Here is a 46,356-nt window from a genome sequence, read left to right as displayed (position 1 = left end):
CGGCAAAGCTGGGGTTCACCGAGGCAGAGCGGTTCCATGCCTGGGACGCCGAGCAGTGGCTCGGCCAGCGGTCCCCCGCCACGCCGTCCAGTTGAGCTGACGAGCGTGCTCGTCAAGCTTGAGGAGGCTGCGCAGTGCGGATCTACATCAGTGTGGACATGGAGGGCATCACCGGGCTCGTGGATGCCAACGATGTCCAACCTGGCGGCCGGGACTACGAGGGTGGACGGCTGATGATGGCAGAGGACGTCAACGCTGCGATCCGCGGTGCTGTCGCGGCCGGTGCCACCGACATCACTGCCAACGACGCGCACGGCCGGTGCCGAGCTTCTCGAACGGCCCGCGCAGCGTGTGCGGCTGGCCTTCCGGCCGCCTCTGGACAGCTGGTGCAGCGCCGTCTCGAACTCGAAGCGGCCTCGTCGAAGGGTGGCGGCGCAGCCGCCCGGGACGTTGTGGCGCTCTGCCGGGAGGGTTGAGCAGTCCTCGAAGTCCGTCGTCGTGGTTACTGTTCGGCGGCCTCTCGGGCGATCTGCTCGGACTGGGCGCCCACGGCCTCGCCGAGCGCCTGGGCGGCGGAGAGCGGGCGCACCATCACCGTGATCTCGTCGATTTTCCCGTCGTCGTCGAAGTGCACGAAGTCGCATCCCTGGAGCTGCTTGCCGGCGACAGTGGCGGTGAAGACGAAGGCGTGATCGCGGCCGTCGGGGTTGGCGATCTCACGGATGTAGGTGAGGTCCTCGAAGACCCGGAGCGCGCCGCGCAGGATCGTCGCGGTGATGGCCTTGCCCGGGTACGGCTTGAAGGTGACAGGGCTGGTGAAGACGACGTCGTCGGCCAGCAGAGCGGCCACGGCGTCCAGGTCGCCGCTCTCGACGGCCTTGGGGAAGGGATGCATGAGCCCACTTCTGATACTCAAGAATGTTAATAGGTGCGTTTGAGATTAGAGGGCCCGTTAGTGCTTGTCTACAGGGAAGGGGTGACTGTTTAGTCGCGTCGTTGAATAATCTGCTAGCGTGCATCCATGGCTTTGCGGAACGCGGTGATGGCCGCGCTGTTGCAGGGCGAGGCGTCCGGGTACGACCTCGCGAAGGCGTTCGACGCGACGGTTGCCGACTTCTGGATGTCGACGCCTCAGCAGCTCTACCGGGAGCTGGAGCGCATGGAGGCCGAAGGGCTCGTCACGGCCCGCGTCGTCGAGCAGAAGCGCCGCCCCAACAAGCGACTGTTCTCCTTGACGGAGGCCGGACGGACGGCCATCCATGCCTACACCGCCGAGCCCCTGGGTAAACCGGCGGTGATCCGGGACGAGTTGCTGGTCAAGGTGCAGTGCCTGGACGCGGGCGATATGGAAGCGGTCCGGACCGCCATCGCCGAGCGCACGGAGTGGGCCACCGCCAAGCTGGCCCGCTACGAGCGACTCCGGCAGCGCCTGCTCGACGGGCGCTCTGAGGAGGCGTACTTCGCCGAGGCCGAGCGCATCGGCCCGTATCTCACCCTGCTGCGCGGGATGGCGTTCGAGCGGGAGAACATCCAGTGGGGGGACATGGCGCTGCGCAGGCTCGAACAGCGCACGGCCGCGCTCCGGGCCGACGGCTGACTGCGGCGGTCCGACCCAACACGGTTAGTCAACTAAGTGATTACCCGGGACCGGTCTGAGCAGCCGCCCTCTCAGGGGTCGTCGGTCTGTGTCCGAGCCAGGACCGGCCGCGTTCCTTGTCGGCCGGATTGCGGTGCAGTCCCTTGCGGTCGGAGAACCGGGTCACGTCGGAGCCGGAGAGGCACGCGACCGCGAGTCCCGAGCCCAGGATCACCCAGCCTCGGGGCAGTCCGGCGTCGCCCTGGGCGTCGTAGTGGAGGATGGAGCGGACGACGCCGGTGATCTGACGCAGGGGCTGGAACTCGCCGAGGGTGCGGTGCAAGCCGGGGAGTCGCCTGGCGGGGGCCGTGGCGCCGGACGTCGGGGCCGCCATGACGATGCAGAAGGTCGTGATGAACAGCTATCCCCGGCATGAGCGTGCGCACCCCCGGTGAAGCGCAGTTCAGCACGAGGAGCCGCCGGCGTCGTCGCAAACCAGAGCATCACACCGATGGGGAGATGTCCCCAGCGGGCGCGACCACCGGAAGCAGCGCCGGCCGCTTGGCCTGGCGGCCGTCGCCGGAGGAGCGGCCACGCAGGCGGCGGCCGATCCAAGGGCCGAGGAAGGTGCCGGCCCAGCGCAGTTCGGCACCTACGGTCCTCCAGGCAGGGATGTCTGTCCTCTCGGCCGGAAGGGGAAGAGTCCACTTATCGTCGCTGCCCGGCAGACCGAGCGCGTGGGCCACGGCAGCCGCGATGCGCGCGTGTCCCAGCGGGCCGGCGTGCAGCCGGTCAGCACTCCACAACCGCGGATCGGTCGCCGCCGCGTGCGCGGCCGTCTCCGCCACCACCACGCCGTGGCGGTCGGCGGCCTCCCGGATGCGCGCGTTGAGCGCGGAAATACGGTGACCGACCGGGCGGGCCAACGGCGTGATACGCCCGACATCGGGAACCATGAGGGTCGCGACGGTGGCGCCCTGCGCCGTAAGGGCGGCGAACATCGCCTCGACATGGCCGGCCACCTCGTCGAGGTCGCAGCCCGGGCGCAACGCATCGTTGACCCCAGCCACCACGGTGGCGAGGTCGGGCCGCATCGCGAGAGCCGGAGCGAGTTGCTCGGCGCGCACCTGGCCGGCCTTACGGCCGCGCACCGCGAGGTTGGCGTAGAGCAGGCCGGGGCTGTGGCGGGCGACCTGCTCGGCGAGCCGGTCCGCCCAACCCCGAAGACCACGGACGTCGTCGCCGTCCCCGAGTCCCTCGGTGTGACTGTCGCCCAGGGCGACATAGCGCAGATACCCACTGCTCGACACGGGGCTGCCCGCCTCTCGTCAACGCTGCTGAGGGAAGTGACACACGGCCACCGCTAGGCAACTAGGCACCTAGTCATATTGTTGAGTATGAAGATAGCCGCAGGCTCCCTTCCTGCAAAGTGACGCAGCTCATGCAGGTGCCGAGGCCGTCGAAGGCGGTCCACCGCCTTGGTCCGCCCCGAAGATCGTGTGGCAGTGGGTCGCATCGTCGGCGATGCGGCCGATCAGGGACTTTTCCCGCGAAGCCGGCCGTGTCCAGGACGCCCTCGACCTGCGCGAGCAGGTTCTGGCCGCCCGGGAGCGGATCCTGGGCGGCGACCACCCAGATACTGTCACCACTCGTAACAGGCTCGCCGCCCTCCGTGATGCCGCGGCGGACGTACAGCAAACGGATACCGCAACCCCAGCAACCGTGCCCGGCGTCCAACCCCCTCAGAGCCTCGAGTTCGCGCTCGTTCACGTCCGTGCCGACAGAAGGCGACACCCGGGATCCGAACGAGCCTGAACTACCAGGACGCCGTTTTCACGGTTCGGAGTCCCGTTCGTCCGTCTCATTCCTCGCCGTACACGGCCGTTCGGACCCGTACGCCGAGACCCTTCGGGCCCACCATCCGTTGTGCCGCGTTCTAGGCTTGCGGTCCGTGGTGGTTGTGAGTGAGGAGTGCGGGCGTGGGCGAGAGTGTGGCGGAGCCTCCCTTTCCCGAGAGCTACCGGGTGGACCGGGAACCGGCTCCGCACCCGCTGCTAGAGCCCGTGCTCGGGTTCCTCGGGGTGTGGCGCGGTCAGGGCCGAGGTGGGTATCCGACGCTCGACGACGACTTCGCGTATGCGCAGGAGGTCAGCTTCCGTCATGACGGGCGTCCCTTCCTCCGGTACGAGGCACGGGCCTGGCTGCTCGACGGCGACGGGGCGCCGTTGCGACCCGCGGCCCGGGAGAGCGGGTGGTGGCGGCTTCAGCCGGACGGCCGGGTGGAGGCACTGGTCACCCAGCCCACCGGCATCACCGAGGTCCTGGTCGGGCATGCGGGCGAAGGTGTGGTCGATCTCTCCACCCACTCCGTCGCCCTCACCCCCACCGCCAAGGACGTGACCGCCACCCGTCGCCGCTACACCCTGGCCGACGGCGATGCCGACAGCGACACGTTCACGTTCGTCCACGACCTCGCGGCTGTCGGGCAGCCCCTGCAGCACCACCTCTCGGCGACCCTGCGCCGCGCGGTCGGTCAGAGCACACCGCCCACCTCGTCCTGGAACAGCTCCGTCCAGTAGTGCCAGTCGGCGTCCGTCGTCGTGCCCGTCGGGTCGATGGTGGACAGGGCCCGGACCATCGTCTTGGCGACCTGGACGTACAGCGTGTTCGTCAGCTCATGGGCGAGTGACTCGTCTATCTGGCGCTCCCGGTGCAGGAGCCAGAGGGTGAAGGCGAGGGTGGAGATGTCGGTGTTGAGAGGGTGGAGGGTCGCTTCCCGCTCGCTCCAGTTCAGGACCGCGCCCGTCTCGCCGTCGACCACCAGGGTGTTGTCCTCGATCAGGTGACCGAGGACGATCAGGTGTTCCGCCCGGGGCGGGAGGGCGAGCAGTTGGTCGGGCCGGTGCTCCGCGAGGGTCGGCAGCGGGGCGTCCGGGTCGGTGTGGAAGAGGACACCGTCCTCGGGCAGGCCCGTCTCCGCCAGGAAGCGGCGGGTCGGGGCGTGCGTGAGCGTGGACGGGAAGTCGATGTCCTCGAAGCGCACGACGTGGCTACGGCCGAACTCCTGGTCCAGGAGGCGCGGCGGGAGGTCCAGGGCCAGGCCCGACCCCGTGCCCGGACCCGCCACCAGGGCCAGGGGGCGGATCAGGGCCGCGATCTTCCAGAACGTCGGCACCTCGCCGCCCGTGCCCTCCTCGAACACCGTCAGCAGCTGGCGCGTCGCCTCCTCCACGGCCGTAGGACCGAAGCGGCCGGCGTACGCCGCGAACTGGCCGCGCACCTCGGTCAGTTCGTCCGTCGCCGTCGCGAAGCGGACCAGGGTGGGGAGGGAGGGGGCCAGCGGGGTGCGGTCCATCAGGTCCGGGCGGGCGTGGAAGAACGCCGTCGTCGAGACCTCGCCCGTGACTCCGTCGAGCAGGACCGACTCCCGCTCCCTGCCGTGCAGATCCGTCAGCCCGCCTATCACCAGCTGGTCGCACAACTCCTGGCTGAGCCGTCCGCCCGGGTCGGCCGTCGCGTCCGCCACCGTCCGCAGGCCCTCCCGGCGCAGCTCCTCGAAGGTGAACAGGTCGCTGTCGCCGGGCAGTCCGGGGCCGCTGAGCCAGCGGCGGGTCGACACATGTGAGATGTACGGCTGCAGTTCGTCCTCGGTCAGTCTGATCGCCGCTACGGCGGCATCGGTCGTGCTCATGGCTCCCCCGTGTGCTTCGTACGCAGTCCCCTGGCCGGGCACGGCACGGCGAACCCGTCGGGCCTGCGCTCGTCCCCCACTGCTCGAAACACTACGCGCCACCACTGACAACGCCCCCGTACCAAGGAGACGTCAGAGCACCTTCGCGCGTTCCCGCCCCGCGAGAATCGCCTCCACCGTCTGTGCCGGGGTCAGTGCGGAGGTGTCCAGCCACAGACCGATCCGCGGAGTCGACGTCCGCAGCGCCTCGTCCAGCGCGGGAATCGTCCAGGTCTCGCCGTCGTAGCCCGTCTTCGCCCGGCCGGCCTCCCGGGCGGCCACCGTCCCTGCGTCCGGTGCCAGGACGACGACGTACAGCGGCCGGGTCCGGACCAACCCGGCGTACGCCGTCAGGTCCTCGCCCAGCACCACGTCCTGTACGACGGCCGTGAACCCGGCCTCGGCGTACGCGTCCGCCGTCGCGGCCGACAACCGGTACCGCAGGCGGAGTTGGGCCGAAGCCTCGCCGGAGGCGCCGGGCAGGTACTCCGCACGCCCCGACACGATCATCCGCCGGAAGACGTCCCCGCGGACATGCGCCGCCCTCGGCAACCGCTCGGCCAGCGCCTCCGCGACCGTCGACTTCCCGGCCGCCATCACACCGGTGACCAGTACGACACCCTTCACGCCGACTCCACTGCGGCGGGCGCCCCCTCGCTCACGCGAAGTACACGCCGCCCACCACGACCACGATCGCCGCCACCACGAACAGCAGGATCCACAGCGCCAGCTTGCCCAGGCCGGGCGGCGGTTCGTACTCGCGGGGCTCCTGGCCGGGAGAACTCATCGGTCCGTCACCACCGCGGCCTGCGGACGGATCGGCAGCCGGTTGACGGGACGGCCGGTCGCGGCCCGTACGGCGGAGGCGACCGCCGCCGGTGACGTGACCACCGGCACCGCGCTGGCCGCCTTCGCCCCGAACGGGGCGACCACGTCCCGTTCCTCGACGAGCTTGACGATCCGGATCTCCGGCGCGTCCAGGGCCGTCGGCAGCGCGTACCCGGTGAGGTCCGGGTGGCGGATCAGGCCGCGCGCGCTGCGCAGGTTCTCCGTGAGCGCTATCCCGACGCCCTGGGTGACGCCCGCTTCGATCCGGGCCTCCAGCTGGGCGGGGTTGAGGATCCGGCCGACGTCCTGGGCGAGCGCCAGCTCGACCACGCGGACGGAGCCGAGTTCGATGTCGACGTCGACCACCGCGCGGATCGCGCAGAACGCCATGCCGACGAAGGCGTCGCCCTGGCCGGCCTCGTCGAGGGGTTCCGTCGGGTGCGGCCGGCACTGGGCGGTGGCCCACAGTTCCTTGCCGTCCATCGCCTCGGTGACGGTCGTCGACAGAACTCCGTCGTACGAGGTGATCTTGCCGTCGGTGATCTGGAGCAGTTCGGTGGACATGCCGAACTTGTGCGCCAGGGGCTGGAGGAGCTGGGTGCGGACCATCTTGGCCGCGCGCTCCACCGCGCCGCCCGAGACCCAGGTGTGGCGGCCGCGGCAGCCCGGGCCGGCCGGGGGCTGGTCGGTGTCGACGGGGGCCACGTGGACCTCGTCGATACCGAGCGTCTCCTGGACGATCTGACGGGCCAGCGTGGTGAACCCCTGGCCGGTCTCGACGGCCGCGCAGAGCACCGTGGCGACGCCGTCCTGGACCCGTACGGTCGCCGTGGAGACCTCGTCCGCGCCCTCCGCGCCGAGCATGTGCACCATGCCGAGGCCGTAGCCGACGCCCCTGCGGATCGCGCCCGGTTCGCCCGCGCCCTCGGGGCCGCCGGGCAGCAGCCACTCGTCCTCGGGGGTGTCCTTGGGGAGGTCGGGCAGCGGGAAGTCTCGTACCGCCTGGAGCAGTTCGGCGACGGGCGCGGGGCAGGTCACCGTCTGGCCGGTCGGGAGTACGTCACCGGTGGCGAGGGCGTTGCGCAGGCGCAGTTCGGCCGGGTCGACGCCCAGCTTCTTGGCCAGCTTGTCCATCTGCGCCTCGTAGGCGGCGCACACCTGCATCGCGCCCTCACCGCGCACATGGCCGGAGGGCGGGTTGTTGGTGCGGACGGCCCAGCCCTCGATGAAGGCGTTCGGGACGACGTACGGCCCGCAGGCGAAGCCCACGGCGGCGGCCAGGGCCTCGGAGGAGGTGTCGGCGTAGGCGCCCGCGTCGAGCAGGATCTGCGCCTCGACCTTGACCAGCTTGCCCTCGGCGTCGGCGTGGTGGCGGTATCTCAGCAGGGTGGGATGCCGGTGCACGTGGCCCAGGAAGGACTCCTCGCGCGTGGCGGTCAGTTTCACCGGGCACTGCGTCTTGAGCGCCAGCAGGCCGAGCGGGAGCTGGAAGCCCTGGTCCTCGCGGTCGGCGGTGGCGCCGGGGACGCCGGTGACGACGACCTTGACGCGCTCGGGCTCGAGTCCGTAGCAGGCGGCGGCCGTGTCGCGGTCGGCGTGCGGGTCGGTGGAGGCCAGGTAGAGCTCGACGCCGCCGTCGGGGCGGGGCACGGCGAGGCCGGCCTCGGCGCCGATGGGGGCGGGGTCCTGGCGGCCGATGCGGTACTGGCCCTCGACGACGATCTCACCGGTCGCGGAGGGGTCGCCGTGCTGCAGCGGGATGTGCCGGACCAGGTTGCCGTCGGGGTGCAGGGGCTCGGCCTCGAAGGCCTGCTCCGGGTCGGTGACCGGGTCGAGGATCTCGTACTCGACGATGACGGCGGCCGCGGCCATGCGCGCGGTGTCGGGGTGGTCGGCGGCGACGGCAGCGATGGGCTCGCCGTGATGGCGTACGACCTCGGAGGCGAAGACCGGACGGTCGGCCTTGCCGCGGCCGTGCACCGGGCTGCCGGGCACGTCCTCGTGGGTGACGACCGCACGGACTCCGGGCATCTCACGCGCGTGGGAGGTGTCGATGGACACGATGCGCGCGTGCGCGTGGGGCGAGCGCAGGACGGCCGCCCACAGCAGGCCCTCGGCCCACAGGTCGGCCGCGTACGGGAAGGTGCCCTCGGTCTTCGCGCGGGCGTCGGCGGGCGGCAGAGAGACGCCGATGCCGTGCGGAATCGGCTCGGGAGCGGGTGCTGCCTCCGCGGCAGTGGTCGCGGTGGCGGCTTCGTTGCTCACGCCTGGCCTCCGTCCTGTCCCTGTCCGTATGCCTGCTCATGCGGTCCGGCGGTGTGCGGAAACCCCGGGGAGTCGAACGCCGACGGGTGGACGCTTCCGCCCCCGGGGCCCGCCTGATGCGGGATACGTGCCTCGTCGCCGTCCGTCTCACCGTCGCCCGTCGCGTGGGCCTCGCGCTCGGCGACGACCTCCTTGACGGCGTCGACGACGCCCCGGTAGCCGGAGCAGCGGCAGAGGTTCCCGCACAGCGCCTGGCGGGTCTCCAGCTCGGTGGGCGCGGGGTTGCCCTCCAGCAGGTCGTGCACGGTCATCGCCATGCCGGGCACGCAGAACCCGCACTGCACGGCGCCGCACCGGGCGAGCGCCCGCTGCACGTCCGAGGGCCGGCCGTCCTCGGCGAGTCCCTCGACGGTACGGACCTCGCTGCCGGCGGCGGTCACCGCGGGCACCAGGCAGGAGGCGACGAGCCGGCCGTCGACCTGGACGTTGCACGCCCCGCACTCGCCCTGCGAGCAGCCGTCCTTGGCGCCGGCGAGGCCGAGCCGCTCGCGCAGCACGTAGAGCAGCGACTCGCCGATCCAGGCGCCGGTGACGGGGCGGTCGACGCCGTTGACGCGCAGGACGTAGGAGGCGAGGGGGTGTTCCTCGCCGGGGAGCGCGGGGGCCTGGTCGTCGGGGTTCTCGTCGGAGTCGCTCGCGTGCTCCTCCGCGGCCTCCGGACCCTGTCCGCGGAGCACGCCGTCGGCCGGGGCGTGCTCCGCACCGGGCTCGGCGGGGCCGTCAGTGGCCTCTACGGCCTCTTCGGCGCCCTCGGAGACCCTTGGGGGTGCCGAAGTCTCGCCGGGGCCGGGAGCGGGCCGTGAGGCGGTTGCGGCGGGGCCGTCCCCGTAGGGCTCGGCGGGATGGCGGGGCTGGGCGGTGTCGTGCGGTTCGGCGAGGCGGATGCCGTGGCCGTCGCTGTCGGGGTGCGGCTGCGCGGAGTCCCGGGCCGCCTCGTGGGACGCCTCGTCCGGCTCGGGCCGCTGCGGCGCGTCGGCGACCGCGTGACTTCCCAGGTGCGCGGCGGACGGCAGCTGCGTGTCGTCCGCCGCGCCGGCGTGCGCGTCACCGGCCGGGCCGGCGTGCCGCTCGTCGACATCACCGGCCGGTCCGTCACCGGGGGGCACGTGCGCGTGGTCGTCGCCCACCGCACCGCCGTGACCGTTGTCGAAGTCGCCACCGTGCCCGTCACCGTTCGGCACGTGCGCGTTGCCGTCGCCCGCAGGACCGGTGGGGCCGTCGCTCACCGCACCGCCGTGACCGTTGCCGAAGCGGCCACCGTGCCCGTCACCGTGCGGCACGTGCGCGTTGCCGTCGCCCACAGGACCGGTGGGGCCGTCGCTCACCGCACCGCCGTGACCGTTGCCGAAGCCGCCGCCGTGCCCGTCACTCCGCGGCACGTGCGTGTGCCGTTCCCCGGCCGGTCCGTCGTGCTCTGGTCCCGCTCCCGGGCCGTCCTGGGGCTGGTCCCCCCACGGCTGCGCCGGCTGCGTCGCCCAGGGTGCGGCCGCGCCGCCCGGCAGGGTCGCCGGAGGGGTGCCGCCCCACTGCTCGACCAGGGACGACGTGGTGAACTCGCCCGATTCGTCCGGGAGGTCGCCGCCGGCGACGGGGATCGACCACTGGCCGGTGACGTCGTGACCCGGCGCGGGCGCGGCCGCGGTGTCCTCGACGTTCCACTGCTGGGTGGTCGCGGGGTTGTACGTGAACTGCCCGGTCTGGCCCTGCGGCAGGGTGCTCGGGTCGGGCCACTGCGCGCCCTCGGCCGGCACGGCCCAGCCGCCCGCGGCCGCCGGGTCGGTCCCGTCGCCCGGCGTGGCCGTTATCTGCGGCGGCACATAGCCGTGACCGGGCGCGGCGAGCGGGCTGTCGGCGGAGGCCAGGAGGGCGTCGATGCCCCCTTCGGGGAGCTTCACGAAGGCGGTCGCGCCGTCGTCGTAGTCACCCTGGGGCAGCGGGTCCCAGCGGCCGGCGGCCCTGGGCGTGCCCTCTCCGTGCTGGTCGTCGGTCACGAAAGTGCCCTCCCCAGTGCTCGTCGGGCCAGCGCGGCGACAGTGCGCCGCAGGTGCAGTACTGCGGGCGGATGCTGCGGCACGGAGCCGTCCGCGGCCGGTGCCGGGTCGGGGATGCAGGCCGCGGACACGTACTCGCCGAAGGCCTCCAGGGCCTCCGGGACGATCGCGCGGTTGTTGTCCCAGTCGATGAGCCGGGCGACCCACTGCTCGGCGTCCAGGGGGCGCAGCGGCATCGGCGCTATGGCACCGACGGCACACCTGACCCCGCGCCGGGCCGGGTCGAGGACCAGTGCGACGGAGGCCATCGCGCGGCCCGGGCCGGTGCGGCCTGTGACCTTGAGGAAGACCTGCGGGGCGTGCAGCAGCGGCACGCGCACGTAGCCGATGAGTTCGCCCGCGCGCAGCATCTCCATGCCGGCCAGCAGGTGCGAGACCGGCATCTCCCGACGGGCTCCGTCCGCGCCCGCGATGATCAGCGTGGCTTCGAGGGCGGCGAGGACGGGCAGCGCGTCGCCCGTGGGGGCCGCCGAGGCGATGTTGCCGCCCAGGGTGCCCGCGTTGCGGATCTGCGGTGGGCCGGCGGCGCGGGCGGCGGCCGCGAGCGCGGGGATGAGGGCGGCGAAGTCGGGGCGGCCCATGCGCGCGTGCGTGAGTCCGGCGCCGAGGAGCGCGTGGCCGTCCTGGTACTGCCAGCCGCGGATCTCGCTGATCCGGCCGAGGCCGACGAGAGCGGCCGGCCTGAGCTGTCCGGAGTTGACGGCGGCCATCAGGTCGGTGCCGCCGGCGACGGGCACGGCGGCGGGCATGGCGGTGAGGGCCGCCACGGCCTCGTCCAGCGTCGTGGGCAGCGTGACGGCCTGCGCCGCCTGCGGTGTGTGCGTGGTCAAACCGGCTGCCCCTTCCCGCTGCCCCACCTGGTCCTGCTGGTCCTGCCTGTTGCTGCCGTACGGTACGTGCTGACAGGGCGGACGTGGCAACTCTGGCACATCTTCGCAACACCCGAAGACAGGGGTCCGCTAGGAGGCGTTCGGCGGCATTCGCCCACCCCGTCAGGGAGATGGTCCGTTTTCGCACGGGATCACCTACACATACCGATTAACGCCCTTCGGTGACCCTTAGGGCTCTTTTTCCCTTACCTGTTCGGAGGCGCTCCCTCGATGGGCCGGCCGAGCACACCGGGCCGCTTCTGCCACGGCAGCGGCCCCGTGGGCGGCCGGTAACCGACGCCCAGGGCGTCGAGCCGCTCGTAGTGGGCGGCCATCCGCCGCTCGAAGTCGGCGAAGTCCCGTTCCGCGGGGGCGGGCAGAGCGCTCCAGGCCACCTCGGCGAGGGCCACGAGCCGCGGAAACGCCTGGTAGTCCACGCGCGCGTGATCCTCCATCACCTCGGTCCACAGGTTGGCCTGCGTGCCCAGGACGTGCGCGGCCTCCTGCGAGGTCAGCTGCGGCGGAACGGGTTCGAAGCGATACACGTCCTCCAGGGTGCGGACGTAGCCGATCGGCACCGGCTCGTCCGCGCCGGCGTCCTGGCGGTGGTCCAGGTACACGTACTGCTCGGGGCACATCACGACGTCGTGGCCGGAGCGTGCGGCGGCGATCCCGCCCTCGTAGCCGCGCCACGAGGAGACGGCGGCCCCTTCGGCGAGTCCGCCCTCCAGGATCTCGTCCCAGCCGATGAGCCTGCGCCCGCGCGCGGTCAGCCACTTGTCGAAGTGTCCGATGAACCAGGACTGCAACTCGTCCTCGTCCGCGAGCCCGAGCTCCTCGATCCGGGCCTGGACGAAGGGCGACTCCCGCCACTGCTCCTTGGCGCATTCGTCGCCGCCGATGTGAATGAACTCGGAAGGGAACAGCTCCAGCAGTTCCTCGAAGACGCCCTCGTAGAAGCGCAGGGTGTTGTCAGTGGGGGCGAGTACGTTCAGAGAGATGCCCCAGGTGTCCCAGACGGTGAGGGAGGTCGTGTCGATGACGTCGGTGTTGCCGAGTTCCGGGTACGCGGTGATGGCGGCCTGCGAGTGTCCGGGTACGTCGATTTCGGGGACGACGGTGATATGCCGCTCGGCGGCGTAGGCGACGATCTCCCGGATGTCGTCCTGGGTGTAGAAGCCACCGTGCGGCTTCTCCTCCCACAGCGGTGAGGCCCGGTGGCCGAATTTGGTACGCCCCCGCCATGAGCCCACCTCGGTGAGCCGGGGGTACCTCTTGATCTCGATCCGCCAGCCCTGGTCGTCCGTCAAGTGGAAGTGGAAGACGTTGAGTTTGTGGGCGGCCATCAGATCGAGGTAGCGCAGCACTCCGTCCTTGGGCATGAAGTGCCGGGCCACGTCGAGCATGAGGCCGCGCCAGCGGAATCGGGGAGCGTCGCTGATGGCGACCGGGGGTACCTCCCAGGCGCGCCCGGAGGCGACGGGGGCGCGACGGAAGGCGGCGGGGCCGAGCAGCTGACGGAAGGTCTGGGCGCCGTAGAACAAGCCCTCCTGGCCGGCCCCGTCGATGACGACGGCGTGCTCGTCCACGGTGAGGCGGTACGCCTCGGGGCTGCCGAGTTCGTCGGCGAGGGACGGCGTGATCCGCAGCAAGATGCGGTTCCTGCCGGAGGTGTAGGGCTCCAGCGGCAGGCCCGTCGCGGCGCCGACCGTGGTGCGCAGCCACCGGGCCACGCCTGCGGCGCCCCGCCCGGCCTCGATCTCGGTGTCCTCGTCGAGGACGAACGGCCGCCCGCCGGGGGCGCCGACGCTCGACGGCGCCGGAATCAGTGAGGTCACGTCAGTCCTTAACCGCTCCGCCCAGCCCCGAGACCAGGCGTCGCTGTACGAGTACGAAGAACACCAGCACCGGAATCGTCATCACCGTCGACGCGGCCATGACCCCGCCCCAGTCCGGCTCGTCCGGCTTGTAGAAGACCAGCAGGGCCATCGGCAGGGTCGACTGCGAAGTGTCGCTGATGATGAACGACTTGGCGAAGAGGAAATCGTTCCAGGCCGAGATGAAGGAGAACACGCTCGTGGCCACCAGGCCGGGAAGAACGAGGGGGAAGAGAATCTGCCACAGGAATCGCGCGCGGCTCGCCCCGTCGATGTACGCGGCCTCCTCCAAAGCCTCCGGTACGGCCTTCACGAACCCCCTCAGCATCCAGATCGCGAAGGGCAGCGAGAAGGCGATGTGGGGCAGGATCAGCGAGCCCAGCGTGTTCAGCAGACCGAAGTCCCGCATCTGGAAGAACAAGGGGATGGTGAGGGCCTCCACGGGCACCATCTGGGCCACCAGAAACATGATCAGCAAGGTGGTCCGGAAGCGGAAGCGGAATCGTGTCACGGCGGTCGCCGCGAGAAACGCGATCAACGCCGAGACGATCACGACACTGCACGCGACGACAAGGCTGTTGACGAAATACCGACCGAAATCCTGCTGTCCGAACACGCGCCGGAAGGAATCCAGCGAGGGCGCGAGCGTCCAGGGCCGGGGCTCGGTCGACTCGATCTCTCCGGCCGGTTTGAAGGCGCTGAGCACCATCCAGTAGAGGGGGAAGGCGACCACCAGGGCGATGAGCAACGCCGAGGCCTCCGCGGCCAGCCGCCAAGGACGCCGTAGAAGGTTCACAGTTCCTCCCCCTGGCGGTGGAGCAGCCGCAGGTAGACAAGCGTCACGGCGAGCAGGATCAGCAGCATCACGACTCCGATCGCCGAGCCGAGGCTGTACTGCGAGGAGGCGAACGCCTGCTGGTAGGCGTAGACGTTCAGGACGAGGTTCTGGCCCGCGATGCCGCCGCCGTTTGTCATGACGTAGATCTGGGTGAAGACCTTGAAGTCCCAGATGACCGACTGGATGGTGACGACGGTCAGGATGGGCCGCAGCATCGGCGCGAGCACCGAGCGCCAGATCCGCCACTGCGAGGCACCGTCCAGCGCGGCGGCCTCCAGCACCTCTGCCGGTACGGCGCGGATCCCGGCGTAGACCGTGACCATCACGAACGGGAAGGAGCACCAGACGACTTCGAGCAGGACGAGGAGGAAGGCGCTGAGCCGCCCGTACGTCCAGGAGTGGTCACCGAGTCCCAGGATCCGGTTCACCGGGCCGAAGTCGGGGTCGAAGAGGAACAGCCAGACCGTCGACCCGGTCACGGCCGGTGTCGCCCACGCTCCGAGCGCGGCCAGCAGCAACGCCAGCCGCGGCACGGCACGCACGCGCGTGAGCAGCACCGCCAGCGCGCACCCGACGGCGAGCGTCGACACGACGCAGGCCGCCGCGAACAGCACGGTGGCGAGCAGCACCTGCCAGAACTCCGGGTCTGAGAAGAGCGCCGAGTAGTTCCCGAACCCCTGGAAGGTGGTCGGTTCACCGCCGCTGACCTGAGCCTGGGTGTACTGGAAGAAGGAGATCAGGCCGAGCTGGTAGATGGGGTAGACGAGCAGTCCGCCGAGGACGACCAGGGCGGGGGCGAGATAGAGCCAGGGCGTCCGGGTGGCACGGTGGGTCGCCGAGGTCACCCGACGGATCCGAACGCGTCGTTCATCTTCTTCGCCGCTTCACCGGAGGCCGCCGCCACGCTCTTCTTGCCGCTGATGACCTCCTGGAACATCGTCGGCAGCACCAGCGAGGAGTCGATCTGCGACCAGGCGGGCGACGCGGGCACGAACTTGGTCCCGGCCGCGAGGGTCTGCGCGAACGGCTTCACGTACGGCTGCTGGGCCGCGACCCGCTGCCGGACGTCCGCGAAGGTCGGCAGGAAGCCCATCGCGTCGAACATCGACGCCTGCGTCGCCTTCGACGTGAGCTGCTCCATCAGCTGGACCGCCAGCGTCCGGTGGGACGTGCTCTTCAGCACCCCGATGTTGTTGCCACCGGCGAACGCGGGAGCGATCGACCCCGCGGAGACCCCCGGCAGCGGCACCACCGCGTACTTGCCCTTGACCTTCCCGGCCTCCACCGCGGTATGGCTGAAGTCACCCCCGATCGCCATGCCGGCCTTGCCCGCCGCGAACGCGGTGATCGTGTCGTTGCCGCCCATGCCGGCGCACTTCGCGGCGGGGCAGTTGTCGTCGGTGAAGAGCGAGGTGTACTCCTTGATGCCCTTCTGGGCGGCCGCGCCGGAGATCGCGGAGGCGTACGAGCCGCCCTTGCCGGTCGCGAGTTCGCCGCCGTTGGCCCAGATGAAGGGCATCGCGCCGTACGTGTAGGCGCCGCCGACGACCAGGCCGTACAACTCGGGCTCGGCGGCGCGGATCTTCCGGGCGGTCTCGGCCAACTCGGCCATGGTCCTGGGTGGTTGCAGACCGAGTTCCTTGAAGACGTCGGTCCGGTAGTACAGCGCGCGGACGCCGACGTAGAAGGGCGAGCCGTACACCTTGCCGTCCACGGTGACCGATGTCTTCGCGGTGGGGTCGGTGTCCTTGGCCTCGTCCCAGGCGCCGAACTCCTTGGTGACGTCGAGGAGTCCGCCGTCCTTCACATAGCCGGCGGTGTCGGTGTTGCCGTACTCCATCACATCGGGTGCGGAGGACGGGTCGTTGAAGGCGGCCTTGACGCGCTGGGCGCGGGTCTCGATCGGGATGTACTCGACCTTGACCCTGGTGCCCTTGTGGGCCTTCTCGAAGGCGGCGACGGCGGCGTCGACGACCTTCTGCTTCGGCTGGTTGCCGACTTCCTGGAAGAGCCAGACGCGCAGGGTGCCGGTCTTCTCGTCCTTGTCGGAGGAGGAGTTGGAGGAGGTCTGGGGGGCGCAGGCCGTGACGACGAGGGCCGTCAGAAGCAGGGCGGGCAAGCGGGGGGAGAGCTTCATGGAGTCGATCCTCCGGACGTGCGTTGCAACATATGCAATGACGGTTTCGCTCAACGCAACGGAGGCTATGGCGTGCATGAACACGCCCACAAGAGGTCTCAACCAATTCGTGACACGCAAAAGGCCCCTGAGGCGCGCGGAACGCACCTCAGGGGCCTCGCGAAGCTCAGCCGGGCAGCGGGCCTACTTGTCGCCACCCTTGTCGTCGTCCCCGGAGCCCATGGACTCGTAGATCTCCTTGCACATGGGGCACACGGGATACTTCTTGGGATCGCGGCCGGGCACCCACACCTTGCCGCACAGCGCCACGACGGGGGTCCCGTCGAGGGCGCTCGCCATGATCTTGTCCTTCTGGACGTAGTGGGCGAAGCGCTCGTGGTCGCCGTCGCCGTGGGACACCTGCGGCGTCGGCTCTACGAGGGTCCCCGTACCAGTCCCGCGCTCGGGCTCGAGAGTGCTCATACGGCCAAGAGTAATCAACCGCCGGGAACTATGGATCCCTGGCCGGTACAACGAGCGCCTGCTCCGTTCCAGGCACTCGCACGAGAGCTCCACCGTGCTCGATCAGTTGAGCGAAGGGTCGTCCGCGTACGTGGCCACCATCGCCAGCTCGCTGCGCTGGCGGCGCAGGACCTCGCGCCAGAGTCTCTCGGGGAACGGGGAGGAGACGTCGCCGGGTTCCGACTCGACGACGTACCAGGCGCCCTCCACCAGCTCGTCCTCCAGCTGGCCGGGGCCCCAGCCGGCGTAACCGGCGAAGATGCGCAGGCTGCCGAGGGCCGAGGCGAGCAGTTCCGGCGGTGCCTCCAGGTCGACCAGTCCGATCGCGCCGTGCACTCTGCGCCAGCCGAGCGGGGCACCGTCGATCGCCCCGCCGCCGGGGATGACGGCGACCCCCAGGGCCGAGTCCAGGGAGACCGGGCCGCCCTGGAAGACGACACCGGGTTCGCCGGCGAGGTCGGCCCAGCCCTCCAGGATGTCGCCGACGTCCACCGGGGTGGGCCGGTTGAGGACGACACCGAGGGAGCCCTCCTCGTCGTGGTCGAGAAGGAGCACCACCGCACGGTCGAAGTTCGGGTCCGCCAGGGCGGGCGTTGCCACGAGCAACCGCCCTGTGAGCGAGGACACCTCGGTCATGCCAGACATGATCCCGCATCTTCCCTCCGCGTGGGGAGGCAATGCCTCTACGGCAGTGGATGCAGCTCAGAGCGCAACGATGCGCCCCACGCGCACAACTTCCACCCGTGACCGCTTGTGCCCGACAAGGAACCGTTCGTGTTGTGACACAGCTATGACGTGTCTGGGCGGCACTTGGGCTTACAGAAGGGGGGTGGGCGGCGATTACCCTTTCCCTTCTGCCCCCTGCCCGACTCATCGGAACGCGAGATACATGACCGTCAACGGCTCTGACGACGTACTGATTGTCCACGGCGGAACCCCGCTGGAGGGCGAGATCCGGGTCCGCGGTGCGAAGAACCTCGTACCGAAGGCCATGGTCGCCGCCCTGCTGGGCAGCGAGCCGAGTCGACTGCGCAACGTTCCGGACATCCGTGACGTGCGGGTCGTACGCGGACTGCTGCAACTGCACGGGGTGACGGTCCGTCCGGGTGAGGAACCGGGCGAGCTGGTGATGGACCCGACGCACGTCGAGAGCGCGAACGTCGCCGACATCGATGCCCACGCGGGTTCCAGCCGCATCCCGATCCTGCTGTGCGGTCCGCTGCTGCACCGCCTCGGTCACGCCTTCATCCCCGGCCTCGGCGGCTGCGACATCGGCGGCCGGCCGATCGACTTCCACTTCGAGGTGCTGCGGCAGTTCGGCGCGACGATCGAGAAGCGGGCGGACGGGCAGTACCTGGAGGCGCCGCGGCGGCTTCGGGGTACGAAGATCACGCTGCCGTACCCGTCGGTCGGCGCGACCGAGCAGGTCCTGCTGACGGCCGTCCTCGCCGAAGGTGTCACCGAGCTCTCGAACGCCGCGGTGGAACCGGAGATCGAGGACCTGATCTGCGTCCTGCAGAAGATGGGCGCCATCATCGCGATGGACACCGACCGGACCATCCGCGTCACGGGTGTGGACAGGCTCGGCGGCTACAACCACCGCGCCCTGCCGGACCGCCTGGAGGCCGCCTCCTGGGCGTCCGCCGCGCTCGCGACCGAGGGCAACATCTACGTCCGCGGCGCCCAGCAGCGCTCGATGATGACGTTCCTGAACACCTACCGGAAGGTGGGCGGTGCCTTCGAGATCGACGACGAGGGCATCCGTTTCTGGCACCCGGGCGGCCAGTTGAAGTCCATCGCGCTCGAGACCGACGTGCACCCGGGCTTCCAGACGGACTGGCAGCAGCCGCTGGTCGTCGCGCTCACCCAGGCAACGGGCCTGTCGATCATCCACGAGACGGTCTACGAGTCCCGCCTCGGCTTCACCTCCGCGCTCAACCAGATGGGTGCGCACATCCAGCTCTACCGCGAGTGCCTGGGCGGCTCGAACTGCCGTTTCGGCCAGCGCAACTTCCTGCACTCGGCGGTCGTCTCCGGCCCCACCCGGCTCCAGGGTGCCGACCTGGTCATCCCCGACCTCCGCGGCGGCTTCTCGTACCTGATCGCGGCACTGGCGGCCCAGGGCACGTCCCGGGTCCACGGCATCGACCTCATCAACCGCGGCTACGAGAACTTCATGGAGAAGCTCATGGAACTCGGCGCGAAGGTCGAACTCCCGGGCAAAGCCCTCGGCTGACCCCGCCGCCCGACCCGGCCCCGGAGCAGCCCCTTCCGGGCCGGGGGTCCGGGGGGTGTCCCCCGGGCAGACACAGCATGGAGAAGCTCATGGAACTCGGCGCCAAGGTCGAACTCCCGGGCAAAGCCCTCGGCTGACCCCGCCGCCCGACCCGGCCGGGAGCAGCCGCTTTTGGCCGGAGGGCCGGGTCGTACGTACGCCGATGGGGCGGTCACCCGGACTCGGGTGACCGCCCCATCGGCGTTGTGCTGAGCGCCCTCAAGGGGCGCGGGGAACTGCGCGGCCGGCCACGGACGTCCCGACAGCCGAAGAACGGCCCGCAGTCACCCGGCGCTCGAAGAGGAGCGCTTACTTGCCCTTGGCGGCTTCCTTGAGCTTGGAGCCCGCCGAAACCTTGACGCTGTAGCCGGCCGGGATCTGGATCGGGTCACCGGTCTGCGGGTTGCGCGCGGTACGAGCGGCACGGTGGGTGCGCTCGAAGGTCAGGAAGCCGGGGATGGTGACCTTCTCGTCACCCTTGGCGACGATCTCGCCGACGGTCTCGGCGAACGCGGCCAGAACGGCGTCGGCGTCCTTGCGGGTCACCTCGGCGCGGTCGGCCAGCGCGGCCACCAGCTCACTGCGGTTCATGTTGTTACTCCCGTGTTCTTCTTGCCGTTGGGGTGTGCCACGCGGCGGGGCCGCACACGAGGCACAGCGAAGCCGATGCGCTCGCGCCCAGGGACGCATCCTGCCCCTACCTGCTGCGGGAAAGCCAATCCGGCACCCGCAGGACTCGTATGAACACCCTAGGGGGTCACACGAACAGAGGCCTGGGCGTGGCGCCACCCTAGAGGGTGCCCTGAAGCGCCCGGTTCCGCGACGCGCCGGGCCGGAGGACCGCCGTGGCAATCCTCACAGCCGAACAGCCGACGCTCACTGTAGACGCAGGTCCTACGCCGTCGCCCCGGCGGCCTTCGCCGCGTCCCGCACCGCGCCCGCGACCGCGCCCGCGACCTTGTCGTTGAAGACGCTCGGGATGATGTAGTTCGGGTTCAGCTCGTCCTCGGTGACGACGTCCGCGAGGGCCTTCGCGGCCGCGAGCATCATGTCCGTGTTGACCGTGCGGGACTGGGCGTCCAGCAGGCCGCGGAAGACACCGGGGAAGACCAGCACGTTGTTGATCTGGTTCGGGAAGTCGGAGCGGCCGGTGGCCACGACGGCCGCCGTCTGACGGGCGACCGCCGGGTCGACCTCGGGGTCGGGGTTCGCGAGCGCGAACACAATCGCCCCCTCGGCCATGGCGGCGACGTCGGTGCCGTCGAGGACGTTCGGGGCGGAGACGCCGATGAAGACGTCCGCGCCGTGCACGGCCTCCTTCAACGTTCCGGTCAGGCCCTCGGGGTTGGTGTTGTCGGCGATCCAGCGCAGCGCCGAGCCCGGGGCGGCGTCGACGAGGTCCTCGCGGCCGGCGTGCACGACGCCGTGGATGTCGGCGACGACGGCGTTCTTGAGGCCCGCGGCGAGCAGCAGCTTGAGGATGGCCGTACCGGCCGCGCCGGCGCCGGACATGACGACCCGGATGTTCTCAATTGCCTTGCCGGTGACGCGAAGTGCGTTCGTCAGGGCGGCGAGGACGACGATCGCGGTGCCGTGCTGGTCGTCGTGGAAGACGGGGATGTCGAGGGCCTCGCGCAGCCGGGCCTCGATCTCGAAGCAGCGCGGCGCCGAGATGTCCTCGAGGTTGATGCCGGCGAACCCGGGGGCGATCGCCTTGACGATCTCGACGATCGCGTCGGTGTCCTGGGTGTCGAGGCACAGCGGCCAGGCGTCGATGCCGGCGAACCGCTTGAAGAGGGCCGCCTTGCCCTCCATGACCGGGAGGGCGGCCTTGGGGCCGATGTTGCCCAGGCCCAGCACGGCCGAGCCGTCCGTCACGACCGCAACGGAGTTGCGCTTGATGGTGAGGCGGCGGGCGTCCTCGGGGTTCTCGGCGATCGCCATGCAGACGCGGGCGACACCCGGGGTGTAGATCATCGAGAGGTCGTCACGGTTGCGGATGGGGTGCTTGGACTGCATCTCGATCTTGCCGCCGAGGTGCATCAGGAACGTACGGTCGGAGACCTTGCCGAGCGTGACGCCTTCGATGCCGCGCAGCTGCTGGACGATCTCGTCGGCGTGCGCGGTGGAGGACGCGGCGATGGTGACGTCGATGCGGAGCTTCTCGTGGCCGGACGCGGTCACGTCGAGGCCGGTCACCGAGCCTCCGTGGGACTCTACGGCCGTGGTGATCTGGGAGACCGCGGTGCCGCTCGCGGGCACCTCCAGCCGGACCGTAATCGAGTAGGAGACGCTGGGCGCCGTTGCCATGGCCGACTTCCTCTGCTTTCACCTGTGACGCTGATGCCGTCCGATGGTCGCACCTACTGATGAGTAGGCGTTAGCCGCGCTGGATTGCGGACTTTTTGTTCATGACGAGAGAGGCCCACGTCACATGGACGTGGGCCTCTCTCAGGTCAATGACACCGACCCGCCATGCTCGCCTCGCGGCAAGTGGTCGCTCGTAGCGACGAAGGTTGGGCCCGGGGGCTTGGATCGGGCCGGTGTCACGTCCAGGCTAACAAACGGATCCCGAAACACCATTCCCGTACCGAGAGTTCAATCTCTCAGCAGATCGGGCACCCCGTCCCGGTCCGGCTGGTCGCGCTCCGCCGAGACGACCGTCAGCTGCTGGGTGGCCCGGGTGAGGGCGACGTAGAGCACCCGCAGTCCGGCCGGCGACTCGTCCGCGATCTCCGCGGGCGATACGACGACCGTGGCGTCGTACTCCAGGCCCTTGGCCTCCAGACTGCCGAGCGCCACCACCCGGTCGCCGAGCCCGGCGAGCCAGCGCGCGGCCTCCTCGCGACGCTGCATGGCGACGACGACGCCGACGGTGCCGTCGACGAGGCCGAGGAGGCGGGCCGCCTCGGCGCGGACGGTCTCCGCCAGGGACCTGCCCACGGCGACGAAGCGGGGCTCGACACCGGTGGACCGTACGGCCCTCGGGGATTCGGCGCCGGGCATGGCCAGCGCCAGCACCTTCGCCGCGAGGTCGGCGATCTCGGAGGGGTTGCGGTAGTTCACGGTGAGCTGGAAGCGGCGCCGGGGTCGCGTGCCGAGGGCCTCGTCGCGGGCCTCGGCGGCCTCGTCGGGGTCGGACCAGGAGGACTGCGCCGGGTCTCCCACGACCGTCCAGGTGGCGTGCCGGCCGCGGCGGCCGACCATGCGCCACTGCATCGGCGTGAGGTCCTGGGCCTCGTCGACGATGACGTGGGCGTACTCGACGCGTTCCTGGGCGAGCCGCTCGGCCCGCTCGCGCTGCGACTCCTCGCGGACCGGCATCAGCTCCTCCAGGCCGGTGAGGTGGTCGAGCGGGTCGAGTTCACGCCTCTTCTTCGGGCGGGCCGGGGTGCCGAGGACCGCCTGGAGCTCGTCGAGCATGGCGATGTCGTGCACGGAGAGGCCGTCACGCCTGAGTGAGCGGGCGACCCTGCGGATCTCGCCGGGATTGAGGATGCGGCGGGCCCAGCGGCCGAGGCGCCGCTCGTCGGCCATCGCGGCGAGGACGGCCTTGGGGGTGAGCTCCGGCCACCAGGCGTCGAGGAACTCGATGAAGCTGTCCTCGGAGGTGATGTCCTCGTCGAACGACGACCGCAGTTCGGCCGCCAGTTCGGGATCGGTGTGCCGGGTGCCCGCCCCGGACCGCGCCCACAGGGCGTCCAGGAGCAGCTTGCGGGCCCGGGGCCGCAGCAGGTTGACGGGTGCCGTGCCGCTGAGGGCGTTCCGGCGGATGTTCTCCAGCTCGTGCGCCTCCAGCTCGAGCCGGCGCCCGAAGGCGACGACGCGGAGGCGGGTGGGGGGTGCGGCGGGGGATGCGGTGGAGGTGTCCTCCTCGCCGAAGGCGAGCTGCCCGGAACCGCTTCTTCCGCTGTGGCTCCCCACCTCCAGCGCCCCCCGCGCCGCCTTCCGCAGCACCTTCAGCATCCGGTACGACCCCTTGGCGCGGGCCACGGCCGGGGAGTCGTACAGGGTGGCCTCGACGCCGTCGACCAGGGAGCCGATCGCGCGGATGGCGACCTGGCCCTCCTCGCCGAGGGAGGGCAGGACGCCCTCGGTGTACGCCACGAGCAGCGGGGTGGGCGAGACGATGAGGATGCCGCCCGCGTAGCGGCGCCGGTCCTGGTAGAGGAGATACGCGGCCCGGTGCAGGGCCACGGCGGTCTTGCCGGTGCCGGGGCCGCCCTCGACGTAGGTCACGGACGCGGCGGGGGCGCGGATGACCATGTCCTGCTGGGCCTGGATGGAGGCGACGATGTCCCGCATGGTGTGGCTGCGGGCCTGTCCCAGCGCGGCCATCAGGGCGCCGTCGCCGATGACGGGCAGCTCGTGGCCGTCGAGGAAGGCCTTGAGCTCGGGGCGCATCAGGTCGTCCTCGACACCGAGGACCTTGCGGCCCTTGGAGCGGATCACCCGGCGCCGTACGACACGCCCGGGGTCCACCGGAGTGGACCTGTAGAAGGGGGCGGCGGCCGGCGCCCGCCAGTCGATGACCAGCGGCGCGTACTCGGAGTCCAGGACTCCGATCCGGCCGATGTGCAGGGTCTCCGCGATGTCGGCGGTGCCGTCCTCCCGGACGGCGCCTTCGGCGGGCTCCACGGCGGTGTAGGCGCCGTCGGGCCCCTTCTTGCCGTCCTTGCCGAGGAGCAGGTCGATCCGGCCGAACAGGAAGTCCTCGAACTCGCTGTTGAGCCGGTTGAGGTGCACGCCGGCCCGGAAAACCTGGGCGTCCCGCTCGGCGAGAGCGCCCGGTGTGCCGACCTGGCCGCGCTTGGCCGCGTCGTTCATGAGGAACTCCGCCTCGTGGATCTTCTCCTCGAGGCGCCGGTAGACCCGGTCCAGATGTTCCTGTTCGACGCCGATCTCATGGTCCCGAACCGAGTCCTGAACCGAGCCGACCGCGGATGGTTGAGCCTGAGCGGCCACCGGGCCCCCTTCTGACGTGCTGGGCAGCCGTCAACCGTACGCGAAGGGGGCCCCGGCGGGAAGTTACGCGTCGACCTGGACGAGCTTCTTGCCGTCGGAGGTGACGACCTCGAAGTGGTCGATGTCGTTCTGAGCGGGTGCGACCGCGCCGCCGATGTAGAGAGGCTTCTTGGACTCCGGGGTCTTGCCGTCCGGGAGACCGTAGCCCCACTTGCCGACGGACCAGGTGGAGGCCGTCCAGCGCTCGCCGTTGTCGGTGACGGCGATGAGGGAGCACTTGAGCTCTCCCTTGACGCCCTTGAGCTCCAGACCGAGCGACGTGCCCCAGTCCTTCGTCTGCATGGCGACGGTCGCGCTGACGCCGGTCGAGGAGTCGGTCGCCGACACCTTGTCGTTCATGGACTCGAAGAGTTCCTTCGCGGTGCTCGCGAGGACTCTCGGCTGCTCCTTGTCGCCTCCGGAGTCGCCGCCGCCCGCCGCCATCGCGGCGAACGGACCGCCGATGATCAGCGCGGCCGCGGCCGCGACCATGTAGAAGCTGCGGCGCCGCTTCTGCGCACGGCGCTCCGCGACCTCGTCCACCAGCTTGTTCACGATCCGCGGGCTGGGCTTGGCGGAGAGCGACTCACCGATCGCGGGGGTGCCGGAGCCCGGCAGGTCCGCGAGGGCGGCGAGCATCGGCTCCATGCCGGCGAGCTCGTCGAGCTGCTGGGCGCACCACTCGCAGGTGGCGAGGTGGGCCTCGAAAGCGGTTGCCTCGGCGTCGTCGAGGATCCCGAGGGCGTAGGCGCCGACGGTCTCATGCTCGTTCGGCACCGGAGATCCCATCATGGAACCTGACATACCCGAACCGCCTGTACCGAATCCCTGGTTACCCCCATACACACTCATCACGCCGTCACCCCCCGCTCCTCCAGTGCGAGCTTCATCGACCGCAGGGCGTAGAACACCCGCGAGCGGACGGTTCCACTGGGAATGCCCAGGGTCTCGGCCGCCTCGTTGACCGTACGCCCCTTGAAATACGTCTCGACGAGGACCTCCCGGTGGGCGGGGGTCAGGTCGTCCAACGCATCCGACAGCGTCATCAACCACAGCGCCTTGTCGATCTCGTCCTCCGCGGGGATGACCTCCAGCGGCGACGGATCGACCTCCTGCGGCCGGGCCTGCCGGCTGCGGTGGCCGTCGATGACGATGCGCCGGGCGACCGTCACCAGCCAGGGGCGTACCGATCCGGTCGCTCGATTGAGCTGTCCGGCGTTCTTCCAGGCACGGATGAGCGTCTCCTGCACCACGTCCTCGGCTCTCTGGCGGTCGCCCGCAACCAACCGGAGGACATACGCAAGGAGAGGCCCGGCGTGCTCTCTGTACAGGGCACGCATCAGCTCCTCATCAGGTTCCGAGGGCTGGGACATGCGATGTCGGGCCCTCGATCCACGTTCATTGGCCACGACGGAATCCTTGCGCACGCCCACCTCCGATGTCCCGGGTTCCCCCAGTCGGTCGCTCGACTACGGGTACGGACGTGAGGGGTGGGGTGTTCAAAGGGCGACGACAGTTTTCTTCTGAGTGACGTGACGAGACAGGACATGCGCGCACATTCCCGCCGCGCGATCTTTACATTTCCGCCACACAGGCAAGATCACGACTACGGCCCGTGAGGTTGAGCGAGTAAACGACATGTAATCGAAATCACGTCGACAGGCCCTCCACAGAAGGGACATAACGAACAGTCAGGTGCGCGAGAGAGCCGCCCGCCTCCGGTGCCGGGCCACTCTTTCGCGGTTCCCACAGACCTCACTGGAGCACCAACGCCTCCTGCGTCCCCGTGACGTATCCAGATAGACGATGGGGCAGTTGTCCCCTTCGCACTCCCTGATCGCCGCCCGTGCGACCGGGTCCGTCAGCAGTCCTACGGCGTCCCTGGCGACGGCCCCGAGCAGTGCCGCACAGCCGGGCGGACCGTCCAACTCGCGCACCAGCGCGCCGTCCTCGTCCCGCACCGCGCGGGGAGCCGGAGGTGCGACCCGGGCGACGTCGTTGACGTGGGCGAGCGCGAGGTCGTAGCCGGGTCCGGGCGCTCCTCGCACCAACTGCCCGATCCGGCCGCGCAGTTCCCGGAAGCCGACGAGCCAGGAGGGGTCCGCGTGGGTCAGGTCGGTCCCGTCCGGCACCAGCCCCGAACCGACGATCCAGGCGCAGAGCACCTCCGTCGAGTCGAGGCGTTCCTCGGGGTGGGTGGTCGCGAGGAGGTCGAGGCTGATCCGTCCGGCGTCGAACCGCAGCTCGTACGCGACCGTGGCCGTACCCAGTGCCATGTGCCTGTCACCGCCTAGAGTGCCCCGGTCGTAAGGGGTCGGTGAGGTGCTTCGCGGCTGTTCCGGGGCTCCCTCTTACAGTGCCCTCCCGCTCTCGCCGCCGGAACCCCTCGTACCGGGAGCGGTGCCTGGACGCGCACGTATGCGGCGGCGCGTCTCGGCCATGTCGGCGCGAGGGGCGGGGCCCTTGACTGGAGACATGACACAGAGCAGCAGGAGCAGCCGATTCGTTCTCAGCCGGTTCGTCCTGGGCGCGGCCACGGTCGCCACGGGCCTGATCGCCGGGGCCTTCTACGTCTTCGCGTGTGCCGTCATGCCGGGCCTGGCGCGCAGCGACGACCGCGTCTACGTCACCGTGATGCGCGACATCAACGAGGTCATCCAGAACCCGGTGTTCCTCCTGAGCTTCCTGGGCGCACCGGCCCTCACGGCGGTGGCGGCCTGGCAGGCCCGGGGCAGCCGCCACCGGTGGTGGGTGTGGGCGGCCCTGGCGGCCTCCGCCCTGGGGTTCCTGGTCACCGTCGTCTTCAACATCCCGCTCAACGACGGCATCATGCGGAACGGCGACCCCGGCGCTCTGCGCGAGGAGTTCGAGGACGCGTGGGTGGCGTGGAACGTGGTGCGGGCGGTGCTGCTGACGGTGGCGCTGGGCCTTCTGGTGAAGGCCGTGGGCAGCCGTGCGGCGAGGGCCGACTAGTCGGCTGGTTGTATTGATCACAACCCTGCGGACCAGTGCGGACCCATACAGCCAGTGCCTCGGCAGGCGCTAGACGTCCGCGTACTTGGTGTCGGCGGCCGGGTCCAGTGCCAGCCGGTACCCCCGCTTCACCACCGTCTGGATCAGCTTCGGGGCCCCCAGGGCCGTACGGAGTCGGGCCATCGCCGTCTCCACCGCGTGTTCGTCCCGGCCGGCGCCCGGCAGTGCCCGCAGCAGCTCGGCCCGCGACACCACCCAGCCCGGCCGCCGGGACAGCGCCCGCAGCAAGGACATCCCCGCCGGCGGCACCGGCCGCAGCACCCCGTCGACCAGCACCGCGTGCCCACGGATCTCCACCCGGTGCCCTGCGATGGGCAACGACCGGGCCCGCCCGGGCAGCTCCTGGCACAGCAGCTGCACGAGCGGCCCGAGCCGGAAGCGCTCGGGCGACACCGTGTCCACCCCTCGCGCCTGCAACGGCAACGCGGTCACCGGCCCGACACAGGCCGGCAGCACATCGTGGTGGAGAGCGGCGAGCAGCTCCGGAAGCAGGCTCCGGTCCTCGGCCCGGGAGAGAAGGGAAGCCGCGGCGGGCGCGCTCGTGAAGGTCACCGCGTCCAGCCCCCGCGAGACAGCCGCATCCAGCAGCCGGTCCATCGGTGCCAGGTCCTCCGGTGGCATCCACCGGTACACCGGCACCCCCACCACCTCGGCTCCCGCGGCCCGCAAGGCCTCCACGAACCCGGGCAACGGCTCCCCGTGCAGCTGAATGGCGACCCGACGCCCCTCGACACCCTCCTCCAGCAGCCGGTCCAGTACCTCGGCCATGGACTCGGACGACGGCGACCAGTCCTCCGTCAGCCCGGCGGCCCGTATGGACCCCTTGACCTTCGGCCCGCGCGCGAGCAGCTCCACCTCGCGCAGCCGGTCGAGGAGCGCCTCACCGAGCCCCCACCCGTCGGCGGCCTCGACCCACCCCCGGAAACCGATGGCGGTCGTGGCGATCACGACATCGGGCGCCTGGTCGATCAGATCCTTCGTCGCCGCCAGCAGTTCGCTGTCGTCGGAGAGGGGCACGATCCGCAGGGCCGGCGCGTGCAGTACGGCGGCCCCACGGCGCTGGAGCAACGCACCGAGTTCGTCCGCTCGGCGCGCGGCCGTGACTCCCACGGTGAACCCCGCGAGGGGGCCGTGTTGCTCTGTTGCCTGCTGTTCGTCGTACATGGCTGTCGTCCCGCAGTCTGTCGTCTGACCTACATGCCGACCGAGCCTGTCAACGGCTCGTGACAGGCTCGGTTCCGCTTTATGTCGTCAGTGTTACGTCACACCTCGGCGTAGTTGAGCTGCGGCTTCGCCTCGGAGGCGGTCGTGGCCTGGCCCTGGGCGGCCGTGCGGCGAAGGTATACGGCCCAGGTGACCAGGAAGCAGGCCGCGTAGAAGGCGAGGAAGGCGACGAACGCGCCGGTTCCGGAGCCGTAGGAGAGGAAGGACTGGCGGAAGGCGAGGTTGATGCCGACGCCGCCGAGTGCGCCGACCGCGCCGATCAGGCCCATGGAGGCACCGGAGAGACGGCGTCCGTAGGCGGCGGCCGCTTCGCCCTCGAGCCCCTTGCCCAGGGCCTTCGTGTGGAAGATGCCGGGGATCATCTTGAAGGTCGAGCCGTTGCCGAGGCCGCTGAGGACAAAGAGCACCACGAACGCTGTGGTGAACAGTCCGAGCGACTTCTGCATGCTGGCGGCGATCAGGACCGCGGTCGCCGCGCCCATGCCGACGTAGTTGTACAGCGTGATCTTCGCGCCGCCGTACTTGTCGGCCAGCGCGCCGCCCACGGGGCGGATCAGGGAGCCGAGCAGCGGGCCGATGAAGGTGACGTACGCGGCCTCGAGCGGGGTCCGGCCGAACTGGTTCTGCAGCACCTGCCCGAAGGCGAAGCTGTAGCCGATGAACGAGCCGAACGTGCCGATGTAGAGGAAGGACATGATCCAGGTGTGGCCGTCCCTGGCGGCGTCCTTGGCGGCGCCGGTGTCGTTCTTCACGTTCTCGATGTTGTCCATGAAGAGCGCGGCGAGGACGGCGGCGACGACGATCAGCGGGATGTAGATCCCGAGCAGCACCCGGGGTCCGCCGCTGGCGCCGATGATCGCGAGGGCGACCAGCTGGATGACCGGGACGCCGATGTTGCCGCCGCCGGCGTTGAGCCCAAGGGCCCACCCCTTCTTACGGAGGGGGAAGAACGCGTTGATGTTGGTCATGGAGGAGGCGAAGTTGCCGCCGCCGATACCGGCCAGCAGACCGACCACCAGGAAGGTGTTGAACGAGGTGCCCGGCTTCATCACGGCGAACGCGGCGACGGTGGGGACGAGGAGCAGGCTGGCCGAGATGATCGTCCAGTTCCGCCCGCCGAAGATCGCCACGGCGAAGGTGTAGGGCACCCGGACGACGGCTCCGACCAGGGTGACCATCGAGGTCAGCATGAACTTGTCGGCCGGGGTGAGGCCGTACTCCGGGCCCATGAAGAGCACGAGCACGGACCACAGGGTCCAGACCGAGAACCCGATGTGCTCGGAGAGAACGGAGAAGAGCAGGTTCCGCTTGGCGACCTTTTCGCCGGTCTCCTTCCAGAAGGTCTCGTCCTCCGGATCCCACTGCTGGATCCAGCGGCCGCCCCTGCTCGGGGGTGCGGGGGCTGTACTAGGGGCTGTCATGACGCCTCCACGGTGCGACGGGGCTCGGTGGTTCTTTTCGGGGGTGCTGAGCGGTGATAAGTCCCGAAGGTAGGGAGGACGCGTTTCCTGCCTGTGGCACAGGGTGACCGGAAGGGAACTTTGCTCTCACCCCGGCGGGGGGCGGGATGAGAGGTCGTGGGGTCTTTGTGTTACGAGGATCTCCGCGCCGGGAGGCCACGGTGTGAGGACCGGCCGACCAGGTCAGTCGTCGGCGTCCTCGGGGTCGCCGTAGTCCTCGAGGATCCGCAGTCCGAGGTCGGACTCCCATTCAAGGGCCCATCTCCGCAGCTCAGCGATCTCCTCGGGAGTGAGCCCGTAGGCCGCGAACTCCTCGTCACTCATCCATACGACGCTCTCCAGCCGGTCGCGCAGGTCGACGAGGTCGAATTCACTCTCGTCCCGCGCGCCCAGCTGCTCCAGCTCGATGACGGAGTAGTACCGGCAGGCCGCGTGGACGTCGATCACGTCACGCGGCAGACCGCGATCGCCGAGGGCGCGTACCTTCATGACCACCAGGTCTTCGAGATCGACCACGGGACCGACGTCCATGACCACCGGCTGGTGAGCCAGAGCCTCTTTGAGAAGTTCGACTTCGCAGGCTTCCCGGCTGTCCGGATCCGTGACGAGGAGCCGCGCCTCGAGCGGCCTGACATCGAGAACGGCGACCGCCCAGCCCTTCCCCCGCAGGTCATCCTCGAAGGGCGGGACGATGTCCGTCATCGACGCAGGGTGCCGAGTCACGAAGTCCAGATCCTGACTGGGACGATCGACCAGGCCATGAGCCTGTACGGCATACCCGCCGGCGAGCGCGAGCTCGTAGTCCTGGCCCGCGTCCAGGGCATCAGCCAGCAGTCGGCGATACAGCGGGGGCAGCGTCATACCGGCCCGGAACGGCAGAGCTCGAGACCGGAAAGGCAGAGCTCGGGAAAGGCTTCCTCCCAGGCCTCGCGCACGCCACGCCCCAGCATCCTGCGCAGGATCGACCAGTGGCGGACGAGGTGCCCCTGATCGAGGTAGCGCACGAAGTCGTCCGTCGATCCGTTGTTCAGGACGATCCGGTACAGGCCCAGCAGCAGCTTCACATCACCGAGCTCGAAGACCCGCAGCCCCGACCACGCGAGCTCCAGGGGAAGCGCGACGGATCCGCTCTGGGGCCCGGCCAGCTCGTCGAGCGACACCGGCAGCCGCTCCGTCCCGTAACCCCAGCGGGAAGGCGCGCGCCTGCTTCGGTCCGCGTACTCGGCCACACCAGCAGTATGCCGGGCTTGTACGACAGCCGCCGCTGGACTGCTCACCGCTTCTGACCAGGCCGGTCACCCCGGCCCACCTCGACCACAACAGCTTCCCCGCACCCCGGTCGAGAAGCCCGTCCCCGAGCGACCAGCCGCCCACACATCGGCGAACTCCTGCACAAGGACCAGCCCCCGCCCTCCGACCGCGTCCAGCGAGGCGGGCTGAACGCGATCGCCGGGAGGCCGGGCGAAGGGAGCGGGGATATAGGGGTGACTGTCCCAGACCCCGACCCGCAGTCGTCCTTCCCCCCGAGCCGTCAGCCGCAGCGAGGAGGGACCCTTGGCGTGCACGTAGGCGTTGGTGACGAGCTCGGACGTCTACGTAGAGGGCGCCGTCCCACAGCTCGACACCGTTCAGCTGGACACACACCACGGGGCTGCCGCTTCCTCGGCTCGGAGGCATTTGGGCCAGTACCGTGCGGTGCTCAAGCCCGAGTCGACACGTCCCCCCGCCTCGTCAGGCCCCCTGACCGGCAGGCGTCGTCCGCTTCCCGTGTCCCCGCTTCATCCCGTTCGGCCACAACCGCGGCCTCCGCTTCGCCGCCAAGTCCTCGATCCACCCGAACGCCAGGATCGCGAGCCCGATCAGCGGCCAGACCAGGAAGAACATCCAGAGCATGTCCGTCGCGTCGAGCGCCGCGACCGCGCGGTCGCTCTGCATGAAGGGGAGGCGGTAGGCCAGGTCGATGATCGGGACCGTGGCCATGATCAGCAGGTTGTGCCAGAGGTAGATGGTGACGGCACGGTTGTTGGAGAGGGTCACCAGTTTGTCCCAGCGGGCCAGGCGGCCCGGCAGCTCCTGCCACGAGGGCGAGTACTGGAGCAGGATCACCACGAAACCGAAGGACCAGGCCGCCTGGGCCAGCGGGATGTCGTTCAGGTCCCAGCCCTCGGGGCCCAGATGGCCGGACGCCCACCACAGCGCGAAGGCCATCACCATGACCGAACCGGACACGGCGAGGTAGCGCGGGACCTTCGCCAGCACTCCCTCGTGGTGCGCGAAACCGAGGACCCAGCAGCTGCCGTAGACCGCGAAGTCGGTGACCGCGTTGCCCAGTTCGCCGGGGATCGTCACAAGACCCGTGCCCACCACGGCCGTCAGGGCCAGCGGTGCCAGCAGTGTCACCCACGGCACCCTGCGGAACGCCCACAGCAGCAGCGGGGAGGCCAGCACGAACCACAGATAGGCGCGGAGGTACCACAGCGGGCCCACCGCCTGATCCGCCCACGTGCTTTCCAGCAGGTCCTTCGGGAAGCCGACCTCCCAGGGGTACGGCGGCGCCCCGATCGGGATGACGTAGTTGACCATCTCCAGGAGGCCCCAGGTGCCGCTGTGGTCCGGGTCCTCGGACAACTTCCAGCCGCCTGCGAACATCAGCGGCAGCACCACCGCGCTGAACGCCCAGAGGGGAGGCAGGAGTCGGCGGATCCGACCCCGGATCACGCTCAGCGTCGGCCTGTTCAGCGAACGCGCCATCAGCGAGCCCGCCAGCGCGAACATCACGCCCATCGACGGGAACAGTACGGTCAGCCACGCCCAGCCGAAGAGGTGGTAGACGACCACGCGGACCAGCGCCAGGGAGCGGAGAAGGTCCAGATAGCGGTCCCGGCCGGGCGCCTTGGGCGCAGCGACCACCTCGCGCTGCCCCGCCGTGTACTCCTGCGTCATCCGACCGGCCTCCGCTCGTCACTCTCACTGCGTGTCCGCTGCCTCGCCGCCGGTCCGCCCGGTGCCTCGACGACCCCCGTGCGGCGCAGCTTCTGCCAGCGCAGGCGGCCTCCGGTGAGGGCCGTGATCCAGGACTGGAGCAGCACGACGTACATGAGCTGGCGGTAGAGGATCTGCTGCAACGGCAGCGAGATCAGGTGGGTCATGCGTTCCCGGTCGAGGCGGAACGCGTAGGCGGCGCAGACCAGTTGGATCGCGAGGACCCCCAGCCAGGCCACGATCGTCTTCTCGGTCGGGCCGAACACGACGCCGTAGAGAAGGAATACGTCGATCAGGGGGGCCAGCAGCGGCGCCACCACCATGAAGAGCGACACCAGCGGCAGGCCTACGCGGCCGAAGCGGCCCGACGGGCCCCGTTCCACGAGTGCCTTACGGTGCTTCCAGATCGCCTGCATGGTGCCGTACGACCACCGGTAGCGCTGGGACCAGAGCTGTTGCACCGACTCCGGTGCCTCCGTCCAGGCGCGCGCCTTCTCCGCGTACACCACACGCCAGCCGTCCCGGTGCAGGGCCATCGTGATGTCGGTGTCCTCGGCGAGCGTGTCGTCGCTCATGCCGCCGACGCGTTCGAGGGCGGAGCGGCGGAAAGCCCCGACCGCACCGGGAATCGTCGGCATGCAGCGCAGGACGTCGTACATCCGGCGGTCGAGGTTGAAGCCCATCACGTACTCGATGTGCTGCCAGGCGCCGATCATCGAGTCGCGGTTGCCGACCTTCGCGTTGCCTGCCACGGCGCCCACGCGCGGGTCGCCGAAGGGCTGGACCAACTCCCGCACGGTGGACGGCTCGAACACCGTGTCGCCGTCCATCATCACGATGATGTCGTGACGGGCGTTCGCCAGACCGCGGTTCAGCGCGGCCGGCTTGCCCGCGTTCAGCTGGCGTACGACCCGGACGTTCGGCAGGCCCATCGCCTCGACGATCCGGGCGGTGCCGTCGCTCGAACCGTCGTCGATGACGAGCACCTCGATGGGGTGCTCGCTCGCCATCAGTGAACGGACGGTGCTCTCGATGCACTTGGCCTCGTTGTACGCCGGGACCAGCACCGACACCGGCTGGGTGACCGGCTCTCCCCAGCGGAAGTCCTTGCGGCGCACCCGGCGGGCGTGGATGCCCGAGAGCAGCAGCATGAGGACGAACCGGCCGATGACCAGGGAGCCGATGATCGAGAGCCCGACGACGAGGACGTCGGTGATGTGTTCGGAGGCCTGGACCAGGAAGATCCACGCCTTGCCCTTCCACAGCTCGGGGCCGGCTACGGCGGTGTGGGCGGTGGGCGCGTCGAGGGCCTCGGTGAGGTTGTCGACCTCGTAGCCCTTGTCCTTCATGTCGGGCAGGAACCGGTCGAGGGCCTGGACCGTCTGGTGGCGGTCGCCGCCGGAGTCGTGCATCAGCACGATCGCGCCCTTGCCGTTCTTCGGCGTGGCGTTGCGGATGATCTGGCGTACGCCGGGCTTCTGCCAGTCCTCGCTGTCGGTGTTGTTGACGACGGTGATGTAGCCGCGGGTGCCGATGTACTCGGTGACCGGCCAGGTCTTGTCGTCCATGGCGTCGGCGAAGGAGGAGTACGGCGGGCGGAAGAGCGAGGTGCGGATACCGGCCGCGCCGGCGAGGGCGAGCTGGTTCTGGGACAGCTCCCAGTCGATGCGTTTCTTGGACTGGAAGGACAGGTCGGGGTGGTTGAAGGTGTGCAGCCCGATCTCGTGGCCCTCGTCGACGATGCGCTTGACCAGGTCCGGATAGCGGGAGGCCATGGTGCCGGTGACGAAGAAGACCGCGTGGGCGTGGTGCTTCTTGAGGACGTCCAGGACCTTGGGGGTCCAGGTCGGATCGGGACCGTCGTCGAAGGTGAGGACGAGCCGGCGGTCCGGCATCTTCAGGCTGGTGGCGCGGCCGCCGCGGGTGTCGATCACCGGGCCGCCGTCGAGGATCTTCTCGGGCACCTTGTCGGTGGCGGCCTCGGACCGGATGCGGTGGTCGGCGAGGATCTCGCTGTGGACGTAGCCGCGCAGCATCAGCATCGCCATCAGGGCGACGAGGACGAGCACGGGCAGCAGCAGGCGCATGGGCAGGCGACGGCGCCTGGAGCCGTCGGGGGCTCCTGGTGCGGCCCCCGGGCGGCGGGTTCGGGATGCCATCAGTGGATGTACTCCGGGGACGGGGAGAGAAGCGGGGCGTCTGAAGGCGCGGGAGCCGGCGTACCGGATATCTCCGACGCGACGGGCACGGAGGCGGCCGAGCCGGCAGCGGCTCCCGGTGCAGCCGCCGCGCGGCGGGTTCGGGATGCCGTCACAGAACCACCGGAAATGATCACGGCCCCGGACCGGGAGGCCTCCGACGCGATGGCCGAGCAAACGGGCGAGAAGGCGGCCGAGCCGACAGAGGACCCAGGTTCGACCCCCGCACGCCGGGTTCGGGATGCCATCACAGAACGTGCTCCGGGGACGCGGACGCGGACGACAGCGGATCGCCGGAAGGCGCGGGAGCCGGCGTGCCGGAGGTCTCCGACGCGACGGGCGCGGGCGAGGCCGGGCCGTCGGCCACCGTGCCGGGGCCGGCGCTGCCGCCGCCCGCGGTCTCGGTCGGGGCGACCGAGGGGTCGGGGCTCGTGGTGACGGGCGGGGTGACCGAGGGGCTGGGCGGCGGGGTGACCGACTGGGTCGGCTGCGTCGAGGGATCGACGCTGACCGACGGGTTGCCACCGGGCTGGGTCGCGGTCGCCGACGGATCGGCGGACGTCCCCGGCTTGCCCGGGCTCACGGTAGCGCCGGGCGCGGTGCCGCCGGCCCCGGGAGGCGGTGTCACCCCTCCGCTGACCGTCGGCGTGGTCCCCGGGATCACGCCCGCGGCGGCGGAGGGCAGGGCGGACTCCGCCGGCATCGGACTGGTGTCGACCTTGCCGGCCGGGGCGTCGTCCTTCGGGCCGGTCACGGGGAGCCAGGGCGCGTTGGAGTTGCCGGACAGCAGGGTGACGACGATGACGACGGCGTAGACCGCGCAGGCCAGGCCGACGGCGATGCCGATACGGCGGAAGCGGCGGCTGCGCCGGCCCGACTCGTCGACGAAGACCGGGCCGTCGGAGCTCTCGGACCCGCCCTCGCCTCCGGGGCGGCCCTCGACGCTCTCGTCGCCGTTCGGACCGATCCCATCGAGCTGGACGGTCACCTCGTGTGGATCGTGGGCGTGACCAGACCCGCTGCCGGACTCGTCCCACGGATCGCGTACGACGGCTCTGCGGCCGGCCGGCTCCGGGGCACCCTGGCCGCGGTCCGCTCTCGGGGCGCCGGGGAAGTCCCGGTTCCCGTCGTCGGCCGGGACTCCGGCCGGGTCTCCGGCCGGGACTCCGGCCGACACTCCGGTTGTGCCGGTTTCGCCGGTTTCCGAAAACGTCTGGGCAGTGCCCCCAGCTGTCGGTATGTCCTGGGTGCCTGATGCAGCCTCGGGCCATTCCGGTTGGGCGTCTTCCCGCCACTTTTTTACGTTCTTCACGCGCACGCACATCCCCCCACGGGCTGTTCTGGGCGCGCTGTCGACCTTGAGCACACGTCGGCCGAACCGGGCCCCCACCCGGTCCGAGCGCCCCCTTTACCACACCGTGCTCAGGTGACGAATGTAGCGCACACGGAGGAAGTGTGTTTGCCACGTGTCATTTGTGGATGTTCATATCGCCCTCATCGGTGGCTGGAATCCATCCATCGACAGGCCGACGAAGCCAGTCATGTTCGACGGACAGTTCGATTGCGGCGCGCCGAAGGGCGTCGAACGCGGGATGCGCCAGACCCCTGCGCCACACCAGCGACACGGGCGACAGCGGTACCGGGTCGACCAGCGGACGCAGCACGGTGGCGGGCATGGCCGGAAAATCCACGACCGCGAGAATGGGGTTCCGGGTCTTCGCCATGATCCGCTGGAACTCCTCGTCGCCGACCGCGAGCGGGGCCGGCGGGGCGAGTTCGATGCCCCGTCCTTCGAACAGTCGACGAGCGAGATCGGTCCATTCCGGAGTACGCGGATTTCCGGCTCCCGCGTACACGGTCTCGCCCTCCAGGGCGGCGAGCGGCACCCGCTCCAGGGAGGCCAGCGGGTGGTCCTCGGGCAGGACGACGGCCATGGGCTCGAGGCGTACGGGCTGGTGGTCCAGGCCTGCCCGCAGCGCGGGGTCGAGACCCGTGAACCGGCCGAACGAGGCGTCGAGGCGACCGGCCAGCAGCTCCCCCGCGGCGCCGGTCAGCCCGCTCTCGTAGCGGGCCATCAGCTCCTGGTCGGGGGCGAGTTCCCGGGCCCGCAGCAGCACGGCGCGGGCGGTGGCCTGGTCGGGGAAGTTCAGGTCCACGAGCAGCGGGCGGGCCTGCGCGAAGGCGGCGAGCAGCTCGTCCTGGGCCTCCAGGGCGCGGCGGGCGTACGGCACCAGCCGCTCGCCGTCGCCGGTCAGTGTCACCTGCCGGGTCGTGCGCACGAACAGCTCCGCACCCAACTCCCGCTCCAGCCGCCGTACATCGCGGCTGAGCGCCTGTTGGGCGACGTAGAGCCGGGCCGCCGCGCGCGTGAAGTGGAGCTCGTCGGCGACGGCGAGGAAGGCGCGCAGGAGACGGGGGTCGAGGTGGCGGGAGCCGCCGATGGGGTGGGAACGGGGGCCCGGACTCGGGCTGGGACTCGGGCTGGGCACGGACACCGGGCGAACTTACAACACAGGTGCGTGAATCGGTACGGAGAAGGTGTTGGACCCCTTGATCGCCTCCACGCGACGGTAGGCGCATGCCGCAACCGGACCGACCGATGTTCACCACGACCGCCGACACCCTCGTCATCGTCGACTTCAGCCCCCGAAGCCCCCGAAGCCCGCGGAGCCCCCGAAGCCCGCGAAACCCACACCGCCCGCGCGCCCCGCGCGACCCCGGTCCCTACCGCCGTCTTCTCGCCACCCCCGGAGCCCGCGCCTTCACCATCGGGAACCTTCTCGCCCGCCTGCCCATGGGCATGTTCAGCGTCAGCGCGGTCGTCATGATCGCCGGGACGCGTGGGTCGTACGCCCTCGCCGGCGCCGTCACCGCGGCGGGCCTGGCGGCGACGGCGGTGGTCGCCCCCTGGACCGCGCGGCTCGTCGACCGACACGGACAGGCCAAGATCGCCGTACCGGCCACGGCACTCGCCGCACTGGGTTCGCTGGCGCTGCTGCTGTGCGTCCGCCTCGGGGCGCCGGCGTGGACGCTCTTCGTGTCGTACGCCGCCACCGCCACCACGCCCAACCTCGGCGGTATGTCCCGTGCCCGGTGGGCCCACCTCCTCGCCGGCGAGGAGAAGTCCCTCCATGTCGCGAACTCCTTCGAGCAGGCCGTGGACGAGGCGTGCTTCATGCTGGGCCCGGTCCTCGCGGCCTTCCTGTGCACGGCGTTCTTCCCGGAGGCGGGCACGCTGGCCGGGGTGGTGCTGCTGGTGACGGGCGTGCTGGTGTTCGCCGCGCAGCGTTCGACGGAGCCGCCGGTGCGGCAGCGCGGCCCTTCTCCGGCGCCCTTCCGCGCCCCCGGCATCCCGCCCCTGCTCGCCGTCTGCCTTGCCATGGGCGCCGTCTTCGGCTCCATGGAGGTCGTCACCATCGCCTTCGCCGACACGCAGGGACACCGCTCGGCGGCCGGGGTCGTACTCGCGCTCCAGGCGGCCGGGTCGTGCGCGGCGGGGCTGGTCTACGGGGCGATACGGCGGACCGGATCCGCCGAGGACCGGTACGTGTGGTGCGTCGCGGCCATGACGACGCTGCTGACGCTCCCCCTGCTGGCCGCCTCCCTCACCGGTTCCCTGCTCGCCCTGGCGGCCGCGCTGCTGATCGCCGGGATGGCGACCGCCCCGACGATGGTCACCGGGATGACCCTGATCCAGCGGCGCACCCCACCCGGCCGCCTCAACGAGGGCATGACCCTCGCGGTGACCGGCCTGCTCGGCGGCATCGCCTGCGGCAGCGCGGCCGGCGGCTGGACGGTGGAGCACGTCTCGCCGGCGGCGGGCTACGGAGTTCCGGTCACGGCGGCGGCGACGGCCCTGATGATCACCCTCGTGTCGGCCACGTCTCACCGACGGCCTGTTTCAGCACCACGACCGCCGCAGCCCTGACGACCGGCGCGCCGGCCGGACCACCCACAGCCGCACGGCCGGCGGCCGGACCGTCGACCCCTCTCGCCCACGGCGGGCTATGGCGCCCCGACCACCACAGCCACCGCACCCCTGACGACAACCCTCCCCCAACCCGAATCGTCGAATCGCTTCACCCGATCCTGCATAACCCATTGACGACCTTCAAAGGCGCCGCATACGTTCCTTCGTCGAAGCGCTTCGACAGGGGTCGTCGAATCGAGTCGAATCGACGACCCCTGCGTGGCGCCCGGCCCGAAGCACCATCCGACTCCCCGGAGGTACGGGATGTTGACGGCACGAAGGCGTGTGGTGGCGGCGGCGGTGATCCTGACCGGATCGCTGCTGGTGACCTCCTGTGGGGACTCGGACAGCGGGTCCTCCGACGGCAAGACACTCAGGCTCTGGCACTACGAGGGTCCGACCAGCGCGATGGGCATCGCCTGGAAGGAGGCGATCAAGGAGTTCGAGGCCAAGCACCCCGGTGTGAAGGTGGAGTTCGAGGAGAAGAGCTTCGACCAGATCCAGAAGACCGCCCCGATGGTCCTCAACTCCTCGGACGCGCCCGACCTCATGGAGTACAACAAGGGCAACGCGACCGCGGGCCTGCTCTCGAAGCAAGGCCTGCTCACCGACCTCACGGAAGAGGCGACCAAGCGCGGCTGGGACAAGAAGCTCAGCCCGAGTGTGCGCACGACGAGCCTCTACGACACCAACGGCGTGATGGGCTCCGGCAAGTGGTACGGCGTCCCCAACTACGCCGAGTACACGCTGGTCTACTACAACAAGGACCTCTTCAAGAAGTACGGCATCTCCGAGCCGAAGACGTTCGACGAACTGACCGCCGCGATGGACAAGTTCGTGGACGAGGGGGTCACCCCGCTGGCCAACGGCGGCGCCGCCTACCCGGCCCAGCAGTACCTCTACCAGCTGGCGCTGTCGAAGGCCGACCGCTCCTGGGTCGACGCCTACCAGCTCTACAAGGGCAAGACCGACTTCCACGACGCGGCCTGGACCTACGGCGCCGAGACCTTCGCCGACTGGGTCAAGAAGGGCTACTTCAGCAAGAGTTCCAGCGGCCAGAACGAAGAGGCCGCCGGTGTCTCCTTCACCTCCGGCAAGGCGCCGATCCTGTTCTCCGGCAGCTGGTGGTACGGCCGCTTCAAGACGGACAACAAGTTCGACTGGGGCACCTTCCGCTGGCCCGACTCCAAGCTCACCCTCGGCTCCGGCGGCAACCTCTGGGTCGTACCGAAGGGTTCGAAGAACAAGGACCTCGCCTACGACTTCATCGACATCACCATGTCGAAGAAGATCCAGAACCTGCTCGGCAACTCCGGCGGCGTCCCGGTCGCGGCCGACGCCTCCGCCATCACCGACCCCCAGTCGAAGACCCTGATCGACGACTTCAACACCCTCTCCAAGAACGACGGCCTGGCCTTCTACCCCGACTGGCCGGTCCCCGGCTTCTACGACGTCCTCGTCTCCGGGACCCAGAAACTGATCACGGGCAGCGAGAAGCCCGACGGCTACCTCAGCGATCTCCAGGACGCCTACGACAAGGGCGCGCCGAAGCAATGACGGTGACCGTCGAACGGAGTGCGCGGGCGGCCGGCAAGGGCGCCGCCGCACGGCCCCCGCGCCGCCCTCGCGACTCCTACGCCCTGTTCCTCCTCCCGGGTGCCCTCGCCTTCCTCGCGGTCATCGTCCTGCCGTTCGTGATGAACACGTACGTGAGCTTCACGGACTGGCAGGGCGTGGGCTCTCCCGAGTGGTCGGGGCTCGCCAACTACCGCGAGCTGATGGACGACTCCGAGTTCTGGGCGTCCTTCCGGCACAGCCTGTTCATGGTCGTCGCGATGGCGGCGATCCCCACGGCCCTCGGACTGGTCCTCGCCGCCGCCCTGTTCGACTACGTCGGCAAGCACTTCGGGTCCAGAACGGCCGCCGTTCTCCGCGCCTGCTTCTACCTCCCCCAGGTGCTGCCGATCGCGGTCGCCGGCATCGTCTGGAGCTGGATCCTCGCCCCCGACAACGGCTCCCTCAACGCCCTCCTCAAGGCGATCGGCCTGGGCAGCTGGCAGCAGGACTGGCTCGGCGACCCCGACCTCGCCCTCTACAGCGTCATGGGCGTCATGGTCTGGGTCCAACTCGGCTTCCCGCTGGTCATCTTCATGGCCGGCCTGCAACGCGTCGACCCGCAGCTGCACGAGGCGGCCGAGCTGGACGGCGCCGGCTGGTGGCGCCGCTTCTGGCACATCACGCTGCCGCAGATCCGCCCGGAGATCTACGTCGTCCTGACCTGGTGCTCGATCGCCGCGCTCAAGGTGTTCGGCGCGGTGTACGTGCTCACGAAGGGCGGTCCCGGCGGCGCCACCGACGTGCCGTCCTACTTCTCCTTCACCACGTTCTTCGAGAAGACGCAGGTCGGCTACGGCGCCGCGATCTCCACCGTGCTGACGGTGCTCATCCTGGCGCTCTCCCTGATCGGTCTCAGGCTCCAGGAGAGGACCGACACATGACCACCGCCCTGCGCCGCTACCCGGTACTGATCGCCCTGTGCATCGCGGCCCTGTTCATGGTCGTCCCGTTCCTCATCGTCACGGTCAACGCCTTCAAGTCCCCCGCGGAATACGCCCAGAACGGCCCCCTCAGCCTCCCCGACGGCCTGTACACGACCGGCATCAAGGACTTCTGGGAACGCGTCGACTTCGGTCAGAAACTGGTCAACTCGGTCCTGATCAGCGGCTCGGTGGCGGTACTGGCCGTGATCCTGTCCGTCCTCAACGCCTACGCGATCGGCATCGGCCGCATCAAGGGCCGCACCTGGGTCCTCGCCTTCTTCGTCCTCGCGAACATGCTGCCGCAGGAAGCGCTGGTCTACCCGGTCTACTACCTGAGCAAGGAAGTCGGCCTCTACGACACCAGGTTGAGCGTGATCATCGTGTTCACGGTGATCCAGGCGGCCTTCGGCACGTATCTGCTCTCCGCGGTCCTCGGCCAGTTCCCCCGCGAGATCCTGGAGGCGGCCCGGATCGACGGCGCGAACAAGTGGCAGGTCCTGTGGCGGATCGTCGTCCCCGTCAGCCGCCCCACCCTCGGTGTGCTGCTGGTCTTCTTCTTCATCTGGACCTGGAACGAGTTCCTGCTCCCCCTGGTCATGCTGATCTCCAATGACAACCAGACGGTGTCGGTGGCCCTCGGCGTCCTCCAGGGCCAGCGCCTGATGGACGCCACGATGACCAACGCGGCCGCCCTGCTCGGCGTCCTCCCCGCGATCGTGTTCTTCCTCGTCTTCCAGCGAACCCTCACCCGCGGTATCGCCGTGGGTGCCGTGAAGTAAGGACCCCCCACGTGAAGTTCACCGACGGCTACTGGCTGCTGCGCGAGGGCGTCACCGCGGCCCATCCGGCGCAGGTCCACGAGGTCGCCGCGTCGGACGGCCGGCTGGACATCCTCGCGCCGACCCAGCCCATCCGCCGCCGCGGCGACCTGTTGAAGGGACCGGTCGTGACGATCAGCGCCCACGCCCCGATACCTGACGTCATCGGCGTCACCTTCACCCACTTCGAGGGCGAGCAGCCGCAGGGCCCCCAGTTCGAGGTGCGGAAGGAGGACGTCACCGCGCACACGGAGTACGACGAGGAGCACGCCACCCTCACCTCCGGCGCGCTGTCGGTCCGGGTGGCCCGCACGGGCACCTGGCAGGTCGACTTCCTCGCGGGCGGCCGGCTGCTCACCGGCAGCGGCCCCAAGGGCATGGGCATCATGCGGGACGCGTCGGGCGCCCACTACCTGCGTGAGCAGCTCGGCCTCGGCGTGGGCACCTCGGTGTACGGCCTGGGCGAACGCTTCGGGCCGCTGGTGAAGAACGGCCAGGTCGTCGACATCTGGAACGCCGACGGGGGCACGGCCACCGAACAGGCCTACAAGAACGTCCCGTTCTACCTCACGGACGCGGGCTACGGCGTCTTCGTGGACCACCCGGGCAAGGTCTCCTTCGAGGTGGGCTCGGAAGCCGTCTCCAGGGTTCAATTCAGCGCGGAAACGCAGGAGTTGACGTACTACGTCATCTACGGCCCGAGTCCGAAGGAGATCATCCGCAAGTACACGGCCCTCACCGGCCGCCCGGCCCTCCCGCCCGCCTGGTCCTTCGGCCTGTGGCTGTCGACGTCCTTCACGACGTCGTACGACGAGGAGACCGTGACGTCCTTCATCGAGGGCATGCGGGAGCGCGAACTCCCGCTCTCCGTCTTCCACTTCGACTGCTTCTGGATGCGCGAGTTCAACTGGTGCGACTTCCAGTGGGACCCGCGGGTCTTCCCCGACCCGGAGGGCATGCTCGCGCGCCTGCACGCGCGGGGCCTCAGGGTCTCCGCATGGATCAATCCGTACATCGCCCAGAGGTCGCCCTTGTTCGCGGAGGGCAAGGAGCTCAGCCATCTCCTCAGGCGCCCGGACGGCAGCGTGTGGCAGTGGGACCTGTGGCAGCCCGGCATGGCCCTGGTCGACTTCACCAGCCCGGCCGCCCGGGACTGGTACGCGTCCAAGCTGGAGGCGCTCCTCGCGCAGGGCGTCGACTGCTTCAAGACCGACTTCGGCGAGCGGGTGCCGCTGGACGTGGAGTGGTCCGACGGCTCCGACCCGGAGCGGATGCACAACTACTACACCTACCTCTACAACCAGACCGTCTTCGACGTGCTGCGCAAGCATCGCGGTGAGGAGGAGGCGGTGGTCTTCGCCCGCTCGGCGACCGCGGGCAGCCAGCAGTTCCCGGTGCACTGGGGCGGCGACTGCGAGGCGACCTACGAGTCGATGGCCGAGTCGCTGCGCGGCGGTCTCTCGCTGGGCCTGTCCGGCTTCGGCTTCTGGAGCCACGACATCGGCGGCTTCGAGGGCACCCCGACCCCGGCGCTGTTCAAGCGTTGGCTGGCCTTCGGACTTCTCTCCTCCCACAGCCGTCTGCACGGCAGCTCCTCCTACCGGGTGCCGTGGCTGTTCGACGAGGAATCCGTGGATGTGCTGCGGCACTTCACCCGCCTCAAGCTGAGGCTCATGCCGTATCTCTACGAGGCGGCGCGCACCGCCCACACCGAGGGCGTGCCGGTGATGCGGGCGATGGTCCTGGAGTTCCCGGACGATCCCGGGTGCGCGCACCTGGAGCGTCAGTACATGCTCGGCCCCGACCTGATGGTGGCGCCGGTGTTCAACGACGAGGGCGAGGTCTCCTACTACGTCCCCGAGGGCACGTGGACGCACTTCGTGACCGGCGAGACGGTGACCGGGCCGCGCTGGGTACGGGAGAAGCACGACTTCCTGAGCGTGCCGCTGCTGGTCAGGCCGGGCGCCGTGGTCCCGGTGGGGGCGGTGGCCGACCGGCCCGACTACGACCACGCCGACGGCGTGACCCTGCGGGCGTACGGCCTCGGGCGGGGCGAGCAGGCCACGGTGCGGGTCGGTGAGGTCGCCTTCACCGTCGTACGCGAGGGGGACACGCTGCGGGCGTCCTGCTCCGACCCCTCGGCGCCCTGGGGGCTGGCCGCGGGCGGGCGCGAGGCGCGGGCGCGGGCCGGGACCGGCTTCCTCTCCCTGGAGCTGGGCTGATGGTGAAGATCACCGATGTGGCGCGGCGGGCCGGGGTCTCCCCCAGCACCGTCTCCTACGCCCTCAGCGGCAAGCGCCCGATCTCCGAGGAGACCCGGCAGCGGGTCGAGGACGCCGTCCGCGAGCTGGGCTACCGCCCGCACGCGGGCGCCCGTGCCCTGGCCGGCCGCCGGTCGAACGTGCTGGCGCTGGTCGTGCCCTTGAGGTCCGGGATCCATGTGCCGACCGTGATGCGGTTCGCGGTGTCGGTGGTGACGACGGCCCGGCGGCACGACCACGATGTGCTGCTGCTGACCCAGGAGGAGGGCGAGGACGGACTGACGCGGGTCGCGGACACGGCACTGGTGGACGCGCTGATCGTGATGGACGTCCAACTGGACGATCCCCGGCTGCCGTTGCTGCGGAATCTGGACCTGCCGTCCGTGCTGATCGGCTTCCCGGCCGCCCCGGAGGGCCTGACCTGCATCGACCTCGACTTCAGGGCGGCGGGCGAGGCGTGTGTGGAGCATCTGGCGCGGCTGGGCCACCGGGTGGTGGCCCTCGTCGGCTCCCCGCCGGAGGTCTACGTCCGGCAGACCGCCTTCGCGCAGAGCGTGGTCCAGGGCTTCACGGCCGCCGCCGACCGCTGCGGGATGTCGTCGACGGTCCACCCCTGCGAGCCGGGTACCGCCCGTGCGGTGGCCGAACAACTCTTGCGCGAGCAACCCGCGTTGACGGGCGTGGTCGTCCACAACGAACCCCTGCTGGAGCCCTTGGTCGACGCCTTCGAACAACTGGGCCTACGCGTCCCGGCGGACCTGTCGGTCACCGCGATCTGCCCCGACGAACTGGCCGAGTCGGTCCGCGTCCCGATCACCTCGGTGGCGCTGCCGTCGACGGAGGTGGGCGCGCGGGCGGTCGAGCTCCTGATGAAGAAGCTGGACGGGACGGCCGTACCGGAGTCGACCCTGCTGCCACCGCGGATGACGGAACGGGCGAGCACGGGGCGGCGGACGGTTGCCTGACGCGTCGGCGTGGAGCCCTAGGGCCGCCCTAGGCGAGTCCGCCGTAGGTGACGGTCCTGGCCGGGCCCGCTTCACGGGCCACGCGCTCGGCCAGGTCACGGCCCCGCAGGTCCAGTTCCCTGCGCCTCGCGTCGTCCTTCGCGTCGTCCCGGTCCTTCAGGCACTGCTCCATGCCGGCGTCGAAGTCGGCCGCCCAGCCGTACAGGTCCGCGACCAGTTCGTCGGACAGGTCCAGCCCGGCGGTGGGGTCGTCGGGAGCGAAGTCCCCAAACCCCTCCGCGCGGAGCGGGTGCCACTTGTACTCGCCCTCGACGGTGATGCGGAGCGGATACGGAGGCGTGTCGTGCTCGTAGAGGAACCAGTGCAGTCGCCGGCACCCCCAGCAGACGAATTTCTCGGTGTCGTATGCGTCGTCCCAGTACCGCACCACCCACTGCGGCCCGAGGTACCGGGCCAGCGCCTGGGCGACCTCCAGCCCCTGCTTGGCATACCTGCGCAGGCTCTGACGTGACGCCGCCCCTCCCCCGGGGCGTTCCCGGGACCACGATGTCAGCTGCTCGGCCAGGGACTCGGTCAGCCCGAGGCAGGGGTCGTCGGGCGGCACGGAGCGGGTGAACCGGGAGAGGTCTTCGGCGCCCTCCTCGTCCGCGAGGTACAGCGGTGAGTCGTCACCCCGCGCGCGGACGAGCAGATGGCGTGATGTGCGCATCGAGGTCATGCGGGGTTCTCTTCCACGACGGTTACCAGAGTCTCGGGGCCACCTTATGGTGGGAAGCATGACCGCCCGCGTCTATTTGAAGCCGCCCTGGATGCAGCGCCACATGGCCAACCGGCTGGTCCCGTTGTTCCAGCGGTCGATGATCTCCCGCCTCACCGTCAAAGGCCGCCGCTCCG

At 70.2% G+C, this 46,356-nt stretch carries 43 protein-coding genes and 2 pseudogenes (1 of these 45 cut by a window edge); 14 read left to right on the top strand and 31 right to left on the bottom strand.

What is annotated here, in order from left to right:
- Together ACIBJB_RS44780 and ACIBJB_RS44775 are read left to right on the top strand one after the other, a co-directional pair.
- Positions 1 to 95: pseudogene (locus ACIBJB_RS44780) on the top strand (GNAT family N-acetyltransferase); the annotation flags it as partial.
- Between the two features lie 39 nt (positions 96 to 134).
- Positions 135 to 326 (top strand): annotated as a pseudogene (locus tag ACIBJB_RS44775) (M55 family metallopeptidase); the annotation flags it as partial.
- A gap of 176 nt (positions 327 to 502) precedes the next feature.
- Here the strand turns inward: ACIBJB_RS44775 and ACIBJB_RS44770 are convergent.
- A complete protein-coding gene (locus ACIBJB_RS44770; RefSeq protein ID WP_033321395.1) occupies positions 503 to 895 on the bottom strand; it encodes a nuclear transport factor 2 family protein in 393 nt (130 codons plus the stop codon).
- A 126-nt stretch (positions 896 to 1,021) separates the two neighbouring features.
- Between ACIBJB_RS44770 and ACIBJB_RS44765 the strand changes: the two genes are divergently transcribed.
- Positions 1,022 to 1,597, top strand: a complete 576-nt coding sequence (locus tag ACIBJB_RS44765; RefSeq protein WP_398939915.1) for a PadR family transcriptional regulator — start codon at positions 1,022 to 1,024, stop codon at positions 1,595 to 1,597.
- A 40-nt stretch (positions 1,598 to 1,637) separates the two neighbouring features.
- On the opposite strand, the gene ACIBJB_RS44760 is transcribed toward ACIBJB_RS44765, so the two are convergent.
- Together ACIBJB_RS44760 and ACIBJB_RS44755 are read right to left on the bottom strand one after the other, a co-directional pair.
- Positions 1,638 to 1,970 (bottom strand): hypothetical protein, encoded by a 333-nt coding sequence (locus ACIBJB_RS44760; protein WP_398939914.1) that lies wholly within the window; start codon positions 1,968 to 1,970, stop codon positions 1,638 to 1,640.
- 109 nt (positions 1,971 to 2,079) lie between these two features.
- The gene (locus ACIBJB_RS44755) at positions 2,080 to 2,886 is read right to left on the bottom strand and encodes an SGNH/GDSL hydrolase family protein (RefSeq protein ID WP_398939913.1); all 807 of its coding nucleotides are present in this window, start codon (positions 2,884 to 2,886) and stop codon (positions 2,080 to 2,082) included.
- A gap of 214 nt (positions 2,887 to 3,100) precedes the next feature.
- Here ACIBJB_RS44755 and ACIBJB_RS44750 point away from each other — a divergent pair, with 214 nt between their 5' ends.
- Positions 3,101 to 3,391 (top strand): tetratricopeptide repeat protein, encoded by a 291-nt coding sequence (locus ACIBJB_RS44750; protein ID WP_398939912.1) that lies wholly within the window; start codon positions 3,101 to 3,103, stop codon positions 3,389 to 3,391.
- A 164-nt stretch (positions 3,392 to 3,555) separates the two neighbouring features.
- A complete protein-coding gene (locus tag ACIBJB_RS44745) occupies positions 3,556 to 4,155 on the top strand; it encodes an FABP family protein (protein WP_398939911.1) in 600 nt (199 codons plus the stop codon).
- Here the strand turns inward: ACIBJB_RS44745 and ACIBJB_RS44740 are convergent.
- The 12 genes from ACIBJB_RS44740 to ACIBJB_RS44685 all read right to left on the bottom strand — a co-directional run bounded on the left by ACIBJB_RS44740 (position 4,110) and on the right by ACIBJB_RS44685 (position 17,368).
- A complete protein-coding gene (locus ACIBJB_RS44740; protein WP_398939910.1) occupies positions 4,110 to 5,267 on the bottom strand; it encodes an SUKH-4 family immunity protein in 1,158 nt (385 codons plus the stop codon). The two genes, ACIBJB_RS44745 and ACIBJB_RS44740, sit on opposite strands and share 46 nt — an antisense overlap.
- Positions 5,268 to 5,399: 132 nt before the next feature.
- Positions 5,400 to 5,933 (bottom strand): AAA family ATPase, encoded by a 534-nt coding sequence (locus tag ACIBJB_RS44735; protein WP_398939909.1) that lies wholly within the window; start codon positions 5,931 to 5,933, stop codon positions 5,400 to 5,402.
- A gap of 31 nt (positions 5,934 to 5,964) precedes the next feature.
- Positions 5,965 to 6,093 carry a hypothetical protein gene (locus ACIBJB_RS44730; RefSeq protein WP_256123013.1) on the bottom strand — a complete coding sequence of 43 codons (129 nt, stop codon included), beginning with the start codon at positions 6,091 to 6,093 and terminating at the stop codon, positions 5,965 to 5,967.
- On the bottom strand, positions 6,090 to 8,399 hold the full coding sequence (locus tag ACIBJB_RS44725; protein WP_398939908.1) for a xanthine dehydrogenase family protein molybdopterin-binding subunit: 2,310 nt from the start codon (positions 8,397 to 8,399) through the stop codon (positions 6,090 to 6,092). Before ACIBJB_RS44725 ends, ACIBJB_RS44730 begins: the two co-directional genes overlap by 4 nt.
- A complete protein-coding gene (locus ACIBJB_RS44720) occupies positions 8,396 to 10,450 on the bottom strand; it encodes a 2Fe-2S iron-sulfur cluster-binding protein (RefSeq protein ID WP_398939907.1) in 2,055 nt (684 codons plus the stop codon). Before ACIBJB_RS44720 ends, ACIBJB_RS44725 begins: the two co-directional genes overlap by 4 nt.
- Positions 10,447 to 11,340 carry an FAD binding domain-containing protein gene (locus ACIBJB_RS44715; protein ID WP_398939906.1) on the bottom strand — a complete coding sequence of 298 codons (894 nt, stop codon included), beginning with the start codon at positions 11,338 to 11,340 and terminating at the stop codon, positions 10,447 to 10,449. Before ACIBJB_RS44715 ends, ACIBJB_RS44720 begins: the two co-directional genes overlap by 4 nt.
- 245 nt (positions 11,341 to 11,585) lie before the next feature.
- Positions 11,586 to 13,217, bottom strand: coding sequence for a beta-N-acetylhexosaminidase (locus ACIBJB_RS44710; protein ID WP_398939905.1), 1,632 nt, complete (start codon positions 13,215 to 13,217; stop codon positions 11,586 to 11,588).
- Position 13,218: 1 nt separating this feature from the next.
- Positions 13,219 to 14,052: a carbohydrate ABC transporter permease gene (locus ACIBJB_RS44705; RefSeq protein WP_280857971.1), complete on the bottom strand. Its 834-nt coding sequence runs from the start codon at positions 14,050 to 14,052 to the stop codon at positions 13,219 to 13,221.
- A complete protein-coding gene (locus ACIBJB_RS44700) occupies positions 14,049 to 14,939 on the bottom strand; it encodes a carbohydrate ABC transporter permease (protein WP_398939904.1) in 891 nt (296 codons plus the stop codon). Before ACIBJB_RS44700 ends, ACIBJB_RS44705 begins: the two co-directional genes overlap by 4 nt.
- Positions 14,936 to 16,231, bottom strand: coding sequence for an extracellular solute-binding protein (locus ACIBJB_RS44695; protein ID WP_398939903.1), 1,296 nt, complete (start codon positions 16,229 to 16,231; stop codon positions 14,936 to 14,938). Before ACIBJB_RS44695 ends, ACIBJB_RS44700 begins: the two co-directional genes overlap by 4 nt.
- Before the next feature lie 183 nt (positions 16,232 to 16,414).
- Complete coding sequence (locus ACIBJB_RS44690) at positions 16,415 to 16,693, bottom strand: DUF3039 domain-containing protein (RefSeq protein WP_057610823.1); 279 nt, start codon at positions 16,691 to 16,693, stop codon at positions 16,415 to 16,417.
- A 102-nt stretch (positions 16,694 to 16,795) separates the two neighbouring features.
- Positions 16,796 to 17,368: a YqgE/AlgH family protein gene (locus ACIBJB_RS44685; protein WP_266383708.1), complete on the bottom strand. Its 573-nt coding sequence runs from the start codon at positions 17,366 to 17,368 to the stop codon at positions 16,796 to 16,798.
- Positions 17,369 to 17,621: 253 nt separating this feature from the next.
- Between ACIBJB_RS44685 and murA the strand changes: the two genes are divergently transcribed.
- Positions 17,622 to 18,968 carry a UDP-N-acetylglucosamine 1-carboxyvinyltransferase gene (gene murA / locus ACIBJB_RS44680; RefSeq protein ID WP_398939902.1) on the top strand — a complete coding sequence of 449 codons (1,347 nt, stop codon included), beginning with the start codon at positions 17,622 to 17,624 and terminating at the stop codon, positions 18,966 to 18,968.
- 348 nt (positions 18,969 to 19,316) lie between these two features.
- Here murA and ACIBJB_RS44675 read toward each other — a convergent pair whose 3' ends face one another.
- The 6 genes from ACIBJB_RS44675 to ACIBJB_RS44650 all read right to left on the bottom strand — a co-directional run bounded on the left by ACIBJB_RS44675 (position 19,317) and on the right by ACIBJB_RS44650 (position 26,287).
- Positions 19,317 to 19,598, bottom strand: a complete 282-nt coding sequence (locus tag ACIBJB_RS44675; protein WP_007382399.1) for an HU family DNA-binding protein — start codon at positions 19,596 to 19,598, stop codon at positions 19,317 to 19,319.
- Between the two features lie 303 nt (positions 19,599 to 19,901).
- Complete coding sequence (locus ACIBJB_RS44670) at positions 19,902 to 21,317, bottom strand: NAD-dependent malic enzyme (RefSeq protein WP_398939901.1); 1,416 nt, start codon at positions 21,315 to 21,317, stop codon at positions 19,902 to 19,904.
- 288 nt (positions 21,318 to 21,605) lie between these two features.
- Complete coding sequence (locus tag ACIBJB_RS44665) at positions 21,606 to 23,972, bottom strand: HelD family protein (RefSeq protein ID WP_398939900.1); 2,367 nt, start codon at positions 23,970 to 23,972, stop codon at positions 21,606 to 21,608.
- Between the two features lie 63 nt (positions 23,973 to 24,035).
- On the bottom strand, positions 24,036 to 24,863 hold the full coding sequence (locus tag ACIBJB_RS44660; RefSeq protein ID WP_398939899.1) for an anti-sigma factor family protein: 828 nt from the start codon (positions 24,861 to 24,863) through the stop codon (positions 24,036 to 24,038).
- Positions 24,863 to 25,384, bottom strand: coding sequence for a sigma-70 family RNA polymerase sigma factor (locus ACIBJB_RS44655; RefSeq protein WP_010039908.1), 522 nt, complete (start codon positions 25,382 to 25,384; stop codon positions 24,863 to 24,865). The genes ACIBJB_RS44660 and ACIBJB_RS44655 overlap by 1 nt, the downstream gene beginning before the upstream one ends.
- A gap of 318 nt (positions 25,385 to 25,702) precedes the next feature.
- Positions 25,703 to 26,287 carry a CGNR zinc finger domain-containing protein gene (locus ACIBJB_RS44650; RefSeq protein WP_398939898.1) on the bottom strand — a complete coding sequence of 195 codons (585 nt, stop codon included), beginning with the start codon at positions 26,285 to 26,287 and terminating at the stop codon, positions 25,703 to 25,705.
- A gap of 199 nt (positions 26,288 to 26,486) precedes the next feature.
- Here ACIBJB_RS44650 and ACIBJB_RS44645 point away from each other — a divergent pair, with 199 nt between their 5' ends.
- Positions 26,487 to 26,984 carry a DUF1772 domain-containing protein gene (locus ACIBJB_RS44645; RefSeq protein ID WP_398939897.1) on the top strand — a complete coding sequence of 166 codons (498 nt, stop codon included), beginning with the start codon at positions 26,487 to 26,489 and terminating at the stop codon, positions 26,982 to 26,984.
- A 69-nt stretch (positions 26,985 to 27,053) separates the two neighbouring features.
- Here ACIBJB_RS44645 and ACIBJB_RS44640 read toward each other — a convergent pair whose 3' ends face one another.
- From ACIBJB_RS44640 to ACIBJB_RS44600, 9 genes are all read right to left on the bottom strand, one after another.
- Positions 27,054 to 28,208 carry a uroporphyrinogen-III synthase gene (locus ACIBJB_RS44640; RefSeq protein ID WP_057610815.1) on the bottom strand — a complete coding sequence of 385 codons (1,155 nt, stop codon included), beginning with the start codon at positions 28,206 to 28,208 and terminating at the stop codon, positions 27,054 to 27,056.
- Positions 28,209 to 28,306: 98 nt separating this feature from the next.
- Positions 28,307 to 29,689, bottom strand: a complete 1,383-nt coding sequence (locus tag ACIBJB_RS44635) for a nitrate/nitrite transporter (protein WP_398939896.1) — start codon at positions 29,687 to 29,689, stop codon at positions 28,307 to 28,309.
- Positions 29,690 to 29,911: 222 nt separating this feature from the next.
- Entirely contained in the window at positions 29,912 to 30,589 is a 678-nt protein-coding gene (locus ACIBJB_RS44630; protein WP_398939895.1) for a nucleotidyl transferase AbiEii/AbiGii toxin family protein, read from the bottom strand.
- Positions 30,586 to 30,957: a hypothetical protein gene (locus ACIBJB_RS44625; RefSeq protein WP_398939893.1), complete on the bottom strand. Its 372-nt coding sequence runs from the start codon at positions 30,955 to 30,957 to the stop codon at positions 30,586 to 30,588. Before ACIBJB_RS44625 ends, ACIBJB_RS44630 begins: the two co-directional genes overlap by 4 nt.
- Positions 30,958 to 31,023: 66 nt before the next feature.
- On the bottom strand, positions 31,024 to 31,293 hold the full coding sequence (locus ACIBJB_RS44620) for an ATP-binding protein (protein WP_398939892.1): 270 nt from the start codon (positions 31,291 to 31,293) through the stop codon (positions 31,024 to 31,026).
- 166 nt (positions 31,294 to 31,459) lie between these two features.
- Entirely contained in the window at positions 31,460 to 32,671 is a 1,212-nt protein-coding gene (locus ACIBJB_RS44615; protein WP_398939891.1) for an acyltransferase, read from the bottom strand.
- Complete coding sequence (locus ACIBJB_RS44610) at positions 32,668 to 34,869, bottom strand: glycosyltransferase (RefSeq protein WP_398939890.1); 2,202 nt, start codon at positions 34,867 to 34,869, stop codon at positions 32,668 to 32,670. Before ACIBJB_RS44610 ends, ACIBJB_RS44615 begins: the two co-directional genes overlap by 4 nt.
- 286 nt (positions 34,870 to 35,155) lie before the next feature.
- Complete coding sequence (locus ACIBJB_RS44605; RefSeq protein ID WP_398939889.1) at positions 35,156 to 36,085, bottom strand: hypothetical protein; 930 nt, start codon at positions 36,083 to 36,085, stop codon at positions 35,156 to 35,158.
- Positions 36,086 to 36,377: 292 nt separating this feature from the next.
- Positions 36,378 to 37,349 carry a LysR family transcriptional regulator gene (locus tag ACIBJB_RS44600; protein ID WP_398939918.1) on the bottom strand — a complete coding sequence of 324 codons (972 nt, stop codon included), beginning with the start codon at positions 37,347 to 37,349 and terminating at the stop codon, positions 36,378 to 36,380.
- Positions 37,350 to 37,486: 137 nt separating this feature from the next.
- Between ACIBJB_RS44600 and ACIBJB_RS44595 the strand changes: the two genes are divergently transcribed.
- The 6 genes from ACIBJB_RS44595 (at position 37,487) to ACIBJB_RS44570 (ending at position 45,462) form a co-directional block, all read left to right on the top strand.
- Entirely contained in the window at positions 37,487 to 38,836 is a 1,350-nt protein-coding gene (locus ACIBJB_RS44595) for an MFS transporter (RefSeq protein ID WP_398939888.1), read from the top strand.
- Positions 38,837 to 39,142: 306 nt separating this feature from the next.
- Positions 39,143 to 40,435, top strand: coding sequence for an ABC transporter substrate-binding protein (locus ACIBJB_RS44590; protein ID WP_398939887.1), 1,293 nt, complete (start codon positions 39,143 to 39,145; stop codon positions 40,433 to 40,435).
- Positions 40,432 to 41,376, top strand: a complete 945-nt coding sequence (locus tag ACIBJB_RS44585) for a carbohydrate ABC transporter permease (protein WP_398939886.1) — start codon at positions 40,432 to 40,434, stop codon at positions 41,374 to 41,376. Before ACIBJB_RS44590 ends, ACIBJB_RS44585 begins: the two co-directional genes overlap by 4 nt.
- Positions 41,373 to 42,197, top strand: coding sequence for a carbohydrate ABC transporter permease (locus ACIBJB_RS44580; RefSeq protein WP_398939885.1), 825 nt, complete (start codon positions 41,373 to 41,375; stop codon positions 42,195 to 42,197). The genes ACIBJB_RS44585 and ACIBJB_RS44580 overlap by 4 nt, the downstream gene beginning before the upstream one ends.
- An 11-nt stretch (positions 42,198 to 42,208) precedes the next feature.
- A complete protein-coding gene (gene yicI, locus ACIBJB_RS44575; RefSeq protein ID WP_398939884.1) occupies positions 42,209 to 44,458 on the top strand; it encodes an alpha-xylosidase in 2,250 nt (749 codons plus the stop codon).
- Entirely contained in the window at positions 44,458 to 45,462 is a 1,005-nt protein-coding gene (locus ACIBJB_RS44570; RefSeq protein WP_398939883.1) for a LacI family DNA-binding transcriptional regulator, read from the top strand. The genes yicI and ACIBJB_RS44570 overlap by 1 nt, the downstream gene beginning before the upstream one ends.
- Positions 45,463 to 45,490: 28 nt before the next feature.
- Here ACIBJB_RS44570 and ACIBJB_RS44565 read toward each other — a convergent pair whose 3' ends face one another.
- Positions 45,491 to 46,180 (bottom strand): hypothetical protein, encoded by a 690-nt coding sequence (locus ACIBJB_RS44565; RefSeq protein WP_398939882.1) that lies wholly within the window; start codon positions 46,178 to 46,180, stop codon positions 45,491 to 45,493.
- 58 nt (positions 46,181 to 46,238) lie between these two features.
- Between ACIBJB_RS44565 and ACIBJB_RS44560 the strand changes: the two genes are divergently transcribed.
- Positions 46,239 to 46,356: the beginning of a nitroreductase family deazaflavin-dependent oxidoreductase gene (locus ACIBJB_RS44560; RefSeq protein ID WP_398939881.1), read on the top strand. Its footprint extends 290 nt past the window's final position; 118 of the gene's 408 nt are visible here — the first part of the coding sequence; the start codon lies at positions 46,239 to 46,241; its stop codon lies beyond the right edge, outside the window.

Source organism: Streptomyces sp. NPDC050759 (assembly GCF_044456945.1).
Lineage (GTDB): Bacteria > Actinomycetota > Actinomycetes > Streptomycetales > Streptomycetaceae > Streptomyces.
The sequence above is the reverse complement of the archived record's forward strand: the minus strand, read 5'-3'. Positions and strand labels throughout refer to the sequence as shown.

Excerpts from the sequence above, each read along its gene's own strand:
- ACIBJB_RS44770 (WP_033321395.1), bottom strand. The coding sequence starts at position 895 with ATGCATCCCTTCCCCAAGGCCGTCGAGAGCGGCGACCTGGACGCCGTG.
- ACIBJB_RS44765 (WP_398939915.1), top strand. The coding sequence starts at position 1,022 with ATGGCTTTGCGGAACGCGGTGATGGCCGCGCTGTTGCAGGGCGAGGCG.
- ACIBJB_RS44760 (WP_398939914.1), bottom strand. The coding sequence starts at position 1,970 with ATGGCGGCCCCGACGTCCGGCGCCACGGCCCCCGCCAGGCGACTCCCC.
- ACIBJB_RS44750 (WP_398939912.1), top strand. The coding sequence starts at position 3,101 with ATGCGGCCGATCAGGGACTTTTCCCGCGAAGCCGGCCGTGTCCAGGAC.
- ACIBJB_RS44740 (WP_398939910.1), bottom strand. The coding sequence starts at position 5,267 with ATGAGCACGACCGATGCCGCCGTAGCGGCGATCAGACTGACCGAGGAC.
- ACIBJB_RS44730 (WP_256123013.1), bottom strand. The coding sequence starts at position 6,093 with ATGAGTTCTCCCGGCCAGGAGCCCCGCGAGTACGAACCGCCGCCCGGC.
- ACIBJB_RS44695 (WP_398939903.1), bottom strand. The coding sequence starts at position 16,231 with ATGAAGCTCTCCCCCCGCTTGCCCGCCCTGCTTCTGACGGCCCTCGTC.
- ACIBJB_RS44690 (WP_057610823.1), bottom strand. The coding sequence starts at position 16,693 with ATGAGCACTCTCGAGCCCGAGCGCGGGACTGGTACGGGGACCCTCGTA.
- ACIBJB_RS44685 (WP_266383708.1), bottom strand. The coding sequence starts at position 17,368 with ATGACCGAGGTGTCCTCGCTCACAGGGCGGTTGCTCGTGGCAACGCCC.
- murA (WP_398939902.1), top strand. The coding sequence starts at position 17,622 with ATGACCGTCAACGGCTCTGACGACGTACTGATTGTCCACGGCGGAACC.
- ACIBJB_RS44675 (WP_007382399.1), bottom strand. The coding sequence starts at position 19,598 with ATGAACCGCAGTGAGCTGGTGGCCGCGCTGGCCGACCGCGCCGAGGTG.
- ACIBJB_RS44670 (WP_398939901.1), bottom strand. The coding sequence starts at position 21,317 with ATGGCAACGGCGCCCAGCGTCTCCTACTCGATTACGGTCCGGCTGGAG.
- ACIBJB_RS44660 (WP_398939899.1), bottom strand. The coding sequence starts at position 24,863 with ATGAGTGTGTATGGGGGTAACCAGGGATTCGGTACAGGCGGTTCGGGT.
- ACIBJB_RS44655 (WP_010039908.1), bottom strand. The coding sequence starts at position 25,384 with ATGTCCCAGCCCTCGGAACCTGATGAGGAGCTGATGCGTGCCCTGTAC.
- ACIBJB_RS44650 (WP_398939898.1), bottom strand. The coding sequence starts at position 26,287 with ATGGCACTGGGTACGGCCACGGTCGCGTACGAGCTGCGGTTCGACGCC.
- ACIBJB_RS44645 (WP_398939897.1), top strand. The coding sequence starts at position 26,487 with ATGACACAGAGCAGCAGGAGCAGCCGATTCGTTCTCAGCCGGTTCGTC.
- ACIBJB_RS44640 (WP_057610815.1), bottom strand. The coding sequence starts at position 28,208 with ATGTACGACGAACAGCAGGCAACAGAGCAACACGGCCCCCTCGCGGGG.
- ACIBJB_RS44635 (WP_398939896.1), bottom strand. The coding sequence starts at position 29,689 with ATGACAGCCCCTAGTACAGCCCCCGCACCCCCGAGCAGGGGCGGCCGC.
- ACIBJB_RS44630 (WP_398939895.1), bottom strand. The coding sequence starts at position 30,589 with ATGACGCTGCCCCCGCTGTATCGCCGACTGCTGGCTGATGCCCTGGAC.
- ACIBJB_RS44615 (WP_398939891.1), bottom strand. The coding sequence starts at position 32,671 with ATGACGCAGGAGTACACGGCGGGGCAGCGCGAGGTGGTCGCTGCGCCC.
- ACIBJB_RS44610 (WP_398939890.1), bottom strand. The coding sequence starts at position 34,869 with ATGGCATCCCGAACCCGCCGCCCGGGGGCCGCACCAGGAGCCCCCGAC.
- ACIBJB_RS44595 (WP_398939888.1), top strand. The coding sequence starts at position 37,487 with ATGCCGCAACCGGACCGACCGATGTTCACCACGACCGCCGACACCCTC.
- ACIBJB_RS44590 (WP_398939887.1), top strand. The coding sequence starts at position 39,143 with ATGTTGACGGCACGAAGGCGTGTGGTGGCGGCGGCGGTGATCCTGACC.
- ACIBJB_RS44585 (WP_398939886.1), top strand. The coding sequence starts at position 40,432 with ATGACGGTGACCGTCGAACGGAGTGCGCGGGCGGCCGGCAAGGGCGCC.
- ACIBJB_RS44580 (WP_398939885.1), top strand. The coding sequence starts at position 41,373 with ATGACCACCGCCCTGCGCCGCTACCCGGTACTGATCGCCCTGTGCATC.
- ACIBJB_RS44570 (WP_398939883.1), top strand. The coding sequence starts at position 44,458 with ATGGTGAAGATCACCGATGTGGCGCGGCGGGCCGGGGTCTCCCCCAGC.
- ACIBJB_RS44565 (WP_398939882.1), bottom strand. The coding sequence starts at position 46,180 with ATGACCTCGATGCGCACATCACGCCATCTGCTCGTCCGCGCGCGGGGT.